This window comes from Cronbergia sp. UHCC 0137 (genome assembly GCF_034932285.1).
GTDB lineage: Bacteria > Cyanobacteriota > Cyanobacteriia > Cyanobacteriales > Nostocaceae > Cronbergia.
Window position 1 is genome coordinate 12688 of record NZ_JAYGHC010000019.1, and the last position, 51077, is coordinate 63764.

At 39.3% G+C, this 51077-nt stretch carries 54 protein-coding genes, 1 tRNA gene and 1 pseudogene; 19 read left to right on the forward strand and 37 right to left on the reverse strand.

Annotation, left to right across the window (positions count from 1 at the left end):
- Positions 1 to 28: 28 nt before the first annotated feature.
- The 7 genes from VB711_RS11545 to argF all read right to left on the reverse strand — a co-directional run bounded on the left by VB711_RS11545 (position 29) and on the right by argF (position 7796).
- Positions 29 to 295 (reverse strand): hypothetical protein, encoded by a 267-nt coding sequence (locus VB711_RS11545; RefSeq protein WP_323286154.1) that lies wholly within the window; start codon positions 293 to 295, stop codon positions 29 to 31.
- 354 nt (positions 296 to 649) lie between these two features.
- Positions 650 to 1909 carry a DUF4912 domain-containing protein gene (locus VB711_RS11550; protein WP_323286156.1) on the reverse strand — a complete coding sequence of 420 codons (1260 nt, stop codon included), beginning with the start codon at positions 1907 to 1909 and terminating at the stop codon, positions 650 to 652.
- A gap of 950 nt (positions 1910 to 2859) precedes the next feature.
- On the reverse strand, positions 2860 to 3675 hold the full coding sequence (locus VB711_RS11555) for a SnoaL-like polyketide cyclase (protein WP_323286157.1): 816 nt from the start codon (positions 3673 to 3675) through the stop codon (positions 2860 to 2862).
- 479 nt (positions 3676 to 4154) lie between these two features.
- Positions 4155 to 4304 (reverse strand): hypothetical protein, encoded by a 150-nt coding sequence (locus tag VB711_RS11560; protein ID WP_323286158.1) that lies wholly within the window; start codon positions 4302 to 4304, stop codon positions 4155 to 4157.
- Between the two features lie 123 nt (positions 4305 to 4427).
- Positions 4428 to 5900: a DNA phosphorothioation system restriction enzyme gene (locus VB711_RS11565; protein WP_323286159.1), complete on the reverse strand. Its 1473-nt coding sequence runs from the start codon at positions 5898 to 5900 to the stop codon at positions 4428 to 4430.
- 157 nt (positions 5901 to 6057) lie between these two features.
- On the reverse strand, positions 6058 to 6663 hold the full coding sequence (lexA, locus tag VB711_RS11570; protein ID WP_323286160.1) for a transcriptional repressor LexA: 606 nt from the start codon (positions 6661 to 6663) through the stop codon (positions 6058 to 6060).
- A 212-nt stretch (positions 6664 to 6875) separates the two neighbouring features.
- Positions 6876 to 7796 (reverse strand): ornithine carbamoyltransferase, encoded by a 921-nt coding sequence (gene argF / locus VB711_RS11575; protein ID WP_323286162.1) that lies wholly within the window; start codon positions 7794 to 7796, stop codon positions 6876 to 6878.
- A gap of 335 nt (positions 7797 to 8131) precedes the next feature.
- Here argF and VB711_RS11580 point away from each other — a divergent pair.
- Positions 8132 to 8203: transfer RNA gene (locus VB711_RS11580), tRNA-Thr, on the forward strand.
- Positions 8204 to 8471: 268 nt separating this feature from the next.
- On the opposite strand, the gene VB711_RS11585 is transcribed toward VB711_RS11580, so the two are convergent.
- From VB711_RS11585 to psaA, 8 genes are all read right to left on the reverse strand, one after another.
- Entirely contained in the window at positions 8472 to 10319 is a 1848-nt protein-coding gene (locus VB711_RS11585) for a P-loop NTPase fold protein (RefSeq protein WP_323286163.1), read from the reverse strand.
- Positions 10320 to 10393: 74 nt separating this feature from the next.
- Positions 10394 to 10936: a hypothetical protein gene (locus VB711_RS11590; protein WP_323286164.1), complete on the reverse strand. Its 543-nt coding sequence runs from the start codon at positions 10934 to 10936 to the stop codon at positions 10394 to 10396.
- 183 nt (positions 10937 to 11119) lie between these two features.
- Positions 11120 to 11245, reverse strand: coding sequence for a hypothetical protein (locus VB711_RS11595; RefSeq protein ID WP_323286165.1), 126 nt, complete (start codon positions 11243 to 11245; stop codon positions 11120 to 11122).
- Between the two features lie 54 nt (positions 11246 to 11299).
- Entirely contained in the window at positions 11300 to 11914 is a 615-nt protein-coding gene (locus VB711_RS11600; protein ID WP_323286166.1) for a hypothetical protein, read from the reverse strand.
- Positions 11914 to 12528, reverse strand: coding sequence for an STAS-like domain-containing protein (locus VB711_RS11605; protein WP_323286167.1), 615 nt, complete (start codon positions 12526 to 12528; stop codon positions 11914 to 11916). The genes VB711_RS11600 and VB711_RS11605 overlap by 1 nt, the downstream gene beginning before the upstream one ends.
- Before the next feature lie 11 nt (positions 12529 to 12539).
- On the reverse strand, positions 12540 to 13223 hold the full coding sequence (locus VB711_RS11610; RefSeq protein ID WP_323286168.1) for a hypothetical protein: 684 nt from the start codon (positions 13221 to 13223) through the stop codon (positions 12540 to 12542).
- Between the two features lie 205 nt (positions 13224 to 13428).
- Positions 13429 to 15660, reverse strand: coding sequence for a photosystem I core protein PsaB (gene psaB / locus VB711_RS11615; RefSeq protein ID WP_323286169.1), 2232 nt, complete (start codon positions 15658 to 15660; stop codon positions 13429 to 13431).
- A 105-nt stretch (positions 15661 to 15765) separates the two neighbouring features.
- Positions 15766 to 18024 (reverse strand): photosystem I core protein PsaA, encoded by a 2259-nt coding sequence (gene psaA / locus VB711_RS11620; RefSeq protein ID WP_323286170.1) that lies wholly within the window; start codon positions 18022 to 18024, stop codon positions 15766 to 15768.
- A 684-nt stretch (positions 18025 to 18708) separates the two neighbouring features.
- Between psaA and VB711_RS11625 the strand changes: the two genes are divergently transcribed.
- A complete protein-coding gene (locus tag VB711_RS11625) occupies positions 18709 to 19773 on the forward strand; it encodes a hypothetical protein (RefSeq protein WP_323286171.1) in 1065 nt (354 codons plus the stop codon).
- Here VB711_RS11625 and VB711_RS11630 read toward each other — a convergent pair.
- Positions 19756 to 20661 (reverse strand): glutaminase, encoded by a 906-nt coding sequence (locus tag VB711_RS11630; RefSeq protein WP_323286172.1) that lies wholly within the window; start codon positions 20659 to 20661, stop codon positions 19756 to 19758. The two genes, VB711_RS11625 and VB711_RS11630, sit on opposite strands and share 18 nt — an antisense overlap.
- Positions 20662 to 20851: 190 nt before the next feature.
- On the opposite strand from VB711_RS11630, the gene VB711_RS11635 reads away from it, so the two are divergent.
- Together VB711_RS11635 and VB711_RS11640 are read left to right on the forward strand one after the other, a co-directional pair.
- Entirely contained in the window at positions 20852 to 21268 is a 417-nt protein-coding gene (locus VB711_RS11635) for a KGK domain-containing protein (protein ID WP_323286173.1), read from the forward strand.
- Between the two features lie 59 nt (positions 21269 to 21327).
- Positions 21328 to 21585 (forward strand): annotated as a pseudogene (locus VB711_RS11640) (amidase family protein); the annotation flags it as partial.
- 21 nt (positions 21586 to 21606) lie between these two features.
- On the opposite strand, the gene VB711_RS11645 reads toward VB711_RS11640, so the two are convergent.
- Together VB711_RS11645 and VB711_RS11650 are read right to left on the reverse strand one after the other, a co-directional pair.
- Positions 21607 to 22410 (reverse strand): anti-sigma factor, encoded by an 804-nt coding sequence (locus VB711_RS11645; RefSeq protein WP_323286174.1) that lies wholly within the window; start codon positions 22408 to 22410, stop codon positions 21607 to 21609.
- Positions 22403 to 23008: a sigma-70 family RNA polymerase sigma factor gene (locus VB711_RS11650; RefSeq protein WP_323286175.1), complete on the reverse strand. Its 606-nt coding sequence runs from the start codon at positions 23006 to 23008 to the stop codon at positions 22403 to 22405. The genes VB711_RS11645 and VB711_RS11650 overlap by 8 nt, the downstream gene beginning before the upstream one ends.
- A 316-nt stretch (positions 23009 to 23324) precedes the next feature.
- Between VB711_RS11650 and VB711_RS11655 the strand changes: the two genes are divergently transcribed.
- The 6 genes from VB711_RS11655 to VB711_RS11680 all read left to right on the forward strand — a co-directional run bounded on the left by VB711_RS11655 (position 23325) and on the right by VB711_RS11680 (position 30612).
- Positions 23325 to 23840, forward strand: coding sequence for a thioredoxin family protein (locus VB711_RS11655; protein ID WP_323286176.1), 516 nt, complete (start codon positions 23325 to 23327; stop codon positions 23838 to 23840).
- Between the two features lie 74 nt (positions 23841 to 23914).
- Positions 23915 to 24766, forward strand: coding sequence for a cytochrome c biogenesis CcdA family protein (locus VB711_RS11660; protein ID WP_323286177.1), 852 nt, complete (start codon positions 23915 to 23917; stop codon positions 24764 to 24766).
- Positions 24767 to 24801: 35 nt separating this feature from the next.
- Positions 24802 to 24990: a DUF4089 domain-containing protein gene (locus VB711_RS11665; RefSeq protein WP_323286178.1), complete on the forward strand. Its 189-nt coding sequence runs from the start codon at positions 24802 to 24804 to the stop codon at positions 24988 to 24990.
- Positions 24987 to 26363 carry an AtzE family amidohydrolase gene (locus VB711_RS11670; RefSeq protein WP_323286179.1) on the forward strand — a complete coding sequence of 459 codons (1377 nt, stop codon included), beginning with the start codon at positions 24987 to 24989 and terminating at the stop codon, positions 26361 to 26363. Before VB711_RS11665 ends, VB711_RS11670 begins: the two co-directional genes overlap by 4 nt.
- A 332-nt stretch (positions 26364 to 26695) precedes the next feature.
- Entirely contained in the window at positions 26696 to 29953 is a 3258-nt protein-coding gene (locus tag VB711_RS11675) for a glycoside hydrolase family 15 protein (RefSeq protein ID WP_323286182.1), read from the forward strand.
- Between the two features lie 317 nt (positions 29954 to 30270).
- Entirely contained in the window at positions 30271 to 30612 is a 342-nt protein-coding gene (locus tag VB711_RS11680) for a hypothetical protein (protein ID WP_323286183.1), read from the forward strand.
- A 386-nt stretch (positions 30613 to 30998) separates the two neighbouring features.
- On the opposite strand, the gene VB711_RS11685 is transcribed toward VB711_RS11680, so the two are convergent.
- The 3 genes from VB711_RS11685 to VB711_RS11695 form a co-directional block, all read right to left on the reverse strand.
- Positions 30999 to 31127 carry a DUF3368 domain-containing protein gene (locus VB711_RS11685; protein ID WP_323286184.1) on the reverse strand — a complete coding sequence of 43 codons (129 nt, stop codon included), beginning with the start codon at positions 31125 to 31127 and terminating at the stop codon, positions 30999 to 31001.
- Between the two features lie 76 nt (positions 31128 to 31203).
- On the reverse strand, positions 31204 to 31464 hold the full coding sequence (locus tag VB711_RS11690) for a UPF0175 family protein (RefSeq protein WP_323286185.1): 261 nt from the start codon (positions 31462 to 31464) through the stop codon (positions 31204 to 31206).
- A gap of 47 nt (positions 31465 to 31511) precedes the next feature.
- The gene (locus VB711_RS11695; RefSeq protein ID WP_323286186.1) at positions 31512 to 31655 is read right to left on the reverse strand and encodes a hypothetical protein; all 144 of its coding nucleotides are present in this window, start codon (positions 31653 to 31655) and stop codon (positions 31512 to 31514) included.
- Positions 31656 to 31996: 341 nt separating this feature from the next.
- Here VB711_RS11695 and VB711_RS11700 point away from each other — a divergent pair, with 341 nt between their 5' ends.
- Together VB711_RS11700 and VB711_RS11705 are read left to right on the forward strand one after the other, a co-directional pair.
- Complete coding sequence (locus VB711_RS11700; protein ID WP_323286187.1) at positions 31997 to 32284, forward strand: type II toxin-antitoxin system HigB family toxin; 288 nt, start codon at positions 31997 to 31999, stop codon at positions 32282 to 32284.
- On the forward strand, positions 32272 to 32727 hold the full coding sequence (locus VB711_RS11705; protein ID WP_323286188.1) for a transcriptional regulator: 456 nt from the start codon (positions 32272 to 32274) through the stop codon (positions 32725 to 32727). The genes VB711_RS11700 and VB711_RS11705 overlap by 13 nt, the downstream gene beginning before the upstream one ends.
- Positions 32728 to 32814: 87 nt before the next feature.
- Here VB711_RS11705 and VB711_RS11715 read toward each other — a convergent pair whose 3' ends face one another.
- Positions 32815 to 33429, reverse strand: a complete 615-nt coding sequence (locus tag VB711_RS11715; RefSeq protein WP_323286190.1) for a Uma2 family endonuclease — start codon at positions 33427 to 33429, stop codon at positions 32815 to 32817.
- Here VB711_RS11715 and VB711_RS11720 point away from each other — a divergent pair.
- Positions 33421 to 33579 (forward strand): hypothetical protein, encoded by a 159-nt coding sequence (locus tag VB711_RS11720; RefSeq protein WP_323286192.1) that lies wholly within the window; start codon positions 33421 to 33423, stop codon positions 33577 to 33579. The genes VB711_RS11715 and VB711_RS11720 overlap by 9 nt on opposite strands.
- A gap of 19 nt (positions 33580 to 33598) precedes the next feature.
- Here the strand turns inward: VB711_RS11720 and VB711_RS11725 are convergent, their stop codons facing one another.
- From VB711_RS11725 to VB711_RS11745, 5 genes are read right to left on the reverse strand one after another with little or no spacing between them, the layout of a single operon-like run.
- Positions 33599 to 34687, reverse strand: a complete 1089-nt coding sequence (locus VB711_RS11725) for an AI-2E family transporter (protein ID WP_323286193.1) — start codon at positions 34685 to 34687, stop codon at positions 33599 to 33601.
- A 5-nt stretch (positions 34688 to 34692) separates the two neighbouring features.
- Entirely contained in the window at positions 34693 to 35121 is a 429-nt protein-coding gene (locus VB711_RS11730) for an NUDIX hydrolase (RefSeq protein WP_323286194.1), read from the reverse strand.
- A complete protein-coding gene (locus VB711_RS11735) occupies positions 35122 to 35460 on the reverse strand; it encodes a hypothetical protein (RefSeq protein ID WP_323286195.1) in 339 nt (112 codons plus the stop codon). It abuts the gene before it with no gap.
- A gap of 52 nt (positions 35461 to 35512) precedes the next feature.
- Positions 35513 to 36265 carry a hypothetical protein gene (locus VB711_RS11740; RefSeq protein ID WP_323286196.1) on the reverse strand — a complete coding sequence of 251 codons (753 nt, stop codon included), beginning with the start codon at positions 36263 to 36265 and terminating at the stop codon, positions 35513 to 35515.
- Positions 36262 to 37386 (reverse strand): AAA family ATPase, encoded by a 1125-nt coding sequence (locus tag VB711_RS11745; protein ID WP_323286197.1) that lies wholly within the window; start codon positions 37384 to 37386, stop codon positions 36262 to 36264. The genes VB711_RS11740 and VB711_RS11745 overlap by 4 nt, the downstream gene beginning before the upstream one ends.
- Before the next feature lie 219 nt (positions 37387 to 37605).
- Between VB711_RS11745 and folD the strand changes: the two genes are divergently transcribed.
- From folD to VB711_RS11760, 3 genes are all read left to right on the forward strand, one after another.
- Positions 37606 to 38484: a bifunctional methylenetetrahydrofolate dehydrogenase/methenyltetrahydrofolate cyclohydrolase FolD gene (gene folD / locus VB711_RS11750; RefSeq protein WP_323286198.1), complete on the forward strand. Its 879-nt coding sequence runs from the start codon at positions 37606 to 37608 to the stop codon at positions 38482 to 38484.
- Positions 38485 to 38562: 78 nt separating this feature from the next.
- Positions 38563 to 39492 (forward strand): geranylgeranyl diphosphate synthase CrtE, encoded by a 930-nt coding sequence (gene crtE / locus VB711_RS11755; RefSeq protein WP_323286199.1) that lies wholly within the window; start codon positions 38563 to 38565, stop codon positions 39490 to 39492.
- A 273-nt stretch (positions 39493 to 39765) separates the two neighbouring features.
- Positions 39766 to 40221, forward strand: a complete 456-nt coding sequence (locus VB711_RS11760; RefSeq protein WP_323286200.1) for a divergent PAP2 family protein — start codon at positions 39766 to 39768, stop codon at positions 40219 to 40221.
- 316 nt (positions 40222 to 40537) lie between these two features.
- Here VB711_RS11760 and VB711_RS11765 read toward each other — a convergent pair whose 3' ends face one another.
- From VB711_RS11765 to nuoH, 5 genes are all read right to left on the reverse strand, one after another.
- Entirely contained in the window at positions 40538 to 41458 is a 921-nt protein-coding gene (locus VB711_RS11765; protein ID WP_323286201.1) for an NAD(+) kinase, read from the reverse strand.
- A 6-nt stretch (positions 41459 to 41464) separates the two neighbouring features.
- Positions 41465 to 41770 carry an NADH-quinone oxidoreductase subunit NuoK gene (gene nuoK, locus VB711_RS11770; RefSeq protein ID WP_323286202.1) on the reverse strand — a complete coding sequence of 102 codons (306 nt, stop codon included), beginning with the start codon at positions 41768 to 41770 and terminating at the stop codon, positions 41465 to 41467.
- A gap of 17 nt (positions 41771 to 41787) precedes the next feature.
- Positions 41788 to 42405 carry an NADH-quinone oxidoreductase subunit J gene (locus VB711_RS11775; RefSeq protein ID WP_323286203.1) on the reverse strand — a complete coding sequence of 206 codons (618 nt, stop codon included), beginning with the start codon at positions 42403 to 42405 and terminating at the stop codon, positions 41788 to 41790.
- Between the two features lie 47 nt (positions 42406 to 42452).
- A complete protein-coding gene (ndhI, locus tag VB711_RS11780) occupies positions 42453 to 43037 on the reverse strand; it encodes an NAD(P)H-quinone oxidoreductase subunit I (protein WP_323286204.1) in 585 nt (194 codons plus the stop codon).
- Positions 43038 to 43191: 154 nt separating this feature from the next.
- Positions 43192 to 44310: an NADH-quinone oxidoreductase subunit NuoH gene (gene nuoH / locus VB711_RS11785; protein WP_323286205.1), complete on the reverse strand. Its 1119-nt coding sequence runs from the start codon at positions 44308 to 44310 to the stop codon at positions 43192 to 43194.
- Positions 44311 to 44677: 367 nt separating this feature from the next.
- On the opposite strand from nuoH, the gene VB711_RS11790 reads away from it, so the two are divergent.
- Positions 44678 to 44806, forward strand: coding sequence for an alpha/beta hydrolase (locus VB711_RS11790; RefSeq protein ID WP_323286206.1), 129 nt, complete (start codon positions 44678 to 44680; stop codon positions 44804 to 44806).
- On the opposite strand, the gene VB711_RS11795 is transcribed toward VB711_RS11790, so the two are convergent.
- The 4 genes from VB711_RS11795 to VB711_RS11810 form a co-directional block, all read right to left on the reverse strand.
- On the reverse strand, positions 44803 to 45939 hold the full coding sequence (locus VB711_RS11795; RefSeq protein ID WP_323286207.1) for a citrate synthase: 1137 nt from the start codon (positions 45937 to 45939) through the stop codon (positions 44803 to 44805). The two genes, VB711_RS11790 and VB711_RS11795, sit on opposite strands and share 4 nt — an antisense overlap.
- Before the next feature lie 223 nt (positions 45940 to 46162).
- Positions 46163 to 46657, reverse strand: a complete 495-nt coding sequence (gene sixA, locus VB711_RS11800) for a phosphohistidine phosphatase SixA (RefSeq protein ID WP_323286208.1) — start codon at positions 46655 to 46657, stop codon at positions 46163 to 46165.
- Between the two features lie 221 nt (positions 46658 to 46878).
- Complete coding sequence (locus VB711_RS11805) at positions 46879 to 47928, reverse strand: DUF1611 domain-containing protein (protein WP_323286209.1); 1050 nt, start codon at positions 47926 to 47928, stop codon at positions 46879 to 46881.
- Positions 47912 to 48964: a dipeptide epimerase gene (locus VB711_RS11810; protein ID WP_323286210.1), complete on the reverse strand. Its 1053-nt coding sequence runs from the start codon at positions 48962 to 48964 to the stop codon at positions 47912 to 47914. Before VB711_RS11810 ends, VB711_RS11805 begins: the two co-directional genes overlap by 17 nt.
- 212 nt (positions 48965 to 49176) lie before the next feature.
- Here VB711_RS11810 and VB711_RS11815 point away from each other — a divergent pair, with 212 nt between their 5' ends.
- The gene (locus tag VB711_RS11815; protein WP_323286211.1) at positions 49177 to 49728 is read left to right on the forward strand and encodes an NUDIX hydrolase; all 552 of its coding nucleotides are present in this window, start codon (positions 49177 to 49179) and stop codon (positions 49726 to 49728) included.
- 214 nt (positions 49729 to 49942) lie between these two features.
- Complete coding sequence (locus tag VB711_RS11820) at positions 49943 to 50374, forward strand: nucleoside deaminase (protein WP_323286272.1); 432 nt, start codon at positions 49943 to 49945, stop codon at positions 50372 to 50374.
- Positions 50375 to 50544: 170 nt separating this feature from the next.
- Here VB711_RS11820 and folB read toward each other — a convergent pair whose 3' ends face one another.
- A complete protein-coding gene (gene folB / locus VB711_RS11825; RefSeq protein ID WP_323286212.1) occupies positions 50545 to 50904 on the reverse strand; it encodes a dihydroneopterin aldolase in 360 nt (119 codons plus the stop codon).
- Between the last annotated feature and the right edge of the window lie 173 nt (positions 50905 to 51077).

Below are 51077 nucleotides of genomic sequence, written 5' to 3' on the forward strand. Positions count from 1 at the left end.
GTTGGGTTGCGCTGTCGCTTAACCCAACCTACAAAAACTGCTTCTCACAAATAATGCAAACGGCAGCATCATCAAATCTATAGAAAACATCTTCAACTTTTAATACTTGCGAAGGTGTTCCACTAAAATGATGTAGTCTTGGCAAGACTAGCTTTTCTCCTACTCTGGGAATCCATATAGAGTTAGGTAGTGTAACCAAAATTGTTAATTTTTTAGTTTCTCCTATGTATTCGCGTAAAAAAATACGCAAAGGAAAATAAGTAGGATTATCTTTTCCGGTGGGTAATACGGCCATATTTTTTCTAAAACTCTACTCATATTCTTACACTCAGTAGCATAACAATTAGGCAAAATTTGGCACTGTAATAACTCGTTTGCACGATTCTCTTATACTAAACACGGCTTAATCATTTGATTCTGTGGGTAAGGGTTTAGCATTGCTAAACCCTTACAAATCTGGGTTTTTCGTCATTTTGTAAAAGTCCATGTCCTAACCGTTTTTAGTATAATTTACGGGATAATGTAGAAATTTAACCAAGGCAAAGGCACGTTTACGATAACGATATGCCTAATCACCAACCCAAAAAAAGATCCTCGACTTCTTTAAGAAATAGGGGATCTAGAATTTGCATTTATGGTAAAAACCTATTTATGCGAGCCATTCCAAAACAGCTTCATCTTTGGTGTTGGTATTGCGAGATGGGGTTTCACGCTCAAAATTCATGTGAATAGAACGGGTTTGTTCACCATCAGCAGCCACAGCCAAAATTGGGTAATCAATTACACCATCTTGGAAGGACATTTGGAAACGGAATGTACCATCTGGATTTAGCTTGATGGGACGACCACCAATTGTTACAGTAGCATCAGGTTCAGTTGCACCATAAACAATCAATTCAGCATCCGCAATTAACCAGAACTTCCGAGGACGTACAGGTACAGCAGAAGCTGAGAAACCTACACCAGACATTCCTACACCAGACATAGTTAAACCAGAAACCGTAGGAACTGCCCACATTCCCACACCAGAGGGGAAAACGTAGGAACTGATTGCCTGTTCTGGACGAGCAGAACTGGGTACTTGCTGCATAGAACCGAACAGAGAACCAGCCACCCGTTGAGCTTCGGCCGATTCTGCCATACCAAATATCTCGTCGTAAATGGGATTGCTATTTGCACCAGCAACAGTAGGAGTAGAGGTAGCAGCGATTTTTTTGGAAGGAGGAATTAGTTCGTATTGAGTTTTACCACGTAAATCTTCTTCAAAATTGACGGTGATAAATACATCTTCAATCCAATCAGAAGGATAAACAGGAGGAATGTGTACTCTAGCCGAACGAGCTAAGACTAACCAACGACCATCAAAGGTTCTGTAACCAATATCTATCACATAATCGCGATCGCTCACAGGAATTGGTAAATACCACTCTCTAGCCAATTCATCAGCTAGATATTCCTGAATACTGTGGGGGCTTTGGTACTCGATATCAATATCGGTGACATCATAGATCCGCAGTGCTAATTGTTGTCCCCCTTGACGGCGTAATTCTTCTTTGTGTTCTTTAGGAACATCCCAGTAAGCATAAGCCCATTGAGGGTCACGGGGTAATAAAACAATGCGGCTATCACCGTAGCCATTGGGTAAATCTGCGAGTCCTTCATCAACATCCGCGAGAAACCCACCAGTACGATCTTCTTGTCCTAATTCAAACTTTGCTGCTTCCACGGTTTCCTGTGCCTCTGGTGAACGAGATAGACTAGGCGAAATTTTTTGGCGTTGAACTTCTTGAATTGATGCCAGTAATTGTGACTTACGCATTCGGCTATAACGAGAGATGGCATATTCACTAGCAACTTTACGGAGTTGCCTTAATGTCATTTCGTCTAGCGGTGGGCGTTCTTTTGCCATGAGTTTGGCCTCCAGTAGTTTTAAAGGTAAAATTATTTCCCCGGGTTAGTAGAATACTTGGTAAGATGTCATCCACCCCAGATGAATTTCTTATTCCTGACTCCTGGTTATGCCCAGTTTTAAGTGTTTTAGTTTGTTTTTAAAGTGATTTGCTCTCCTTGATTCCCTAGTCATGCAATAATTAGCATTTCTTCGGGATCGCGGCGAGTTGTTTTGTTAATTAATATTAACCAGTATTCATGCCTATTGATCAAGGGGTCTAGGAAGGGTTTTTCAGTTATTTGACGTAGTTATAGCCTTTTCGGGATCAATGTGTCATGTATTCATAACATTTCCGCTCAAGGGAAAGTAGTTATGTCAAGATCCCATCATAAATAGTAGTCGGCAGGGGAGGCTGACAGGAGTAGGTTATTTACAAGCAAGAGGAATTGGAGTAGTAAAAACTATCAACAGGAGTGGAAGGAAATGTTGTCCAAGGAAGAAGGCAAATAGACAAGCCCTAGTATGTTAATTCTGTGTATTTTTGGAGGGATTGTCCCGAAAATTATTGGTGTTACCGTAGTTTACACCGAAAACAGCTGTTTCAGGCACTTTCTCATAAAAATATGGCGGCACAAAATGTGCATGAAGTCTTATGGGACAAGGGATTCAGAATTAACACACTAGACAAGCCCTGTAGTAGATTAGCAGTTAAAGTCAGAAAACCAAGCAGAAAACAAGAAAGTTGGCGAACAGGGTGGGAATTGAGGGGTTTGAGAAGTTCTCTGTTGGTAGCTGGAGTTTGCTCAGTGGCTCTTTGAGTCTTTGTCTGACTGTATTTGGCTTTTGATTATTCATACTGATAATAAAATGAGCTACCTGAGTTAAACTACTTGATTGTAAAAAACCTACACCTGTCAGGGATTAGAGGTGGGGTTCTTTATTTGACGCACCTCACGACTAAATTCCCATTACCGCACTAAATTGGCAAAGGGACAACGACTAGCAGTAACATTATTATCCTGCTGCTTTTTTCCTCTTCCTAAAATTCCCTTCAACACACCACAGATTTTTTGTTTAATAGAACTAGGATTTGGGGTTTCTTCAGTGATAGTTGTCTTAACAGGAATGTCGGGTAATTTCCTGCCAGATGTGAGTTCTTCTAAAAACTTGGTGTTATCATAATAATGCTCCAAAGAAAGAATTTTGAAATTATCAGTAACTTGCACTACTGTCATACCAATAATTTCAATCATCTGATTGGTGGGGAGATAATCTTTATAATTACCCTTGAAATATCCCCAGTGTCGCCACTTAAAATTAATCGTTGGTGGTGTTGAATAAACTTCTATTACCTCCCACAAAAAACCATCAGGAAAGGCTGTATGGAAAAGATTAACTGAAGTTTCAAAGTTTTCCTCTGAAGCCTGATAGTGTTCGGTATTTCCAATTAAAAGTTTATAAGTACCTGACGCTATCAAATCATTTAAGTTATAGTGAGTACCATTATTAGTAGCCATATAAAACTGATCTTGAACAACAGATAACCACTGTTGAGGATTAGTTTTAAAATTTGCTTCAATGTCAAAGGTTCGCACTAAGTTTTGTACAAGTGTTTCTAATGAATTAGCCGGGTGATTGCATATACTTTGACGAGTAAGGTTTTCATTAGAACGGGTATAATCTGGCTTTTTACCGTTGCGCCATTGGACATGATGACTGTATTCTAAAACTGTGTCTCTTTCTTGAACCCAAAGAGGAAGTTTACTGATGTCTATTGAAGTCATAAATACCTCTGCTACAAAACTACTGCTAGATGATTGTTAATTACCAAATTGCAGAGATAAACCCTCTATGATTATCACAGTCACCAATATAGTTTTCTGTACAGATTGAATCAATAATCAATGTTGTCTGTGTTGCTGATTTAACCTATGAATTAGTCTCACGCAGAGATTCAGATAATTATTCATAACTTACTCAAGATTAACGCATTTTTGTCATTGCGAGGATTCCGTAGCAATCTCAAACCCTGATGTTTTCTATCTCGTGCGTAAGTCCTGTTATTATTTTTCTTTTAACCAATTTTCTAATTTTAAACCTGTTGCCATAGCTTCTACTGCTAAAATTTTATTAATTCTTTGTGATAAGTCATCGTCAGCTATCCTGTCTATGTCATCACCTGAAACTGCAAGAACCGTTGTTTGAATTTTCTGGTGCTTGTGCTGGGTGCGCAGAAACTCCCTACCTTAAATTATTAACACAATTATTTGGCGATCGCTCTCTGATCGCCAAGTCCATCGGTCGTTCTTCTATCTACAGTGGAAACCTCCCCACCCCGCAGATGTCTCACAAGACCGAACACATCTGTTCCAGGAACTTCCCTATAAAAATATGCAACACATTTTATCCGCACCAATTACCGCATAAGCCAACCTCTCAACCTCATCACCCAACTCCCTCATTCTTAACTCTTCCTTCTTTGCGTCTTTACCTCTGGTTCACGGAGTGAACGCGGTTCATTTACTCTTACTCCTTTTTAAATATCCAATAATCCATACCGTTTTTGCAAAGCCAATAACTTCATCCTTGCTTCTCCAGCATTATCAGCTAAATCAGCAAACTCAACAAAACGTCGTAACTCCTTCTTTAATAAATTCCGTTCCACCTCAATAGTTTCTCTATCCAAATCAGGCGGTAAAACAATCATATCAAAAATCGTCGCTCTTTCCTTACCGGGGTGAGGACGTAAAACTCGTCCACGACGCTGGATAAATTGACGGGGATTTCCTGAACTTGATAGAATAACTGCGGTTTGAATAGCGGGAATATCTACCCCTTCATCTAAACAGCGAATAGCAACTAAACCCTGTAATTCTCCACTTTCAAATTGACAACGTAACGCTTCTCTTTCTTGTAAAGAAGTGTGTGCGGTGTAGGTGCTGACTTTATAACCCAAGTCTACACCCAAAATTTTCGCTACGGCTTTGAGTTGACGTAAAGACGATCGCTGTCCCGATTCTTGTGAACCATCGCTACAATAAAATAAAGTATGGCTAGTGTGTTTACGACTTTCCATTAATTCGCGCAAAGCTGTTAATTTATTTTCTGCTGTACCAATTAACCTAGCACGCTGCATTAATAAAGATTTGATATCTTCGTTGTCTTCAAAATCTGCATTTTCTCTTTCTCGATATAATAAAGAACGCCCGATTTTTTTTGTTAATTTTAAATAAGCTAAACTCTCCCCCTCCGTTAACTCCACCAAAAGGGGATAATATAAATAATGTACCAAAGCACCTTGAGCGATCGCATCTTCTAAACTAAACTCTGGTTGTAACACCGCACCAAAATAATCCAATAAAGACTGGGTTCCCCCATCATCAAAATATCTCTGTGGTGTCGCAGATAAAGCTAGACGCAATCCCACATTTCGCGGCAAACTTTCTTCTAACTTAGGTGCGCCTAAATTATGAGCTTCATCACCAATAATCAAGGTTTTCGGGGGAAAATATTTGAGTTGCGATTGAAAACCATCACCAATTAAAGTTGAATTAGTGGTAATCACTGTCACAAAACCTTGAGAATTAGAACGCAGATTATAGATTGCGGTGGATATCTGACTTTGCCAACTGCGTAAATTGTCGTAAGCCAATATTGGTTTTAAGTTAAATTTTTCACATTCCCTAGCCCATTGGGTGACAAGATGACGATAGGGACAAACCACTAACAACACCTGTAACCCTATCTGCTGGTACAACTCGCAAGCGATCGCTAGAGCCGTAATAGTTTTACCACTACCAGTAGCCATTTTTAACGTTCCCCTGCCATTATTCCCAAACCAGCTAGTAATAGCTTGGCGTTGATACCCCCGCAATTGCAGAGACAAGGGCATTTTCGGATATCCTGGTAACGAAGACTGAACCTGATAAATACCCCTTTTTTCTCCCACAAAAGGTAATTTAAGTTTAAATGTGGGAGTTTGCGGTACAAGATTTTTGGTTACATACATAAGGCAGGGAGCAGGGGAAGCAGGGGGCAGGGGGCAGGGGGCAAGGGGCAGGGGAAGCAGGGGAGGAATGATTAATTTATCCCCAATCCCCAATCCCCAATCACCAATTACCAATTACCAATTACCAATTACCAATTACCAATTACCAATCACCAAATCAATTATAATTTCGCCACACACCGACAAGAGAACCTTGCACCTGTACTTGCATAGCGGAGACTTCTATGGGGTTATATTTAGGATTTGCTGGTTGGAGAGTAACAATTTCACCTTCCCGATAAAAACGTTTTAATGTAGTACCGTGTCCCTCCACCCTAGCAGCTACAATTGTCCCATTTTTTAGCTGATGTGGTTCTAGTACCGGACGTAAAAATACTACATCACCATCAGCAATTAAATCATCAATCATACTATCTCCAGCTACCCGTAAAGCATAACTTTGGGGAGGTAAGGAGAAATTAGAAAAATCTAAATGTTCTACCGCATCTGTAAATGGTTCAATTAAACCACCAGCAGCGATCGTCCCCAAAATTGGTATACCTTGCTTAACAGGATGTAAAATCCGCAGGGTTCTCGCTTTCCCCTCATTCCACCCAATATACCCTTTATTGCGTAAATGCTCTAAACGGCTTTGAATAGGTGCCGGCGATTTAAGATTCATCGCTTCCATCATTTGGCGAATTGTAGGCGAATGCTGATATACTCGGATATATTCTATCAGCCATTCGTATAATTCTTGTTGAGGTTCAGTTAGTCTTTCCATAAATTTGTGGGGAAGTAATTAACAAATGTCCCTAGAACATTTGTACTGCAAAAATCTTCCCTTAACAAGATCAAAATCAAAAATTTAGACAAGATGAAGGGTGAAAGATGAAATAATTTTAGGGATATGCCTCGCCGTTAATGAAAAAAAGGAAAAAAGATTATTCGCTAATTCATCAACCCGTCCTTACTTCAGCCTTTCACCTTCATACTTTATGATGCCCCTAAAATACTTGCCAGTAAAGCTTTTTGGGCGTGTAATCTATTTTCTGCCTGTTCCCAAACCTTTGATTGAGAACCTTCGATTACTTCTTCGGTAATTTCTTCACCGCGATGGGCTGGTAAACAGTGTAAAACAATTGCCTCTGGATCTGCAAGACTTAATAATTGTTCAGAAATTTGATAAGGTTGGAAGATAGGCATTCGATTATCTGCCTCTGCTTCTTGTCCCATACTTGCCCAAACATCGGTGTAAAGTACAGATGCACCTTTAGCAGCAGCTTCTGGATCATTAGTTAGCAGCACTTCTGTTTTATTATTAGCTATTTCCCTAGCTTGTGCCACCACTCCCCCATCTGGTTCATACCCCGCAGGAAAAGCCACTCTCACATTCATTCCCACCAAAGCACAACCCAACATCAGGGAATTAGCCACATTATTTCCATCACCGACATAAGTTAAAGTCAACCCGTCCAGAGTTCCAAAAGATTCTTGAATAGTTAATAAATCAGCTAACACTTGACAGGGATGCTCTAAATCAGTCAAAGCATTAATCACCGGAATCCTAGCATAATTAGCAAAAGTTTCCAAGTCTTGCTGGGCAAAGGTGCGAATAGCCAAAATATCTAAATAGCGTTCCAAAACCCTAGCTGTATCCTGTATGGGTTCACCCCGACTCACCTGAGTCACATTTGGGTTAAGATCAATTACCTGTCCCCCCAGTTGGTACATTGCGACTGTAAAACTCACCCTAGTGCGAGTAGAAGCCTTGGAAAACAATAAACCCAAGACTTTATTACAATGTAACTTTAGCTCTTGTGATTTCAATTGAGTAGCCAATTGCAGAAGTTCTTGCAGTTCCGTCGAACTAAGATCCGCTAGACCTAATAAATCTCGTCCAATCAATGCTGCCATGCTTGTGATCTGTAAAGAACAATGATGTTTTTTTATTACTTAATCTGAATTTGTCAAAGATAATACAGCGTTTAATGCTGTACTAAATATTTGGTCTTGACTTCCAGACTCAGATTTTGCTTGTGTTCTGAATAATAACTTATTAACTTTATCAGTAATCAAGATCACTAAATTTTACAGATAAATCACAACTTGTCCAGTGATGCAACTACTTTTAGGTAGAAAATTAGCAATAATTTGGGTAATAATATTTTTTTGAATAAAACCCTAGACAATTTACTTGGTTATGCTATAATTAGAAATGGTTAAGCTACTAACCAACCATTACTAAATCTGCCAGCATAGCACAGTGGTAGTGCATCCGACTTGTAATCGGAAGGTCGTCAGTTCAAATCTGATTGCTGGCTTTTGTACATTAGTGTCGCTATTGTTGTTTTTCAACGAATTGGTCTAGGCTTCATCCTCATTCCCTGAAATGGGAGCATTTACATTAATCTATCCAGATGAACTCCCACCACAGACGACAAAGCCATCGCTCTTTTGGTTAGTATAAGAATAACAACTTAGTAAGCCGCTTAATATCTAATCCACAAATCCAAATTTCATAAAAATCTTGTGGGGTGGTCATTCTGTCCGACCTAATTATCCAGGTTGAATAAATAGATTTTTCAACAATTAATTTCGAGGATGATTATTAGTAGGATTATCTATGTCTATGTCGTAAAGAAACTTGGCTCTAATTTTATTTATCTTGCTACATTCAGCTAATATGCGAATAGCTTGTTCTAACTTTTGAGATGCTGATTGATAAGCAGACTTGAGAAACCATTTAACCATATCAAATAATTCAGGATGGCCTTGTTCAAGCCATTGAGAATATTCATCAACAGTACGACTGTTTAAAAATTCGATATCTTGTTGTAGTCTTGGTGATCTTGAATATGGATCACGATTCATTATATTTTTCACTGCTGTAGTAATATCTAATGTTTGGTGATATTCCTTAATTTTTTCGTTGAAAGATGCTTCCAAATCAGGATATTTACTCAGTTTATTTGTAAAGCCACTTAAATTATCATAAGAATTCTGTTCAAAAATTTTCGTTAATATTGTTTCTAATAGAGGTTTTTCATATTCAGAAATATCAAGTCCCAAGATTAATGTAAATCTTTCAACTTGTTCAAATTGGGGAATGCTCAATTGAAGATGATTCTCTTTTAAAAAAGTAACAATTCCCTTAATCATATCTTGCTCATTATCTGCGAATGAATTATAGTATTTGAATCTGTAAAGTTTATTTGAAAGCTCATTGAATTTTTCTAATATCTGATTTCTTTTTTCTTTTTGGTTGAGAATATAACCTTTTTCAATAAATTTCAACTCAGCAGATTTAGATAAAGATGTCTCAACTAACTGAATTATAAGTTCATCTACTTCTTCTAAATCAGAATAACCAAAATATAGATTTAATAATTGTTGTCCTTGTATAGCTGTTTTTTTCTCTAGTGCCATTTGAAATTTTCTGATATCATTAGCTTTTTGATCTGTTCCCATATATTCTAATGGATCTATTGACAAAGTAGATTTAATATCTTTAATATTAGGAAATTTTTTACAAAATTCAGTATCAAGCTTCGATAAATTAATGACAATACTATTTCTAATAATTTGATGACGTAAACTAACCTCCCAATTTTTCATAAAGGGAATAAGTTCATCAATAAGCCATCGAGTTTTGCGTATAACTCGAATATTATTTGTACCAGCATTTATTAATACTGATTTAATCACTTCTATATCAGGATAGTCTTTAAATATGAAGTCTAAGTTTTCTTCTACTGTTGGATTAAGTGTAAATTCTCTATCAATTACTTTTTCTCGATAATCATCTAAGGCTTCTTTATCTATTTTTACTAAATTATCTTCATTATAAATGAGAATAATTTTGCATTTACGCTCTTGCACTAGATATTCAACAAACCCAAGCATCTCTTCTAGAGATAACTTAGATTTTCTTTCAAGGTCATCAATACATATAATTGAATTTTGTCTAACGTTTAAATTAAAAAGTATCTCAAGTCCTAAATCACCAGCGACAGAAATTAATGATCCAGCTACTGGAATAGAAAAGTTTTTTGAAAATGATAAGTCTAGTTTTGGAGTTTTTTCTAATTTTGGCAAAATACGGTTGAACCATTCAAGAATATCAGTTATATATTTATTAATATAATTAAGAATATTAGATTTATTAGTAGAATTATCAGACTTTAGATTTTTTTTGTAATTAGCTAATATCCTTACTTTTAATTGTTCAATTGAAGAAATACCAAAAACAGAAGCATACAAATAATAGTCTTGTAGGTGTTCATTTAAAAATGTTTGTACTAAATGGGTTTTACCAACACCCCACTTCCCATTGACAGCCAAAACTCTATAATTTTCATTATCTAAAAATTTCTTGAGAATACTTTCTGCGTCTTTTCTATTAAGTCCAGCAATTCCTCTGTTTGTGTTTTCAGTCATAAATTTTTAAAGTTTCCAATGATAAAAATTTTTCTAAATCCTAATTGTGAAAATAGCCACCCATGAAAACAGTATTAGACCATTACTAAAGATTCATCTTGTTCCCAAGTAAACAGTGGTTCAAGTTCACCAGATTCAGCAAATGTGATTGAAGCTATTAAGCATTGGGGTAAATTAACACAAATTTTCTCAGAATAATTCCCCGCTTGTCCACCTACAACTAATTTTTTTTCATTAGCAAAATTGATATTATTACTATTTGTATTTATTAATGCCTGATAAAAAATAGATAAATTAATTTTCTTGACAGAAGTATCTGATTTGGCTACTTCATAATCAACTGGATGCAAAAGAGAATAAAAAATTTCATGATCTAAAGTTGCAGTAACAATATATTGACCATTATTACCTCCACCAATCATCATATAACTTTCATCATCAGCTTCTAAACTAACTAAAGTTTTGCTTTTACCATCTAACTCACAAATAGATGTTTTTATTTGCTGCCAATTTGGATCTTCAATCAAGTTTTCTTCATTTGTATTTCCAGTCCATTTATCTGTATATAACTTTGATACAAACATTCTTTCTTCCTTATCAGCAGGAGGTAAACCCAAATGCTACCTATATTTAGCCAAGACATTAAAAATACTATCCGTTTTTGCGCTCCTTTGACTGTACTTTCTTATTTTAGCATGGCGAAACTAGCCTTGTCGGATTATATACAATATTCACTAATAAGTAAACAGGAACGCTGCGTAAGTGAGGATGAAGCAACCACACGACTCAATACTGCTCGGTTAAACAAATTTGTGAGCCGAAAACCCCTGTAGAGACGTTCCATGGAACGTCTCTACACTCCTTAACCGAGAAGTATTGCCACACGACTGGTGCGATCGCAAGCTCACCACTTTTTTAGTAAGCATAACAAATTGCTGTTTTAATTTAGTCTAATAGATTAAATTAGCCTTGCGATAAGTTTATCTTATTAAAAGTTTATTCTGATTTTTTGCTGCGGTAATTGCATTGTTATTAGCCGTAAAAACCTCAATACCAGGAACAGTTAAATAATCGCTATCATCTGTAATTATTTGCTTTAATCCAGCTTTATTCATAGCTTCTAGTATGAATAAGTCATAACCATCGAGTGCTTGTGTTTGGAATCTTACTAATGATCTATTTGTCATAGTTTCATCAATCATAATTTCTGTACAAGCTGCAATTGATATAACTTGGCTCCAAGCAATTTGAACTTCGGCTACAACTTTACTTCTCTGTTTTGGATAGCGGCGGTATATTTTAGGTCTTAATGTGGAATGAAAATTATCTCTTTCTTGTTTTTCAATCTGGTGCGCTAACTCTGCCAAAGAAAGACCGCAGTATCGAAGTCCTGATTTAGCAGAGATAGCTTTTGTTAAATAATAAGGATAATATGTTATCTGATAATCATCCGCTGATAGAATAGCACTATTATAGCTATACCAATACCAAACATTACTATCTACTAAAAAAAGGTCATTTGCTTTGGGATTATCAGACCGGATATCAACTACATCCGCCTGAACTTTGTAGTTAGGTATAGGTATAGGTGGCATTAAAGGTTTTTAGGCTGTTCACTGATTACTTTGTCTAATCTACTACGAAATTCAGGATCTGAGTAGTAACGTTTTGAGTTTTCGATAACTAGCTTGAGTATTTGACTACCTAGTGAATTGATATTAGAAACTTTCAACAAGTGCTTGATATTCTTTGGTTGGATATCTCTTAATAATTGTCCAAAAGCAAAATTAAAAAACGGAGCGGCAAAAATTTCCACTCCTGCAAAGTCCAATTCTACAGATTGGTTTGCTTGCAATTCTGGATGAATTAAATCGTATAATTTTTGTCCATCAAAAACTGTAATACAGTTTTTACCTACAAGGGTTAGGATTTCATGTTTTATACTTCCTTTACCATTAGATAGTTTAGCACTGCTACCAAGAGATATTGTACTTTTGTAAAAGAATCTTGATAAATTGTCAGGGTTATTATCATTACCTATTCTTTGCTTCATCTTTGAATAATTGCAGCCAAAAGAAGTTTTCAACAAGTTGGTTTCCTCTATTTTTTGAAAATTTTGATTACATAAATAAGCAGGTTGAGATTGCTTAGAACTCTTATCAAGATTCTGCATCCAAGAATCAACTTTTTCCTTTTGTACAACCAACATTTTTATTTCCTTTACTCAACATTTGGGTAATTCAAGTATGAAATATTTGCTTTATTTAGCATTAAACCAATAGCTTTTGCTTTTCTATCTGCTCTATCTAACTGTTGGCGTAATTGTTCTACATCCATTGAATCCAAAGCTACAAAAAACTCATGTTTGCCCTCTAAATCCAAATACTCTATTTTTAGCATATGGATTATTGCAACGCTAGTAGGACTTGTTTCCAAGTCTGAGCCAAAAATAGGACGCATATCGGTCAAAATGCGAGAGCCTGTGAATATACGCTCATGATCTCGTACTACATCAATTGCTTTAGCTGTAACACTGAGTACACCATCAAATTCTAAAAAAATAGCTAATCGCTTTTCAAATTCTTGTTTTTCTTCTTCAGAAATGTAAGGAAGTTCTTCATCTTCCTGAACAGCCTGACTAATTCCCTGTATAAGTTTCTCTATAGATGTACCAGAATAGTCTCTAAAGTTATATAAAGAAATTAAGGCTTGTATAATATTTATTATTTCTTCTTCAGTCAAGACCTGAACCTTTGAAGCCACTTCTGATGCCAAATCTTCAATAAGTAGCGATGGTGAAACTTGCTTCAAAGCATCTATTAATTTTTCAATAGTTGTAGTGTCAATACTTACAAGTTGCTCGAACCCACGCTTAAATTTATCTGGGATTTGCAGTTCTTCCATATTGCTCCTAATTTCTCCTAGAACACTACAACAACATAATACTTAACTTAAAACTAATACTATCCAGAGATTTTTTTAATTTTTTTTAGTATCAACTTATATTTTAACGCACTCTATTCTATATAAACCAATAATGACAATTCTATAAAAAATCCCCCACCATGAGGCAGGGGATTAATTACTTATCTAAAACCAGTAGTCAAGATCAACCGAACTTACCAGCAGTAGAAGCAATGAGGAACGCTGCGTAGGTGACGATGTAGCCGACAGTGAAGTGAGCTAGACCAACTACACGAGCTTGAACAATGGAGAGAGCAACGGGTTTGTCCTTCCAGCGAACTAGGTTAGCGAGAGGAGTACGTTCGTGCGCCCAAACCAAGGTTTCAATTAACTCTTGCCAGTAACCTCTCCAAGAGATGAGGAACATGAAACCAGTAGCCCAAACTAGGTGTCCGAAGAGGAACATCCAAGCCCAAACAGACAAGTTGTTCATGCCGTAGGGGTTGTAACCGTTAATTAACTGAGCAGAGTTAGCCCAGAGGTAATCACGGAACCAGCCCATCAGGTAGGTAGAGTTTTCGTTGAACTGAGCAACGTTACCTTGCCAAATACCTAGATGCTTCCAGTGCCAGTAGAAGGTTACCCAACCAATGGTGTTCAACATCCAGAACATCGCTAGGTAGAATGAGTCCCAGGCGGAAATGTCGCAAGTACCGCCACGGCCTGGACCGTCGCAAGGGAAGGCATAGCCGAAGTCCTTTTTATCGGGCATCAGCTTAGAACCACGAGCATCTAAAGCACCCTTAACGAGTACCAAGGTGGTGGTGTGGATAGCCAAAGCGAAAGCGTGGTGTACCAAGAAATCGCCAGGGCCAATTGTTAAGAAGAGGGAGTTAGTACCAGAGTTAATGGCTTCTAACCAGCCACCTAACCAAACGTTACCGTAGTTAGGATAGGCAGTGTAAGCAATGCTATCAGGGTTAGACAACAAGGTATCTAAGCCGTAAAGCACTTTACCGTGAGCAGCTTGGATGAATTGAGCAAATACTGGCTCAATCAAAATTTGCTTTTCAGGTGTACCAAAAGCCACAACTACGTCGTTGTGTACATACAAGCCCAAGGTGTGGAAGCCTAAGAAGAGAGATACCCAGCTAAGGTGGGAGATGATCGCTTCTTTGTGCTGCAAAATCCGGTCAAGTACGTTGCCTTTGTTTTGTTCGGGGTCGTAGTCACGTACCCAGAAGATGGCGGCGTGGGCAAATGCTCCAACCATCAAGAAACCAGCGATGTACTGGTGGTGGGTGTACAGTGCTGCCTGTGTTGTGTAGTCCTTAGCAATGAATGCGTAAGGAGGCAGGGCGTACATATGCTGCGCCACTAAGGAAGTGATTGTTCCTAGTGCTGCCAATGCCAAAGACAATTGGAAGTGCAGGGAGTTGTTGATTGTGTCGTACAGACCTTGGTGAGGCAGGTTGAACTGACCTTCACTCTTGCTACCGGGAACTAAACCGGATTTGGAGTTGAGCATTTCTTTAATGCTGTGTCCAATTCCGAAGTTGGTGCGGTACATATGACCGGCGATGATGAACAGAACAGCGATCGCTAAATGGTGATGAGCCATGTCGGTCAACCACAGGGATTCTGTTTGGGGGTGGAAACCGCCCAAGAAGGTGAGAATCGCTGTACCAGCACCGGTGGAAGTGCCAAATAAATGACCGGCGGTGTCGGGGTTCTGAGCATAAACGCCCCAGTTACCTGTGAAGAAGGGGGTTAAGCCTTCTGGATGGGGAGCTACGGTCAAGAAGTTGTCCCAGCCCACGTGAATACCACGAGATTCGGGAATAGCAACGTGTACTAAGTGACCTGTCCAAGCTAGGGAGCTAACACCGAACAAAGCAGCCAAGTGGTGATTTAAACGGGGTTCAGCACTCTTGAACCAAGAAAGGCTAGGACGGAATTTGGGTTGCAAATGTAACCAGCCAGCAAATAGAAACACTGCTGCCAACAGGAGCAAACCAATGGAACCGGTGTACAGTTCGCCATTTGTCCGCATCCCGATGGTGTACCACCAGTGATAAACACCAGAGTAAGCAATGTTTACGGGATTAGTAGCACCAGCTTGGGTGAAAGCTTCAACTGCTGCATCACCGAAGTGAGGATCCCAAATCGCATGGGCGATGGGACTGACGTGGAGGGGATCTTTAATCCACTGTTCAAAGTTACCTTGCCAGGCTACGTGAAACAGGAGGCTGGATGCCCACAGGAAGATAATTGCCAAGTGACCGAAATGCGTAGCGAAAATCTTTTGGTAAAGATTCTCTTCCGTCATGCCATCATGGCTTTCAAAATCGTTCCCTGTCGCGATCGCATACCAAATCCGACGAGTGGTCGGGTCCTGTGCGAGATCCTGGCTAAATTTTGGAAATTTTGTTGCCATAGGTTTTGATAAGTCCTCTGACCTTTAGCCATCAAGTGTCAGCATTTAGAGTGAGAAGTAGGGGCGAACAGCTGTTCGCCCTACGGTACTCAGTGTAGCTGTTTGCTACCCTACTGAAAGGATATGTGCATGGAAGAATGCCCAGGTGGTGGCAATTCCTCCTAATAAATAGTGAGCTACACCTACAGCCCGACCTTGAATAATACTCAAAGCGCGGGGTTGGATTGCTGGTGCAACTTTCAGTTTGTTATGCGCCCAAACAATGGACTCAATTAGTTCTTGCCAGTAGCCACGACCACTGAACAGGAACATCAAGCTGAATGCCCAAACAAAGTGAGCGCCTAAGAACATAAGTCCATAAGCAGACAATGCACTTCCGTAGGAGTTGATTACTTGTGTAGCTTGCGCCCACAGGAAGTCACGCAACCAGCCGTTGATGGTGATAGCACTTTCGGCAAAGTTGCCACCAGTGATGTGAGACACTACACCATCTGAATCTACTGTTCCCCAAACGTCAGATTGCATTTTCCAACTGAAGTGGAAAATTACGATTGACAGGGAGTTATACATCCAGAAGAGTCCGAGGAATACGTGATCCCAACCGGATACTTGACAAGTGCCGCCACGACCTGGACCGTCGCAAGGGAAGCGGAAACCAAGGTTGGCTTTGTCTGGAATTAAACGAGAACTGCGGGCGTACAGTACACCTTTGAGCAGAATCAGGACGGTAACGTGAATGGTGAAGGCGTGAATGTGGTGAACCAAGAAGTCGGCTGTACCCAAAGCAATGGGCATCATCGCGACTTTACCGCCTACAGCCAAAATACCGCCGCCAAATGCGTAGCTAACTGGTTCTATGGCGTTGGGTGCTGTACCACCAGGAGCTAGTGTGTGCAGGTTTTGTACCCACTGAGCAAATACTGGTTGCAACTGAATTGCTGAGTCAGAGAACATATCTTGGGGACGACCCAAGGCACGCATTGTGTCGTTGTGAATGTACAATCCAAAGCTGTGGAAGCCGAGGAAAATACAAACCCAGTTCAGGTGAGAGATGATAGCGTCGCGGTGACGAATCACCCGATCTAAAACGTTGTTTTGGTTCACAACGGGATCATAATCCCGCACCATGAAAATGGCTGCGTGAGCCGCACCACCAACAATCAAGAAGCCACCAATCCACATATGGTGTGTGAAAATGCACAACTGTGTAGCGTAATCAGTTGCCAAGTATGGATAGGGGGGCATCGCGTACATATGATGGGCGATGATGATTGTCAGTGAACCCAAGAAGGCTAGGTTGGTAGCCAATTGAGCGTGCCAAGATGTGGTGAGGTTTTCGTAAAGACCTTTGTGACCTTCACCTGTGAAGGGTCCTTTGTGGTTTTCGAGAATCTCTTTGATGCTGTGACCAATACCCCAGTTGGTACGGTACATATGACCAGCGATGATGAACAGTACAGCGATCGCTAAGTGGTGATGAGAAATATCAGTCATCCACAAACCGCCTGTTACGGGGTTCAATCCACCTTTGAAGGTCAAAATGTCAGCATATTGTCCCCAATTCAAGGTGAAGAAAGGAGCTAATCCGTTGGCAAAGCTGGGATACAACTCTGTCAACAAGTCCTTGTTCAAAATGAACTCATGGGGTAATGGTATGTCTTTAATTGCCACACCTGCATCCAACATTTTGTTAATGGGAGCAGATACGTGGATTAAATGACCCGCCCATCCCAAGGAACCACAACCGAGCAATACTGATAAGTGGTGATTCAGCATTGACTCTACGTTTTGGAACCATTCCAGTTTGGGAGCGCGTTTGTGGTAATGGAACCAACCGGCAAATAAGAACAAACCAGCTAATACCAATCCACCGATCGCGGTGACGTAAAGTTGGAAAGAGCTAGTAATACCCCAGCCCCGCCATACTTGGAACAGTCCAGAGGTGATCTGAATGCCGTGGAAGCCACCACCGACATCACCATTTAAAATGTCTTGACCAACAATTGGCCAAACTACTTGGGCGCTGGGCTTAATATTTAACGGATCTGTTAACCAAGCTTCATAGTTGGAGAACTTCGCACCGTGGAACAACATCCCGCTTAACCAAATGGTAACAACGGCTAAGTGGCCGAAGTGAGCCGCAAATATTTTGCGGGAGATGTCTTCTAAATCGCTTGTATGTGTATCGAAGTCATGGGCGAGGGCGTGGAGATTCCAAATCCAGGTGGTGGTTTTTGGACCTCTAGCTAAGGATCTGTCGAAATGACCAGGTTGCGCCCATTTTTCAAATGAGGTTGGTACTGGATCAATGTCAACGATGACTCTTGCCTTTTTTTCCTCTCGCTCCGGAGGACTAATTGTCATTCGACCTCCTCTCTAGATAAGGATTGAGGAATCATTAAATACCACATAGTTTACCTTACTGATGGCCTCTAGATTTTGCTCGGGCTGTAATAAGGATGCTGTGTGGAGAGTTGTTTCTGTTGAATTATAGAGTGTGTTCTTGTACATTGTTGACGATCTTTTAACAATAATTCAAACTCGCCGAATTTATTGTCGGATCTACTCTTTTAAGTCTATACTCTTTGCAAAAATGTCAATAGTTTTTTCATTTAATTTACAAACTATAACAATTCGTAAAATTTATAGATGAATAGGGAATAGGGAATAGGGAACAGGGAACAGGGAATAGGGAAACACTAGAAAATTGACGGGACTTACGCAGGGGATACGAAATATGAAGGTTTAAGATTGGGAAAGCCTACGGCAAGCTACCGCGTAGCGTGCTTCTCACAGGGTGCGATCGCCTCGCAATGATGAAAATACGTTAATCTTGCGTAAGTGCTATAAATATAATTTCTCTCCCTACCTCCCCTGCCTCCTGCCTCCTGCCTCCTGCCTTTTAACTTTCCCTCTTTCCCTTAGACTGGGTTTGCGCCACAATGGTCGGTTGTTGAGAACTATTACAGGCTGGTAAGTATGAACTTTAGGGGTAAGAATGTTTTTAGGAAACTCTCATCTGGAGGTTTCGCGGTTTTTAAATGGGTAATGACTTTTTTGGTGATTGTAAGTTTAAGCGGTTGTGTTGAAAAGGCTGTCAGTGAGGATGTATCTATTGACTATGAAGAAAGTCAGCAACTCATTTCCCAAGTTTTTCGACAGTTTACGGAAACTGCCCCACCAGAAATTATCCAAGAACTAGCCCCTAGTTTGGAAGTCTATCAACCACAGGTAACTATCCTGACCCCTCAACCAGATGAAGTTCTCCAGGACAATATAGTTAAGGTCAGTTTGCAAGTTAAGGATTTACCCATCTTTAAAGACCCGCAATGGCAACTAGGACCCCATTTGCACCTAATTCTTGATAATCAGCCTTATATGGCTGTTTACGACATAAGTCAGCCGATGATTTTATCAGATTTGTCTGCTGGTACTCATACGTTGCGTGTCTTTGCTTCTCGTCCTTGGGATGAAAGTTTTAAAAATGAAGGTGCTTATGCCCAAACAACTTTTCATGTTTTTACTAAAACGGACGATAATAATCCTAATCCCAATTTACCTATTCTCACTTACAGCCGTCCCAAGGATAGCTATGGTGCAGAACCAATTATGTTGGATTTTTACCTAACTAATGCGCCTTTACATATTCTTGCTGAAGAAAATACTGAGAATGAATTTAGTGATTGGCGTATTCGTTACACGATTAATGGCGAAAGTCTTGTTCTTGACCGTTGGCAAACATTATATCTCAAGGGTTTTAAAATCGGTAAAAATTGGTTAAAGTTGGAATTTTTGGATAATCAAGGTAATCCTGTTAAAAATGTCTTTAACAGCACTTCGAGAATAATTACCTATGAACCTGAAGGTAAGGATACGCTTTCCAGAATTGTCAGAGGTGAACTTACTGCTGATCAGGTGCGCGGAATTGTTGATGCGGGTTATACTACTAAAGTTCTCCCTCAAGTGGAAAAATTACCAGTTCCAGAAATTCAAGTTGAACCGGAAATAAAAGCGACTCCTGTTCCTCAAGTGGAAAAGTTCCCAGTTCCAAAACCAGAATCTACTCCTACTCTAGACATGGAACCTACACCAAAGTTAGCTGAAAATACTTAATTGTAATTCTTGCGATAAAATTTGAGTCAATGCTAGACCCGCTACAGAATTACCTGTACTATCTAAGTTGGGACTATAGCAGGCGATCGCTACCTGGTCTGGTATTATTGCTAACAATGCCCCACTGATGCCTGATTTCATTGGTAGACCGATTTTAACGGCAAACTTGGCAGAGTCTTCGTAGAGTCCACAGGTTAACATCAATGCGTTGACGATTTGCCGATTTTGCAACTTGACAAAATTGCTTTCACAAGCTAAGAGTTTTCCTAATAAAGCTAAGTCTGCCACTTTTCCAGAAATACAACATATTTCTTCGTAAATGTCAAGGGCTAGATTAATATCTTTGATGTGTCCGTTGTAGTGGAGATGGTGAGCGATCGCTATATTAGCACTAGAGTGAGTAGAACGAACTGAATCCAACATTTTTTGATCTAACTCAAGTTGACAACCGGCTAATTTATTTAACCATTGACAAAATAATTGTGTGGGTTCTTTTCCTGGTAATTTATCAGCAAGGGTAATTGCACCACTATTAATCATCGGGTTGCGGGGATATCCATTGTCAGCAATTAACTGTTCTAAAGAGTTAAAAGGTTGATCAGATGGTTCAATTCCCACCCACTTTAAAACCTCTTCTACTCCTACTTGTTCCAGCAGATAAAGTAAAGAAAAGGGTTTAATCAAACTCATCAAAGGAAATACACAATCTGTATCTCCTTGAGTGTAGGTTTCTCCTGATTTACAGCAGATGTGAACAGCAAACCAGTCAGGATTTGCCAAAGCTAAAAAGGGTATACGTTGCATAATATTTCCCTTTACTGCTTGACTTTTTGCTTCTTTTACCCAGGTGGATAATTTTTCAGTTGTTAATTTGTGAAGTTTTATCAAAACCTTAATCTCAATTTTAAAATATACAATCTAAAATTAGTATAATTTATTGTGATTGTTGTATGTGGCAATTTTAATGCAAGTGAGGTACACGAAAAAAGATTTAACCGCAGATGAACGTGGATAAACGCAGATAGTTTTGTACTTCATTCGATTAGGAAACGCCATATCCTAATTTAGGAAAATAGATATGACTGATAAATTTATTCCGTTAGAATGTGATGATGATATCATACAGATTTCGGCAGATAGTTTTACGGTAGGTAGATTAAAAGATCTTGTGATTCATGGAGTTCAAATCAAGAAATCAAATTTGAGCAATAATGTTGATATTGATACTAGCCATTGCATTAGCCATTTAAATAATTTTAAAATTTATGATCAAATTATTGCTGTAGATATTATGCAGTTGAGAACTGTAAGAGAATGTCAGTTATTAAAAGTTGGTGGTAAAGGTTGGCAAAAGGGTAGAATTAAAATAAATCTCTCAATTTTACCTGATAGAAGATCTATGAAGTATAGTGTTGATTTGGAATTTTGTCCTGATGAACCAGAAACACCAGAATCACCACTAGATGATCTTAGAAAAAGCTTAAATAATGAGTAAATAGGGAATTTTCTAAAATGGATAATCAAAATTTCAACAGCCAGTAATATGTTCAACAAATGTCTTTGCTATTACAATTACCAATAAATGATGAATATCAAGATGAAGTGATAGTTAAGAACCTTTTTGATATTGCTAGTATAACAACTTTAGTCGGTTAAAAAATCAACGCCAAAAATCCTCCAGCTACACAAAATGCAACTGTAATTAATAGATTAAAACAAGCTGATGCTGTGTTAATTGGGGCGTTAAATATACGATTTGTGACAAAAAATGCCCATTATGCTGCTACTCATAACCCCGATGACTTACAAAAATTTTAATCTCAATTTCAAAACCTACAATAAACTTTGCATCACAATAGTTCCGGTGGGACGAGAGACATTTGAATCTGTTTCTAGTGTGACAACTAACCCAGAAAATTGTGGGTGAGAAAATTCTCTATACATTTGAGTAGTAAATGGTAACTCATAGGAAGTGCTTCCCCAAGAATAGGGCTTTACCTCACCACAAGGTAACTTCTTGCTGGCAATAACTGTCCATAATAAGTAGACATAACCAGGAGGTGGAGCAGACAGATTTTGGAAAACCATCACCGCTTTTTTTTGTTCAGGATTTATCATCATACTCCCTGAAGCTAAATCTGCTGAGTTGACCCCTTTAAAAGTAAATAGTCGTGTTTCATTATTTTGGAGCATTGTTTTCAGAACTTGAGCTTGGGCAAAATCCTGTTGTAAACGCTGGTTTTTTGCTGTGACAATAGCCAGATTTTGACGTAAACGATAATTATCAACCCCTAGAATTACAACAAATAATGCTGCAATACTACCAGCAATTTTTGTCCATCGGAGTAGTTTTTGTTTAGCAATTTCTGCGGTTTTTTCCTTGATATCAGTAGCTTGTCTAGTCGAACTTTCTGCTTGTTGCAGAATTTTTGGTAGGAGATGGGTTGGTACTTCTACCTCAGTGAAGCCATCTAAGACTTGCCGTAAAACTTCTTGCAAATCATCAACTTCGGCAATCAGTTCTGGATATTGATCAAGTAAAAGCCGAAACTGTTCAGCTTCTTCAAGGGTGAGATCATCAACGACAAACCCCGCAGTCAGGTTTTTGATGTGTTCGGGATCAAAAGATTTATTCATACATTGATAAATCAGAATCTAATAAAATGCGCTTGAGTTTTAGTAATCCTTGACGGGTAGCAGTTTTGACTGTGCCTAGAGGGATGTTGATTTGTTTGGCAATTTCTGACTGACTTAATCCTTGGTTATAAGCTAGTTCGATTACTTGGCGTTGCTTTTCGGGTAGTTGTGTTAAAGCATGGTAAATTCGCCCCGATCGCTCTGCAAAACTCGCTTGTTCGACGGGTGTTGGCACTGGTGTTGCCTCATTTGTCATCGTTTGCCCCCATTTTTCTACAAGTTTAAGTTGTCTAGTCCGAGCGCGTAGTTTATCAATAGACCGCGATCGCGCGATCGTCACCAAATACCGCACAAAAAAGCGACAATCTGGATTACTAGATGCTTTGTGCCACAGTGTGAGAAAAATTTCTTGAGTCAAGTCTTCAGCTTCTTGGGAGTTAGCCAGAATTTTCAGAGCTAATCCATAAACTAAGCGACCATGACGAGAAAACAAAATACTGAGTGCCGAAGAGTCGCCATTTTTGAGAGCTACAAATAAAACTTCATCTGTTGCAGATGAAAGTTCTCTGGAATTTGACTTGGGAAATTTATGCTCCATACTGTTGCGAAAACAGGTTTAAATATATACGGAATCACCTCACGTTTCTCCAAGATTGAAACAAGCAACTCGTTCTTCTGGAAAATGCCATCTATTCTAGTGACGACTGACAAAGCGAATTGGATTAGATGCTCGATGCAGATATTTAATTTTAATGTTCCTCCGATTAGGGGGAAGACTTTAAATCCAATTTTGATAATCAATCGTCTTATAAACAGATGCACCACAATGAACTACTCCAGTTCCAATATTGGATCAGCATCGCGCCAACATACTACAAATTAAACACTTTTAGGTTAAGAACAGGAATAATTTTATGCACAAACACGCGAATTTGTTACTCAAAATTTGTTTGAGTAGCCTAGTTTTGACTGGATCTATGGTAGGAATCAACTCAGCTAGTATTTCTGCTGAAGCTGAATCTCAATCATCAATTGCAAAGATTGCTCAGGCAAATTTATCTACTGCTAAGGCTAATGTAGGTGGTCCTCTAGCTAAAGAACTTCAAGGTAAACCACTCGTAGTAGACGTTTTTGCTACTTGGTGTAGTGGCTGCAAGAATATTGCGCCAACTCTCTCTCAATTGAAACAAGAATATTCTGGCAAGGTCAATTTTGTCGTGTTGGATGTAACGGATAAAGCCACCTTTAAACAGACAGAAGCAATGGCCGAAAAATTAGGTTTGGGTAAATTTCTGGAAAATAACAAGAGTAAAACTAGCACTGTAGCGATCGTTGATCCGGCTACTGGCAACATTTTAGCTCTGTATCAAAACAATCCTAACAAGGCTGAATACACCAAAATTCTCAAAACCGCTTTGGCGAAAAATTAATCCAAGTCTGGCTTTGCCTCTATCTTTAGAGGCAAAACTAGCTTTTTATGCTGACGAGTCATTAGGAATTTTTTATGAAACAAATATCTTCATCTTCAACAGAGAAAACCCATTCTCATCGTTTTAAAATATCGAAAAAATGGTTAGTTTATGGTGGATTAGGATTATTCTCCCTGATTATAGTTCTCACCATGGCTCCTGTAATCAGTCACCCTATTGAATACGCGATTTCTATTGTTGAAAACCGTTATCAGCAGTGGTTAAACCAACAGGACACAGCAAATCCTTTGGTATTGTTACCTTTAGCGTTTGTTGGTGGGGTACTTGCTAGTGTATCTCCTTGTATATTGGCACTTTTACCAGTCAACCTGAGTTATATCGGCACATTAAATATTAAATCCCGTTGGGATGCTTTTACTAAGGCTGGTTTGTTTGTTTTGGGAGCAATAACGATTTTAAGTCTGTTTGGCTTGGTGTCATCTTTTGCCGGAGTTGTCATGGTAGAGTACCGAGGCTATATCAATATTGTTGTGGGACTGATTATGGCTGTAATGGGTTTGTGGTTGATGGGAGTGGTAAATATCCCTTTACCACAAATGAATATGAATCTCCCCCAGGCTGGTCCTTATGGGGTAGGGTTGACCTTTGCACTGGTGAGTTCTCCTTGTGCTAGTCCGGTACTGTTTGGGGTGTTAGCCGCAGCAGCAGCAACAGGTTCACAAATATTGGGTACACTGACGATGGTTAGCTACGCTTTAGGTTACACTCTTCTAATTTTCCTGGCGAGTTTATTTACGGGACTGGCGAAACAAAGTAAGCAATTGTTGAAACATTCGGAGGGAATTATCCGCTTTGGTAGTATGGCTCTGATTCTGACTGGGGTATACTACCTGTTTACTGGGACTCAATGGTTTGTAGGAAGTTAGGTTTATTACTGATAATGCTACAGGTATTTATTAAAATGGATAATCAAAATTTTAATACTCAGGAATATGTTAAACAAATGTCTTTGCTATTACAATTACCAATAAATGATGAATATCAAGATGAAGTGATAGCTAATTTTGAAAGAATTAAATCAATTGCAGAAATTGTTAACTCCTTTACTTTACCAGAAGAAATAGAAATTGCCCCCATTTTTAAACCATGAATGATGCTGTATCTATAGCCGCAAATGTTTTATCGAGAAGGATTAGCGCACTCGAAATTACCAAAGCAACTTTAGCCAAAATTGCAACACGAAATCCTGAACTTAATTGTTTTACCGCTATCACCACAGAAACAGCTTTAGCAGATGCAGAACGTATTGATAGAGAAATTTCTCAAGGTAATAATCCTGGTGTATTAGCTGGTGTACCTTTTGCAGTTAAGAACCTTTTTGATATTGCTGGTTTAACAACTTTAGCAGGTTCAAAAATCAACGCCGAAAATCCCCCAGCTACCCAAAATGCAACCGCAATTACTAGGTTAAAACAAGCCGGTGCTGTGTTAATTGGGGCGTTAAATATGGATGAGTACGCTTATGGATTTGTGACAGAAAATGCTCATTATGGTGCTACTCATAACCCCCATGACTTACAACGGGTAGCAGGTGGTTCTTCTGGTGGTTCGGCTGCGGCTGTAGCGGCTGGTTTAGTTCCTCTGGCTTTGGGTTCTGACACAAATGGTTCCATTCGCGTTCCGGCGGCTTTGTGCGGTGTGTTTGGGTTTAAACCGACTTATGGGCGCTTATCCCGTGCTGGTGTGAGTTTATTTTCTAGCAGTTTTGACCATATTGGGGCTTTTGCTGGTTCAGTGCGGGATCTGGCAATGGTGTTTGATTTGCTGCAAGGGGAAGATCCACGAGATCCAGTTTGTACAAAACGCCTTCCTGAGTTATGTTTACCGCAAATTCATCAAGGGGTTGAGGGGATAAGGATAGCGATCGCTCAAGAATATTTTACCAAAAATGCCGCCCCAGAAGTCTTAGCAGCAGTACAAAAAGTAGCTGACGCTTTGGGTGTAACTGAGTATGTAACAATACCAGAAGCTAACCGCGCCCGTGCTGCGGCTTTTGTGATTACAGCCAGTGAAGGCGCGAATCTGCACTTGGAACAATTGAAAAACCGTCCCCAAGACTTTGATCCAGCAACACGTGATCGCTTTTTGGCTGGGGCTTTAATTCCTAGTAATTGGTATTTGCAAGCACAACGGTTTAGGAAATGGTATAGCGATCGCTTGCGGGAAATATTTCAAAATGTTGATATAATTATAGCACCTACTACACCAATCACTGCCCCGTTAATTGGTCAAAAAACCATGATTTTAAATGGAGAAGAAATTCTCGTTCGTCCCCATTTAGGATTATTCACCCAACCATTATCTTTTATTGGTTTACCAGTTTTATCAGTTCCAATTCAGCACCCTAATACTTTACCTCTAGGAGTACAATTAATCGCCGCACCTGATCATGAAGCCTTAATTTTCAGGGTTGCAGCATTTTTGGAAGCACAGAATATTATTTCACCAACTTTTAGATTTTAGCGATCGCTTATTTAATGCTAATATATAGGCGTTGCTGATAGCGTAGCGTGCCGTTAGGCATATAAACCTGATAAATCAAAGGCTTGAAGCTCATAAAAAAGACGATAGTTGCAAGGTTATAGCGTCTTGTGTCTGAAAAACTTTGTACTTTTGTGGGTAGCCAGGGATAAAAAAATGTTTTTAACTCTTCTCCTGACTCCTGACTCCTGACTCCTGACTCCTAGCCCTAACGCAAGGACTTTTTCAGCAAACCCTATATAAAGTCTAGCTTTTGCGAGAATAACCCTGAAATTACAGGGTAAAATTTCCCGAAATCGGTCTAAATTCAGATCATGAAAATCACCAAACCCCTACCAACTCGCTTAGATTTTTACTATCAGCAAATCAAAACTATTATCCTTTCCCGTCAAAATCCCATTACTGGGTTGCTTCCTGCGAGTACAGCGGTGAATGATCATGGTGATTACACGGATGCCTGGGTGCGTGATAATGTTTACAGCATTTTGGGGGTTTGGGGTTTAGCCATAGCTTATCGCAAGGTAGACCACGACGAGGGACGCACCTATGAACTCGAACATAGTATAATCAAGCTGATGCGCGGTTTATTGTTCGCCATGATGAAACAAAGCGCGAAGGTAGAAAAATTTAAGCATACCCAATCTTTACTGGATGGATTACACGCCAAATATAACACGGCGACTGGGGATATTGTCGTAGGTGATGATGAGTGGGGACATCTCCAACTTGATGCTACATCTATATTTTTATTGATGTTGGCGCAAATGACCGCCGCCGGATTATCTATTATTTATACATTAGATGAAGTTAATTTTGTTCAAAATCTTGTATACTACATTGGCAGGGCTTACCGAACTCCAGACTACGGAATTTGGGAACGGGGGAATAAAATTAATCATGGTAGTGCAGAGTTAAACGCTAGTTCCGTCGGTATGGCCAAAGCGGCTTTAGAGGCTATCAACGGACTAAATTTATTTGGGGTGCATGGTGGTCAAACTTCGGTAATTCATGTACTACCGGATGAAATCACCAGGGCGAGAATTACCTTAGAATCATTATTACCGAGGGAATCTGGTTCTAAAGAAGTAGATGGGGCTTTGTTGAGTATTATTAGTTATCCAGCCTTTGCCGTAGAAGATGAACAATTGCGCGATCGCACTTTTAATAAAATTATCACAAAATTGGCTGGAAAATACGGCTGTAAAAGGTTTTTACGAGATGGACACCAAACCGTTTTAGAAGATACCCAACGTCTGCATTATGAACCAGCAGAACTCAAGCAATTTGAAGATATTGAATGTGAATGGCCGTTGTTTTTCACTTATTTAGTTTTGGATGGTTTATTTCGTCAAGATCAAGAACAAGTTAAAAAATATCAAAAACTTTTAAAATCCTTACTTGTAGAACAGGATGGTTTATCTTTATTACCAGAACTGTATTATGTTCCCGAAGAAAACGTAGAAGCGGAAAAAATAGCCCCCCAAACTCAGCCCAGATTACCCAATGAAAATATCCCCTTAGTGTGGGCGCAAAGTTTATATTTTCTGGGTGAAATGTTAAGTGAAGGATTATTAGCAGTTGGTGAAATTGATCCTTTGGGTAGATATTTATGTGTGGGCAAAAGTCGTCAATCTTTAGTACAAATTGCTTTATTAGCCGAAGACGAAGAATTACAAAAAAAGCTAGACGTTCATGGAATTGAAACTCAAACTCCTACCCAAATAGAACCGATTCAGGTAAGGAAAGCTGGTGAACTTTCCCAAATATACACCCAAATTGGACGAAATGATCAACTGGGTTTAACAGGTCGTCCAGTCCGACGGTTACGGAGTTTGACGACATCGAGAATATTTCGGATTTCTGGAGAAAAGATTGTATTTTTACCTTCGTTTCTTGATTCTCAACAATTTTATTTAACTCTAGATTATCATTTTTTGGTAGATCAATTAAAGAGTGAATTAGCCTATATCCAAAAATATTGGAGTGATTTAGGTCGTCCGACTCTGACTTTAATGTTAACTCATACCATGTTAGAAATTGGTTCAGATGCGTTATTAGAATTAATGCAAGAACTGAAAAATGGTGTTTGTAATGGTGTACAAGTAAAATTAGGGCGAATTAATCAATTAATGCTAACAGCAGGAATGCAAACAATTGATTTTATTCATGCGGGAGAATTTGAGCGATCGCCCGTTAAAAATGCCGTACCAAGATGCTATTATTTACCTTATCATCCGGGGAAAAGCTGGCGTTTAGGACACACGCAAGAATTCCAAATGGAATGTGAAACCAACTTGAACTTATTACTGTCCCATTTGCGATCTTCGGAGAATATCTATGAACAAATAGAGTTATTGCAAACATTAAAACGCTTGCAGGGACTAGAATTTGATACTGGTTATGGGGGTCCTGGTCATCCTGTCACCGTAGCAGATTTATTAGATGAAGTATACACCAAAGCCGGAGATTTAGGTATTTGGGCGGTGGTGCGTCGTGCGGCCGGGTTGCGTCAAATGGTGGATATTGGTTTATCTGACGCGGTGACGAGTATGTTGGTACAAGGTAAACAAATTGCAGTCGGGAGGGCTTACAGTGAAGCTTCGCTGTTAATTGTACCCATGTCCCATACAGAAATAGCCGATAAAATTAATCACTTTTGTCGTGAAGATATCCGCGATCGCGTTCTGACTCAGGAGATTTTAATCTATTTGGGTGTGTTAATCAAGTCTGAACCGGAATTATTTCAAGGATTGCTAACCCTGAGAGTTGGTTATTTGATCTTGTTAATTACCAGTGAATTAGCCCAGGAATTGCGGGTTACACAAGATGAGGCTTATGATTATTTAATGCAACTATCGCCCTTTGAGGTGAAAACAAGACTGCATCAAGTATTAACTGGTTATACTTTAATGAGTAGTTTGTTGCGTCAACAGGAATCATTGCACGTCAAGCAAAAAGAAAGTGAGATTGCGTGGGTAGTCAAACCTGCAATTAGTGAAGACATCGAAGTTGCACCAGGAGAATGGCGCAGATTTCGTCAAGGGGAAGGTGCAATTAACCGTGTTCCCAAGGACTTTTTTAAACAAGTTTGGTTATTGATGCAGCAATGCAAAGGGATAGTAATTGGTGATAAATTAGAGCGACGCAATCGGTTAGAAAGTGAGGTGATGCTTTCGGAAATGACTGCGGGGGAAAGGAATTTTGCGTTAAGAATTGAGCATTTGCTGAATAAAATTGAAGCCCCAGAATACCGACAGGTGAATGTAGAAGCCTTAATGGAACTAGCAGCGATCGCTACTAATAATCCTAACTTACAAATTGAGGAATATATTGTTTTAGATGTGTTGATTGGTCATGCTGTGCGGTTAGCGTGGTTAGAACAGTATCCAGAAAAGAGCGATCGCTATGATGAAGATAAGGGTAGCGCGTGGCGATCTTTTTACAACACCTCTCCTAGAGACTGCGCGACGTACATTTTAAAAGCGTTTAGATTCTTAACGGAGTTTTCCTATGATACTAACGAGTCAAATTACCCATCAATTAAAAAAAATAGCGGCAAAGGTCAGGATTGACAATTAAAGCTCAATAAGTGATGATATTAACTGAAAAGAAGCCGATATATTGCTCACTACTTTAACTTAGATAATAATGCTATTACCCCCCCCACAAAATCGCTAGAAACCTTGCTGTAACTGGATTTGCTCTAGGTATCAGTTTAATTTCTGCCCTTACGTCTCCTGCCCATGCCTTTAGTCTTTATAACTTCAGTTTTAGTAATGAAGATGGTGCAGTTAATGGTACTGTCTCTGGGATTATTACTTTACCGGATGGTGATGGTACTTTTGCCGCCTCTGCTGTCAGTATAACCTCTCTTCCCGCCGGACTGGGATTGACTGCACCGGTAGATGCCTTAGCAAATGGCGTTATTGAGAATTTATTTACTGTAGTTGGTGGGAATATTGATAAATCGAATACTAATTTTTTCGGTTTCATTAATGGTAACACTGGACTTTCATTTAACACTTCAATCGCTAGCGGCTCGACCTTTCTTGATCTCTTGAATACTTTTGACTTTGGGGCATCTGGAGTCCTAGATGCAGACAGTTCAACCTTAACTTATTCTTCTGCGGCAACTCCTGTCCCCTTTGAGTTTAGTCCCATTCCGGGCTTAGTTCTATTGGGTGGTGGTTTGGCATGGCGTAGGTTCAGCAAGCACCAAAAAACAGCCTAATCGTCCTTTTTTAGCCGTATGAATTTCCATGTAGAGCCATTCCTTGTATAGGGATTCTCGGCTCTACATTGTTTTTATAGCATCATCTAAACGTGCAAATTGATCACGATATGCGGTGATTTCTTCTGAAGTCAGGGTCATAGAATTAGAAATCATGTTTTTATAAACATACTCACGACTTTACAAAATTAACATCATTTAGCTACAATCTTCCATTATCTAGTAATCAGATTATGATAAAATTTGTTATAAGGCACTGCCAAAAAATAAAGCATTCAACTTTTTAGTGGTGTAGTCATTGGGTAAGGGTTTAGCAATGCTAAACCCCTACGTTTGTGGTCTAGATCGGAACAGTAATGTAGGTTGGGTTGACCTAATTTTTTACACTATTCACCAACTTTTTTAATAGCTTCTTGATAAATTAAATTACTTAAACGAAACTTACCAACAGATTGCAAAGCATCAAGTTGTTCCCTTAAATTAGGAATTAATCCATTTTGTTTAGCCCAGATCAAAATTCCTACCGATTAATTAGCTCTAATTGTCCAATACTACTTAAAGCAATTAAAACCGATGAATTACTAACTGCTTTCATGATAATTTTTTTAAAGTCTCTAAATCTGTTTCTAATTCTTCCAAATCATAACTACGATCAATATTTTCTTGTCCCAATAATTCATGAAATTCCCATTTACTTAATTGCGATAATTCACGGGCTTTACCAAAAGAAAGAATCCCTTTTTGATAAAGTCTAATTGCTAATTCAGTACGGATGCGATCCAGCCGTTCATCAGGAGGTAGACGTAATCCCTCAGTTACTTGATCAGGAATTTCTAAAATTAGTTTACTCATATTTAATAATATACAACTTGTCTTACAATTATAATTCAAATTAATATTTAAAGCAAACTAGAGAGCGATCGCTCGTTAGAACAGACAATTTCAATATTAGGTATAGGATTTGGTGGAGGTGCGATGCCTGCGGCGAGCAAAGCTATCGTTTTTGGTATAGTTACAACACACATTGATAAAATTAATACCATTTCTTTATGAGGCTGCGCTGAATTTTGTAACCTTGTCTTTTCCTCCTCTGTGTTCTCTGTGTCTCTGTGGTTCGTTCCTTTCTAAATTTGGCGCATCTTTATACAGAATTGGTATAACATACCTCTATCAAATATTTCTGTTAATAATCCACCTCATCCCTTCTATGCTTCGCTATTATTAAGCTTTATTGCCACCTTGCTATTTATTGCTTTAGGTTGGCGAATTACTAAATGGAAGAAATAAGATAAAATAAACTTGAACGAATTAAGGATATTGAAGAGGCGATCGCTAGTAATCATATTATGATAGAATTTGCTATAATAGCTTTACAAATCCAGTAATGCACATTATTTCTCGTAAAGTCCTGAGTCAATTCTGGGAAAAATATCCTGATAGTGAAAGTGCGCTAATTCGTTGGTTAAAACTTATCAATTCCAGCACTTTTGAAAATTTTGATGAATTACGTTCTGTTTTTCCTAGTGCTGATATTGTAGGTGATTTAATAGTGTTTAATATTGGTGGTAATAAATATCGCTTGATTACTTCCATTCACTTTAATCGCCAAAAAGTTTACATTCGTTATATCTTAACTCATTCAGAATACGACAAAAATATATGGAAAAATTAACCACCCTTCCCTCAGATATCAATATTCATTGGAATGCTATTTCTCCTTTACTGACAATTCGCAATGAAGAAGAATATGAACAAGCAATTACGAGGTTAAATAATTTGCTTGATGAAATTGGTACTAATGAACAACATCCTCTTTATCATTTATTAGATACATTAGGAACAGTAATTGAGGCTTACGAAACAGAACATTATCCTCTTCCTAATTGTCATAAAAATGATATATTAGCTTATCTAATAGAAGAACATAAACTGAATTTATCAGATTTACCTGAAATTGGTTCATCAGATACCATAAAGGCTATCCTAAACAATAAAAAAACATTGACTTTTAATCAAATTCAACAACTAGCAGAACGTTTTAATGTAAACATTCAAGTGTTTTATGCTTCTATGTATCCTGAAGAAATTGCCTTAGCTATTAAGGAGAACCAATAAGCCTAATGGGTAGTTTGTATGCCGATGAACAATTTCCTTATGTGGTTGTAGAACATTTACGCAATTTTGGGCATGATGTTCTTACTGTTAAATATTACCAGTTTTAAAAATTTGTTCAGCCGTTAAATTCAAACCAGGAAAAGTAGGTGATATTATCCGTTGATTTTCTATAAATTGAGTAACTTGATATTCCCCATCAATTAAAGAATAAATTGATATAGTAGGCTGTTTAGGACTGCCTATATAACGAATACCACCTAAAGCCAAATAATCAATAATCCAATATTCACGAATGCCTATTTCTTCATAATCTTTCAACTTAGTTAAATAATCAACACGCCAATTATTACTAACAACTTCAACCACTAAAGGAATAGAATCACCTTGAGTCACAGTTGATTCCCTTTCCCAAAGTGACTCATTAATCAAATTATCACTATTCAATAACAAAACATCTGGTATATAACCCGATTCACTTCCAGGTGGCTTAACTAAAGCCTGTTTAGGAATAGAGTAATTCAGATTCAATCTATCAAATTCTACAGTTATTTTTCTAGCTGAAAATCCAACAATATCTTCATGTTTTCCTAATGGCTGAGATATTTCAACAATTACTCCATTATGTAACTCATAATGTCCTCCTCCTGGTTTCCAGTCTACAAATTCTGCAAACGTAACTTGTTTTTGTAAGACTTGAATCATGATTTAACCACCTTAGCACTAACAAAGTCAGCCTATATTATTATATACCAAGCCGAGAGCGATCGCTCTTTACAAAAAACAATTCAAATCTTAGATATTGGCTTGATCACACTCTTAGCAACCCCAAGAAAAACATCACAAAATCAGTAAATTTTACCGTACATTAATCCTAAATTCCTGAATTTTGAATCTCCTCCTCCGTCACAACTACCGGATTAAATGCACCTTCACGCCAACTATCAGCTACATCTTTAATAAAACTAGCAATGGGAATTGCTACCAACAAACCTAAAACACCGCCTAATTTCGCTCCTAACAATAAAGAAATTACCACCCAAACAGGATTCAAACCTGTCAAATTTCCTAAAATCCGGGGTGCAATAAAATTAGAATTTATTTGATCAATAGTTACAGCTATACCTAAAACTTCTACCCCTAGCCAAAAATTTTGTAACGCTACTAATAAACTCACAATCCCAATTCCAATTCCTGTACCAAAAGGAAAAAGTGAGAAAAAGCCAATACCAATACCAAAAAGTAATGCTAATGGAACTTTTAACCATAAAAAGGCTAATGTCACCGTTAAAGCCAGTATAGCACCTAATGTAGCCTGACCAATAAAATAATTTTGGAAGTCTTCACGCAGTAATACCCTAACTTTTGTGCCAGTATTTTTAGGAAACCACTTATAAACACCATCCCATAATTGCTCACCATTTAAAATTAAATAAACAGTTAAAACTACTGCTAAGATGACATTAACTAAAACACCAATAGTATCGAAAGCAAAACCCAGAATTTTACCAGTAAAAGACTGAAATTGATTAGATAATTTTTCTAAAAGTTGAGTTGCTAAACCGCTTAAATTCACAGGTAACTGTTGCGTAGCTGCCCAGTTTTGAAATGCCTCTAATTGTTCAGAACCAGAACCTATCCAAGCAGGGAGATAATTAGCTAATTCGTTTAACTGTTCTAAAATTAACGGAATTAAAATTACGCCGACAGCCCCTAAAATTACTACGGTTAATAGTAATACTCCCGCAATGGCTAAGTTACGCGGTACTCCACGTTTATGTAAAAACTGAATAGGATAATCAAGAACAAAAGCTAATAAAATGGCTGAAGAAACTACACTTACTAAAGGCTGAAAGTAGTGTACAAATTGGATTAGTAACCAACCATTCAAAATAATGATAGGAAAAGCCAAGCCTATATTTAACCATTTTTGTGAACCAGTTTGTTTGTTTGCTGTTTGCATCAGAATTATTTTTTATTGATAAAGTCCAGCATAATTTGTTGATGTACATCCCCTAATGGTCTGACTTCTCCGGCTATGGCTGAATAACAATTACCCCGACGAATATCTTCTGATGTTAATAAACCCATATCCCAACCTTCATTTAACACCAATTGGTTTAATTCTACCAGCAAGGGCGCTTGAAAAACATGACGGATGATTTTTTCATCGGGATAAAGGCCAAATTCAGTAAAAGTTGGTAATTCATACCCGATTTCTTCAATAATTTCTCGCTGGAGTGCTATCTCTGGTGTTTCACCAGGTTCGATATGTCCACCAAACAGCGCCCATCTACCAGGTGCAGCAATACCAGGAATGTTATCACGTAGCTGCATCAAATATTGGTTTTCTTGGTAAAGAATAGCAATGCTGACATGAACTGGTTGATGATTCATTTATTCTGCTTCTAAGTAAACTTCCCCATACTCTTTTCCCCCTAAAGGGATACTTTGGTATTTTACCTTACCTTTCAATACTACTTGCTGTCCTAGTTGTAAATTATCTTGTTTTGTCAGTACCCAAATTTTACCTGTTGTGTCATTAATTTGATACGCCCAACGCTGGATCATTGGGGCTTGCTTTTCTATCTTCCCTTCAATGGATACTGTTGCTGATTGGGTTTGTGTGGGTTTAATTTCTCGAATTGGGGTGATATTAACACCTATTTTCAAGTTATTGGGATTAAAATTAGGATTACCACAACTATAAAGTCCAGTTAGGAGAAGGAAAGTCAAAAATAGATTAGATAACTTAAAGGAAAAAACTTTTGTTGGTTGCATTATAAATTTAAAATTCAAGATTTAAAATTGGTATAACTGCTTTTGCGGCGGTGATTAAAGATTGTGTAAAATTAGCATATCCATTTGGACAGGAAGTTTTAACGATCGCTAAATCAATCTTAAAAGCTAAGTTCCATCGAATTTGTAAGGGACGTTGATTGGTGGTTATTTCAGAAAGGTAGGTTGATTCTCTAATTGCTTTGTCTAATAAATCTTTTGTGTTGTCTAGATTTTCTAAGTTTTCTAGTTGTTCAAATCCTGTGCCTAAAATCTGATCAATAGTATGATTATCAGCCATTAACCATGTTTCAAAGTTCCTAATTGCTAGACCGGCCGCACTGCGATCGCTAATTGGTTTATCATTGATATCTAAGTGATTATCACGAATTTTAGCTAAAGCTCCTTTTAATTCAACCTCTCTTTTATATTGTATATCATCGGCATCAACTACAATGACGATCATATCTATCTCTTCTGGTTTCCAAGCAATAACAATCTGTGCTAAATATTTTGGATCTAAAATTGAATATCCGGTACGCAGTCTACAAACTCGACTTTCATTGATTGATGGATGTCTTTGAATAAAATCGCAATCAGGTAATCCAGCATTTTCAAGTTCTCGTCTAATTAAGGTATGCAGTGCGCCTTCATTTTGTCTATCAATTAATTTTCCACCATTTTCTGGTTTTATATAAGGAATACTTGCTCCTAGTTCTGCTTCTCCTTCAGCAATTAACCCAATTCTAATCCGACGGTTCATGCTGGATTTCCTCCAAACACATTTGTAAACCAAAGTTCGCCTAATTCTCCATCATAAGCTTCTAAGGCTTTTTGAAAACGTAGAGAATCTATCGGTAGTTTATGAACTTGAGTTTTACCTTCTTGATCTAACTCAACTGCACGGACTTGATAAGCTTCAACATAATTCAATAATACGGGAGAATGAGTTGTGATTAAAACTTGCACAGGCTTATCATTTATTCCTTCTGTAGAAACTATTTTTAGTAATTCCATCATTTTATGTAGTAGCCACGGATGAACTCCATTTTCTATTTCTTCAAAGCAAATAACACTTGGAGTAGTTTCTTGATACAACGCGGTTAAAAAGGCCAGGATTCTCAATGTTCCATCGGATATGTCGGAAGCAGGAATATGATGTGCTGAATATTTATCAACTAATTCAAGTAAAAAAGTTTGATTTTTGCCACGAGGTAATACTATTTTTTGGATATTAGGAACAAGTCGTGTTAGACGTGCTTCTAGTTCATCAAAACTTGTTCTATTACTGTGCAAGATATCAACTAGAGCATCAGCAATTCCTTCTCCAGTTCTATCCATACTCCCTGCTGATGAACTTTGGCTAGAAAGAGCAACTGGAGAAAAATCATAAACATTAACTTTTTTGAGAGAATTGTCAAGAGCAGAATCACCGTATTTATTCTCAATGAGAGATTCTCTTAAATAATTTGTATATTTTCCTATAAAATCTGTTATGCAAACTGCTCTTTGAAGATAATCAAGGCGAACTGATATATCTGTATCTAAAAGATTTTGATTATTTTCAGAAGGTGTATTTTCTGTTGTAGCAAGGGTACTAACCTCAAAAAAAAGATAATCTGGTTTTCCATGCCAAAATTTAGATTCAAGACTCTGCTGATTTTTGCTTACAGTTTTTAATGATTCTTGGAAGAAGTCGATAATTTCATAATTAATATTTGCACTATTTATAAGTCTTTGAATAAAATCAGAAAATACAGCTAGAGCTTCGCAAATGTTTGATTTACCTGAACCATTGGAACCAATAAATACGGTTAATGGTTCTAAATCTACTTCAACATCAAATAGACTTTTGTAATGTTGTACTTTTAGTTTAGATAACATGACTATAAATTAATTCCAAATTAAACCCAACTTTTTGGTTAAGTTAATGATTATCTTCTATTTTACGATTTATGTGAATTAAAGTAAAGGCTAAAACCTGTAGTATTAAATATGTAAATAGTAACACAAGAAGTTGTAATTTTTGTTTAACAAGAATTGACAAAATTAGATTGTGATGCTAGGGATTGAAGATAAAATAGGAGTATGATCTGGGTGATAATGAACACAAAAACTGCCAAAATCCTGGATGGTAAGGGATTAGCCGAAAAAATTTACACAGAACTTGCAGCGACGATCGCACAATTACAACCTAAAATAGGCAGACCCCCTGGTTTAGCAGTGTTGATGGTTGGTGATAATCCAGCCTCCGCAGCCTATGTTCGCAATAAAGAAAAAGCTTGCGCTCAAGTTGGTATAGCATCATTTGGTCAGCATTTGCCTAGTGAAACCAGTCAAAGTCAACTAGAGGACATTATTAACCAACTGAACCAAGATCAAAGAGTAGATGGAATTTTAGTACAATTACCTTTACCTGATCATTTGGATGCGATCGCTCTTTTGCATCAAATAGCCCCCGACAAAGACGCAGACGGACTACACCCAGTCAACTTGGGACGGTTGGTAAGAAGTGAAACCGGGTTACGCAGTTGTACCCCAGCCGGCGTGATGCGACTATTGGCAGAATATAAAATTTCCCTAGCAGGAAAACAGGCAGTGGTGGTAGGAAGGAGTATTTTGGTAGGTAAGCCAATGGCCTTAATGTTGTTAGAAGCAGATGCCACAGTGACAATTGCTCATTCGCGATCGCACGACTTAAAAGCCATCACCCAAACAGCCGACATTCTCGTAGCTGGAGTCGGTCGTCCTGGACTAATCTCTGCTGATATGGTCAAACCGGGCGCTGTTGTGATAGATGTGGGGATAAATCGTGTCACCGATAGCAAAGGTAAAAGTCGGTTAGTTGGCGATATTGAATTTAGGGCGATCGCTAATGTGGCAGAATATATTACCCCAGTTCCCGGCGGTATTGGACCGATGACAGTAGCTATGTTATTAGAAAATACAGTTTCCAGCTATTTACGGACAACACAAAATTGAGTAAATCAGTGAGTGTTTGAGCGCCACAGCACCGTAAAATTGTGACATAGATCAACAAAAAACTTTAGGAAATGAAGAATGGTAGCAACAGATAACTTCCAAAAACCAACTAAAGAAGCCAAATTTAACCTCGCGGACTATCTAAAAGAGCGACAAAAGCTTTGTGAAACCGCGTTAGATCAGGCCATCCCCATCGTTTATCCAGAAAAGATATACGAAGCCATGCGCTACTCCCTCCTAGCTGGAGGTAAAAGGGTGCGTCCCATTCTCTGCCTTGCTACCAGTGAAATGATTGGTGGCACAATAGAAATGGCCATGCCTACAGCCTGTGCAGTAGAAATGATGCACACCATGTCATTAATTCATGATGACCTACCAGCAATGGATAATGACGATTATCGTCGCGGTAAATTAACAAATCATAAGGTTTACGGCGAAGATATCGCTATTTTAGCAGGGGATGGTTTATTAGCCTTAGCCTTTGAATTTGTCGCCACCCAAACCCCCTCCTGTATACCCAAAGAGAGAGTAGTTCAAGTTTTAGCCCGGTTGGGTAAAGCCTTGGGTGCAGCAGGTTTGGTAGGAGGCCAAGTCGTAGATTTAGAATCGGAAGGTAAGCCAGATATTTCTTTAGAAACCCTGAATTTCATTCATAATCACAAAACAGCCGCCCTGTTAGAAGCCTCTGTGGTTTGTGGTGGAATTATCGCCGGTGCTTCTGTAGAAGAAGTGCAAAAATTAACCCGTTATTCTCAAAATATTGGGCTGGCTTTCCAAATCATTGATGATATTTTAGATATCACAGCTACCCAAGAGCAACTAGGTAAAACCGCCGGGAAAGACTTAAAAGCCCAAAAAGTCACCTATCCCAGCCTTTGGGGACTTGAGGAATCACGGTCTAAAGCACAACAACTGGTAGAAGCAGCTTGTGTAGAATTAGAGTCATTTGGACAAAAAGCCATTCCCCTGCAAGCGATCGCTCACTTTATTAATAGTCGCAATCACTAGGGAAATTTGGGATTTTCGGTTGAATTTTATGGCAACCGCCAAGGCGGTTGGGACATCAATTGTTAGCGCAGCTTGACGTAAGCCATTGATGAAACTCGTTTCACAACAGGGTTTTACTCCTGACTCCTAACTCCGGTCACTGAGCGTAGCCGTAAAGCCTAACGGCATAGCTTACGCTTACCGCGAAGCGTCTCGAAGAGAAGTGCTGACTCCTCCTATACATTTTCCCTCCTTACACCACCAGCTAATATTTAATAACCTAACCAAAATACCATGCAGGACATAGGCGACATTATTAACAACCGCGTGCTGCTGGTTGCTCTTGTAGCTTGTTTTGTGGCTCAAGGATTAAAACTCATTATTGAGATGATCAAACATCGCAAACTTGATGTGCGTGTTTTAGTCACAACCGGAGGTATGCCCAGCGCCCATTCAGCTTTAGTCACAGCTTTAGCCGCAGGTGTTGGTCAAACTATAGGTTGGGCATCCCCTGAATTTGCTGTAGCTATGGTTTTCGCCATCATTGTCATGTATGATGCTGCTGGAGTCCGTCAAGCTGCCGGCAAGCAAGCGCGGATACTCAATCAAATGATTGATGAATTATTTCAAGAAAAACCAGAATTTAGGGAAGACCGTTTGAAGGAATTACTAGGACATACCCCAGTTCAGGTAATAGCTGGATCAATTTTGGGGATAACTATTTATTGGTTAGCTAGATTTGCTTATTAGTAATTCTATGGGGGAAATTGATCTATCTTTAACCTTTGTAGAGGCGTTTACTCAAATGTCTCTACATCTTCTGATTATCTTTTTACAAGATAACATTAAATAAATTCAGGCTCTTGTGTCTGAAAAACCTTGCACTTTTGTGAGCAGCCAGAGATGAAAAAATGTTTTTAACTCTCCTCCTGACTCCTGACTCCTGACTCCTGACTCCTAGCCCTAACGAAAAGACCTTTTCATCAAACCCTACTTAGTCCTTGCTCAATGTGAGATAAAACCCCCGATCGCATCAGGGGCTAAAATAAAAAATACAACATTACTATCAATTACGGTGATTATTATTATAGTGAACCCTCGTTCCAGCCCACAGTAACTTCTCCCGTAAGGTTTGATAGTATGAGTTATTCTCCCGTAAAATAATAAACTTTGCCCGACAATCAGCCATCCGCACATCAACCCGATGTCCTGGCCAAATGGAAGTAGATAATACCCCATCCATCCATAATTTAGTGCTTAAATCATAATCCCCTAACGGCCAAATACTGACCATAGAACCAGGGGGTAACACCAGAGGGCGACTAGAAAGACTCATCGGACAAATAGGAGTGATGGTAATAGCTTCCATCCCATCGTGCATAATTGGTCCATTGGCAGATACAGTGTACCCAGTAGAACCAGTGGGAGTAGAAATAATTAACCCATCACCCACATATTGATCAACCACTTCACCATCAATTTCCATTTCCAGAATTGAAGTGATCATGCGATCGGCAGAAGCAGGTTTAACACAAAACTCATTCAAAGCCAAATAACGTTCAGTTACCGGCTCTAAATTTGAGCCATGACCCTCATATACTGCCGCTTGTAACATCATCCGCCGTTGAATAGCATAGCGATCTTCTAACAAACGATCCCAAACCTTCTCCGGCTCTTGAAACTCGTCTACAGACTCAGTTAAAAAACCCAGATGACCTCCCACATTTACACCGAGAATGGGAATGCCATCTGGGGCTAACTGCCTAGCACCTGTTAGCACAGTACCGTCACCACCAAGCACCAAAGCTAAATCTATTGGTTGACTTGCAGAAGCCAAGAATACCGGATAGGGGTTATCTTTAGGTCCGCTAGGCCCCATCAATACATGGCATCCACGATCTTCTAGTTGTTTAGCACAGAGTTCTGCCCAACGTTTACTTTGGGAGTCTCGTGCTTTATAAGCAATGATTACCTGCTTGAGTTGCACGTACTATTACCACTTCAGGAGATTAAACTGCTCCATATCGACGGTATCACGGTTGCGATAAATGGCCAGCACGATCGCTAAACCAACCGCCGCTTCAGCAGCCGCCACAGTAATCACGAAAACCGTGAAAACCTGACCTTTCATTAATGTTGAGTCAAGGTAGTTGGAAAATGCCATTAAATTCAAATTAACAGCATTCAGCAACAACTCAATTGACATTAGCACCCGCACGGCGTTACGGCTAGTAATCAAGCCATAGATGCCAATACAAAACAAAGCTGCTGCTAATAATAAGAAATACTGGAGTTGCATGAATCTTGTGTTGGTTGTTAGTTGTTGTCAGTATTGCCGCTACCTGCACCTACCATTTCTCTGGGACGTTCTGGCAAGGTCAAAATAGTTTGTGGTAGTTGAGAAGGTGATAGGGTATCAGGCAAATATTCCCGACGTGCCAAAATAATTGCTCCCACCATCGCTATTAGCAACAAAATAGAAGCCAACTCGAAGGGGAGTAAAAAGTCGGTGAAAAAATGTTCACCAATCACAACTATGGAATTTTGACCGGCTACTGGAGGGGCAGAATAAGCCCAAGGAGTTGCTAGTACCATTGTACTTAATAGAACAAATAGTCCTATACTCACTACTCCTGTAATGACTTTCCTTATACCTGCACTAGGTAAGGGGGAAAAGTCCTGGCGCTTGTTCACCAACATGATGGCAAATAAAATCAGTACGTTAATTGCCCCAACGTAAATCAGCACTTGGGCTGCGGCGACGAAATCTCCATTTAGCAATAAGTACAGTCCGGCCATGCTGATAAACACACCACCCAGCATAAAGGCAGAATAGACGATGTTAGAGGCCAGCACTACGCCCAGGGCTGCGCCAATCATCATCACACCTAATATGCCAAATGAAATAATCTGTACTCCTTCTGCTAGATTCACTTTTTTCGATCCTTTGTAATATTTGACAAATTTTCAGTGGGAATTAATTAGTTACTACCTGTTTCTACAAGGTCTTCTGGACGCGCACCAACACGAGGAGCATCGGCTGGTACACCGTGAGGTTCGAGAACTCCTTTAGGCAGGTATACCAATTCCCGTAATGGTGTCACCATAGGATCGTCGGTGACTTTGTAGGGTAAACGTCCTAATGCTACACTGTCGTAGTTTAGTTCGTGGCGATCGTAGGTGGCAAGCTCATATTCTTCTGTCATTGATAAACAGTTGGTTGGGCAATATTCCACACAGTTACCGCAGAAAATACAAACTCCAAAGTCGATGCTGTAGTGATTGAGTTTTTTCTTTTTGGTAGCTTTGTCAAATTCCCAATCAACTACAGGTAAGTTAATGGGACAAACACGAACACAGACTTCACAAGCAATGCACTTGTCAAATTCATAGTGAATCCTGCCGCGAAACCGTTCACCAGGAATCAGTTTTTCGTAAGGATATTGTACGGTTATTGGTCGGCGCTGCATGTGGTCAAAGGTGACAGACATACCTTGGCCGATATAACGAGCAGCTTGGGCGGCTTCTTTGGCATAATCGCCAACTTGTTTCAGGAACTTTAGCATTTGTAGTGTCTCTACTCCTTTCAGGTGACAGGGGGCAGCGGTTCGGCTTCGCTCACCGACCGGGGGCAGGGGACAGAGGGCAGAGGGCAGAGGGCAGAGGGCAGGAAAGCATATTTAATTTAGCAATCACCCATTACCAATCACCCATTACCAATTACCCACCAAAAGCGAATGGAAAAGCTAATTTCAGGGCGGCGGTTAGTAGGAGGTTAACTAAACCAATTGGTAATAAGAATTTCCATCCTAAATCTAACAATTGATCAATCCGTACCCTGGGTAATGTCCAACGAATCAGGATGGCGATAAATACTAGGAAATAGGCTTTGAGTACGGTCATGGTAATGCCTAATGCGGCTGTTACCACTTGTACTATAGGCTCGGTTTCGCTAACTCCTAGCCAACCATTGATCAAGTTGAGGGGAATGGGGAAATCCCAACCACCAAGGTATAAAATTGCTACAAGTAGGGAAGAAAGGATCAAATTAACGTAGGAACCAAGGTAAAATAAACCGAATTTCATTCCTGCGTATTCAGTTTGATATCCTGCAACTAATTCTTCTTCTGCTTCTGGTAAGTCAAAGGGTAAGCGCTCGCATTCCGCAAGGACGGCTATCCAAAAGATCAGAAACCCGGCAGGTTGTCGCCAAATATTCCAGCCCAGGATACCATAGCCTGATTGTTGATTGACAATATCAATGGTGCTGAGACTGTTGGACATCATAGCGATCGCTAACACACTCAATGCCAAAGGTATTTCGTAGCTAATTGACTGTGCAGCCGCCCGTAAACCTCCCAACAGGGAGTATTTATTATTAGAGGCGTACCCTGCCATCAACAAGCCAATGGGCTGAATGCTAGATAAAGCAATCCACAAGAAGACCCCCATTCCCAGGTTAGTAATGACGATATTCTGTCCAAAGGGGATAATGAGAAAGGATAGAAATACCGGAATTACGACAATAATTGGTCCGAGAGTGAATAGCCAGCGATCGGCTTTGGCTGGGACTATATCTTCTTTAAAGATTAGCTTCAGACCATCGGCTACAGGCACTAGCAACCCAAAAGGCCCTTGGTATTCAGGACCAATCCGTTGCTGCACTGCGGCGGAAATTTTCCGTTCTAGCCAGGTAGCAACCAATACTCCCACCGTAGCACCAATCAGCATTAACACCATTGGCAATGGCATCCAAAGTGCCTTGGCAGCCCCTGGTGGTATTCCTAAATCCTTGACGGATTCAATAAAAGTTCCTTGGAGGTCAATTCCTGCATTCATTTTGGGTACTCTTTAAGTCAACTCAAGGATGAGGGATGAAATGTGAATTATCAAGGGTGAATAATGGTTCTTATCCTTCATTTTTCAACATTTATCCCTAATCCTCCATTCTTTTAACAATCTCTGCTGAGATGATGCCTAATTGTAAATTTGTTGCCAGTCCATGAGTTTAGTATATCCTTGGATGGTTTTGACCCCATGCACCAAGATGACAACTTCTATTTATGGTTGGGATAGAAAAGGGGCAGGAGGCAGGGGGCAGGGGGCAGGGGGCAGGAGAGGCAGGGGAGGCAGGGGAGGCAGGGGGCAGGGGGGGGAATAATTAATTTATTACCAATCACGAACACGGATTTAACGGATTACACAGATGACACGGATTTCAAGATTACCCATCACCCATCACCCATCACCCATCACCCATCACCCATCACCCATCACCCATCACCCATTACCCATCACCCATCACCCATCACCCATTACCCATCCCCAAAATTAACGTTGGTCAATGGGAGTGTAGGGAAATTCGTGATGACCGTTATAAACTTGGGTAGGACGGAAAATGCGGTTTTCTGCTAGTTGTTCTTTCCAGTGGGCTAACCAACCGGCAACACGAGCGATCGCAAAAACTGGTGTAAATAAGTCTGTAGGAATCCCCATTTTCCTATACACCAAACCAGAATAAAAGTCAACATTAGGATAAATTCCTTTACTGCCAACTTTATCCGCCATGATCCGTTCCATTTCTAGGGCAATTTCGTAATAACTGTCATACCCAAACTTGTCAAACAACTGTTCTGCCAATTGTTGCAAGATGGTCGCCCGTGGATCTTTCACTTTATAGACACGATGCCCAAAGCCCATAATTTTTGCTTTGCTTTCTAGACACTCATCTATATAAGCAGGGACTTTATCCACAGAACCAATTTTTTCCAACATCTCAATTACTTCTTCATTAGCGCCACCATGCAGGGGTCCCCCCAAAGTTCCCACGGCACTGGCTACTACGGCATAGGGGTCAGTCAAGGTAGAAGCTGTCACCCTAGCACTGAAGGTAGAAGCATTCATTGTATGCTCAACATGAAGGATCAAGCAGATGTCAAAAATCTTTGCTGCTAAAGGATCTGGTTCTTTCTCGTTGAGCATATACAAGAAATTGGCAGCATAATCTAAATCATCGCGGGGCTTTACAGGATCGTTACCTTTCCGCATCAACTGAAAAGCCGCTACCATTGTCGGAATAGTAGCCATCAAACGTACAACAGAATCCCGAATATAGACGGGGTTGTGTAGGTCACGACGTGAATAAAATAAACCTAAAGCAGCAGCAGAGGCTTGCAGTGCATCCATTGGGTGGCCGCTTTCGGGAAAGCATTTCATCATGTCCCGAATCCGATATTTAATCCGCCTACTATGGAGGACTTCATGCTCAAAAGCTTCCAGTTCGGTCTTGCTTGGCAGTTCACCCCAAATTAAGAGATAAGCAGTTTCTAGGAATGTACTCTTTTCTGCTAATTCCTCAATCCGAATGCCACGATATTCTAATATTCCCTTTTGCCCATCTACATAACTGATACTTGATTGGGCGGCGGGAATGCCTTCTAACCCAGGCTTGTATTCGCACACCATCATGGCAACACCATTTACTTTGTGAAATATCTGATCACGTTACCTTATAGCAGGAGTCAGGAGTCAGGAGTCAGGAGTCAGGAGTCAGGAGTAAAACCCTGTTTTAGCCGGACTTACATCATAAATTGATGTCCTAAATACCTTGTCCACTGCTATACCAGAAATCATTTTTTGCCATAACAGTATCTGTTCTCACAACCATTCGTTAAGAAAGGTTGAAAATCTGTTACAGTAGGTATTTGGGCGATGTCAACCAAAACATCTGACTACGACCCAAAGGAGAACCTGTTTCTGGTAGTTTTATCCCAATCATACCTGCTTTTTTCAGGACTAGACGCTCTTTGACTTCCCCCCACAGGAGAATTTCTGCCCAACTGCTCAAACAAGGTTCATGTCCCACTAGCGCGAGTTGGGTTTTAGCCGGGTAATTTTGGGGATAATACCAATCTTTTAGCCAATTTTCGATGTTACCGTCGGGGGCAAGGTGGCTAGATTCTTCTAGTTGAGAACTGAGTTTAGCTGCAATAAGTATTTCTGCGGTTTGTCGAGCGCGGCTTAGGGGACTCGTGAGTATTAAATCAAAGTTAAGTTCTAGTTTTATCAATTTTTGGGCTACTTTCTCAGTTTTTTGTCGTCCTTCTTTGGTAAGTTGGCGTTCTTGATCTTTTAGCCCTGGTTGATGTTCTTCGGCTATGCCATGACGGATTAAGTATAATTCCATATTTGATCACGAATTAATTTTGGTAATGGGTAACGGGTAATGGGTAATGGGTAATGGGTAATGGGTAATGGGTAATAAAAAATTTATTCTTCCCCTGCTTCCCCTGCCTCCTCTGCCTCCCCTGCCCCCTGCCCCCGGTCACTGAGCGTAGCCGTAAAGCCTAACGGCATAGCTGACGCTTTCCGCGAAGCGTCTCGAAGAGAAGTGCTGCCTCCTGCTTCCTAAGAACGGGACATCACGGCATCTAAGAGAACTCCAGCGCCAAAGCGGACAGGATCGGTGCAAGGTAAACCTGTTTGGTTTATAGTTTGAGCGATCGCTTCTTTTGCTGCTATTTCATCTAAATCTTTTGTATTTAAGGCTACTCCCACCACAGGCACAGTCCCAAATGCACCCCCCGCACTAGCGACGGTTTCATATAGTTTAATTACTTCTGGTAATGGGGGAATTTCTACCTGGGGACAATTTTTAATATGAGTTTGTCCGGCTTTATGAACTAATATCATCTGGGTTGGTTGAGAACCACGAATTAAAGGTAAGGTTGCCGTTGAACCAGGATGTAATAAAGAACCTTGTCCTTCAATTTGCAAAATATCGTAATTCTTACCAAACCGCATCACAATCTGTTCTACGGCACCAGCCGCAAAATCTACTCGCACGGCATCCAAGGCTACTCCGTCACCTTCTAACATCAATCCAGTTTGTCCTGTGGCTAAAAACTTAGAACGCCAACCCCGCAATTTTGCCGCCCAATGTAATTCTAGGCTAGTTGACATTTTACCAATAGCCATGTCCGTTCCTACGGTTAATATTCGCCGACAGGGGAGAGTCCTTGCTATCCCTGATGCAATATCTAAATTACCTGGTTCTTTTCGCACATCCCAAATTAATTGTCCTGGTTTCAACAGAGCATTCAATTCTGGTATATTAGCCAAGGGTGTGTGCAAGCCATTAACTATCGACATTCCGGCTTTGAGTGCATCTTTGATTTCTATCCAATAATCATCTGGTATAGCGCCACCTTTGGGAGCAATCCCAATTACCAAAACTTCCGGCTGGAAGTGCAAAGCGGATGCTACTGATGCTACAATGGGTACATCCCGTTTAATGCCTGTTAATTCTAGTAATGATTTACCACTAGATTCCCGGTCTATCACGGCGACAATGGGGGATTCACTGTAGCGTAAAATCGACAAACCTGTTTTACCACCAGTTCCATCTAGTCCCTCGTGTAGTAAAACTGCTATTCTTTGATTAAGCGCCAAACGCACTGTATTGTACCCCCAAACCTGGTAAATTGTTAGGCAAAACTCGTCCTGCTTCCACCACTGCACCCATAAAAGGGTCATCAATTAAATTTAAATGACTGTCTAAATCTAAATAATCAGCTAAGGGTGCAAGTTGTAAGGCTGCTGTGTTGGCTAAAGAACTATCAGAATAACAACCAAACATTACTTGTAATTTATGCGCTTTGGCTGTATGCACCATTCTCAATGCCTCTGTTAAACCACCGGATTTCATTAGCTTGATATTAATACCATCTACAAATTGAGCTAACTGGGGAATATCGGCACTGGTGAAACAACTTTCATCGACAAAAATGGGTAGAGGTGAATGTTGTTTTAGGGTGGCTAAACTTGATTCTTGACCGCGCGGGAGTGGCTGTTCTACATATTGTATCCCTAAATCGGCCAACCAATTACACATAGCGATCGCATCCGTTAAACTCCAACCTCCATTAGCATCAACAAATACTTGTGATCCTGGTGCTTCTGCTTGCACAGCTAAAAGCATTTTTTTATCTGCCTCTATTCCCTCTGGATTCCCTAATTTAACTTTCAATAGGTGAACATCCATAAATTCTAACCAGTCTCTTACCCTAGCCCTAGCTTTTTCAGGAGAATTAATCCCAATTGTCACTGAAGTTGGTACAATTTTCTGGGGATTTAGTCCCCACATTTTCCATAAGGGTAATCCTACACGCTTACCCAACCAATCATGCAATGCTATATCTAAGGCTGCCCTGACTGCGGAAGGAATTTGATTTTGTGTAAGCACTGTTTCAATTTCCTGTTGTTGCCAAGGGCTAAATGATTGTAACACAGGGGAGATTTGCAGTAACCCATCTCTAATTATATCTGTTGACTGTCTTTGATTACCCACGCCAAAAGGTGAAGCTTCCCCCCAGCCTTCAATGTCATCTTCAACAATTTTTACCCATACATTTGTGGTCTGTGCCGTTGTTCCCCGGCTAATTGTTAATGGAAAACGTTTGTTTACGGTAAATACTTTGACATCTATTTCCATAGATATACTAATTTATAAAGTTCGAGTAGGAGTACAGTGTATGTTTAAAGTTTAGTTTAATTGATCAATCTGTTATACTTTTTTACAAAGAAAGGGAACAGGGAACAGGGAACAGGGAACAGGGAACAGATAAGAAACTAAAGTTTCAGAGTTTAAAGCTCAGTCAAAAAAAGATGTTTTTAAAATATGACGGTTGGAAAACTAATCAAAATATGAATAATTTACAAAAATGGAATCTCTTACAATCAAATATGGTCTTAGATCATCCTTGGTGTAAAATCAGAAGAGATGAAATAGAGTTACCTAATGGTAAAATTATAGATGATTATTTTGTCAACATTAAGCCAGATATTGCTTTCATGTTACCGATCACAAGTAGTCAAGAGATTGTTTTTGTTAGGCAATACAGGCACGCTATAGGGGAATTTTTTATAGAGTTGCCAGCAGGAAGCTTTAATCCTGAAAAAGAAAAGGCAGAAACAGCAGCAATCAGGGAACTAGAAGAAGAAACCGGTTATATTGCCGAAAATGTCCAGAAAATAGCTACTTTTTACGGCGCACCAAGTAAAGATACCAATCAAATTCATTTGTTTTTAGCTGAAAATGTGATCAAATCTGGTAAACAAAATTTAGATATCACCGAAGAAATTGAAGTTATTTTAATTCCTAAAAATTTAGTTTTACAGAAGATTACTCAAGGTGAGATTTCGGTATCGGGAACAGTAGCGGCTCTTTTTTTAGGTTTAAATTTTCTTGCATCTTGACTGATATTGCTGATATAATTATTTACTCATCTAACATATTCTTTTAAGGAAGAGGGTACCATGTTTCCGAAATTGGTGTTGCTGAGTGAAAGTATGATTTTATTTCACGCAGAGGCGCAGAGACGCAGAGAGTAAGAGTTTGGGAGATGAAATTTTTGACTTTCATACCTCAATTCAGCAACGCCCCGAAATTAATCCTATAAATCCTAATCAAATGGACAAATTTATTCAAGCTGCAATTACCGAAGCAAAACAAGGTAGACAAGAAGGTGGTATTCCCATTGGTTCTGTGCTTGTTAAAGATGGTAAAATTATCGGTAGAGGACACAATAAACGAGTGCAAGACGGTGATCCTATTACCCATGCTGAAATTGATTGTTTGCGTAATGCTGGCAGAATTGGCAGTTATAAAGGCACAACTTTATATTCAACACTGATGCCATGTTATTTGTGTGCAGGTGCAGTGGTACAATTTGGAATTAAAAAGGTTGTTGCTGGAGAATCAAAAACTTTTCCCGGTGCGAAAGAGTTTATGGTATCTCACGGTGTGGAGGTAATTGATTTAAATTTAGATGAATGTCAACAAATGATGAGTGAGTTTATTCAAACTAACCCCGAACTTTGGAATGAAGATATTGGTAAATAGATAATCACAATTATTATAGCGAATACCAAGCTGATCGTCAAGGAATTTAGCCAAAAAAGTATTTATGTGTCTTTAGTACAAACTTACTATTTATATGGTATAAATGTATTAATGATAGTTTACTGTCAGTACGCGTTCCAGAATATCCCTTGGTTGGTCGCCGGGGGATTTTATTTACTTTTAGTGATTTCAATGCTAATTTTACCGTTAAAGTCGGGAATGGGTGCGGCTGGTTTGCTGAGAAGGACTTGCACTTTTGTCACGCGATCGCTATCGTAAAGAAGAGTATGAGCGATCGCACCTGCTAATTTTTCCAGTAAAGCACATTTAGATGTTTTGACCAGGTTTTGAACTAAACTAATAGTGCGACGATAATCTAGGGTATCTGCAATTGCGTCGGTTTCGGCTGCACGAGAAAGATCCAACCATAGTTTTACGTCCACTTCAAACCATTGTCCTAGCACCTGTTCTTCTGGTAAAAACCCGGTGTAGCCGTAGCAGCGAATCCCTGTTAAATGAATGGAGTCCATAAGTAATTATGTTTCACGCAAAGTCGCAAAGGTAAGAATAAGTTTCATACCTGAGTTCGGCAAGGTCTAAATAATTTTACCCGATTTTTAAAGTTAAATATACACTTTAATAAAATACTAACTAGGACTTGCTGAAAAGGTTTTTTGGTTAGGGCTAGGAGTCAGGAGTCAGG

What these genes read in the sequence shown, in the direction of transcription:
- VB711_RS11675 (WP_323286182.1), top strand. Translation starts at nt 26,696, where the DNA reads ATGAAAATCACCAAACCCCTACCAACTCGCTTAGATTTTTACTATCAG.
- VB711_RS11790 (WP_323286206.1), top strand. Translation starts at nt 44,678, where the DNA reads ATGACACGGATTTCAAGATTACCCATCACCCATCACCCATCACCCATC.
- VB711_RS11740 (WP_323286196.1), bottom strand. Translation starts at nt 36,265, where the DNA reads ATGAACCGTCGGATTAGAATTGGGTTAATTGCTGAAGGAGAAGCAGAA.
- VB711_RS11745 (WP_323286197.1), bottom strand. Translation starts at nt 37,386, where the DNA reads ATGTTATCTAAACTAAAAGTACAACATTACAAAAGTCTATTTGATGTT.
- VB711_RS11595 (WP_323286165.1), bottom strand. Translation starts at nt 11,245, where the DNA reads ATGCTTACTAAAAAAGTGGTGAGCTTGCGATCGCACCAGTCGTGTGGC.
- nuoK (WP_323286202.1), bottom strand. Translation starts at nt 41,770, where the DNA reads ATGCAACTCCAGTATTTCTTATTATTAGCAGCAGCTTTGTTTTGTATT.
- psaA (WP_323286170.1), bottom strand. Translation starts at nt 18,024, where the DNA reads ATGACAATTAGTCCTCCGGAGCGAGAGGAAAAAAAGGCAAGAGTCATC.
- VB711_RS11565 (WP_323286159.1), bottom strand. Translation starts at nt 5,900, where the DNA reads ATGTATGTAACCAAAAATCTTGTACCGCAAACTCCCACATTTAAACTT.
- VB711_RS11655 (WP_323286176.1), top strand. Translation starts at nt 23,325, where the DNA reads ATGCACAAACACGCGAATTTGTTACTCAAAATTTGTTTGAGTAGCCTA.
- VB711_RS11635 (WP_323286173.1), top strand. Translation starts at nt 20,852, where the DNA reads ATGACTGATAAATTTATTCCGTTAGAATGTGATGATGATATCATACAG.
- VB711_RS11670 (WP_323286179.1), top strand. Translation starts at nt 24,987, where the DNA reads ATGAATGATGCTGTATCTATAGCCGCAAATGTTTTATCGAGAAGGATT.
- VB711_RS11705 (WP_323286188.1), top strand. Translation starts at nt 32,272, where the DNA reads ATGGAAAAATTAACCACCCTTCCCTCAGATATCAATATTCATTGGAAT.
- sixA (WP_323286208.1), bottom strand. Translation starts at nt 46,657, where the DNA reads ATGGAATTATACTTAATCCGTCATGGCATAGCCGAAGAACATCAACCA.
- VB711_RS11820 (WP_323286272.1), top strand. Translation starts at nt 49,943, where the DNA reads ATGGACAAATTTATTCAAGCTGCAATTACCGAAGCAAAACAAGGTAGA.
- nuoH (WP_323286205.1), bottom strand. Translation starts at nt 44,310, where the DNA reads ATGAATGCAGGAATTGACCTCCAAGGAACTTTTATTGAATCCGTCAAG.
- VB711_RS11600 (WP_323286166.1), bottom strand. Translation starts at nt 11,914, where the DNA reads ATGCCACCTATACCTATACCTAACTACAAAGTTCAGGCGGATGTAGTT.
- ndhI (WP_323286204.1), bottom strand. Translation starts at nt 43,037, where the DNA reads ATGCTAAAGTTCCTGAAACAAGTTGGCGATTATGCCAAAGAAGCCGCC.
- VB711_RS11690 (WP_323286185.1), bottom strand. Translation starts at nt 31,464, where the DNA reads ATGAGTAAACTAATTTTAGAAATTCCTGATCAAGTAACTGAGGGATTA.
- VB711_RS11610 (WP_323286168.1), bottom strand. Translation starts at nt 13,223, where the DNA reads ATGGAAGAACTGCAAATCCCAGATAAATTTAAGCGTGGGTTCGAGCAA.
- VB711_RS11665 (WP_323286178.1), top strand. Translation starts at nt 24,802, where the DNA reads ATGGATAATCAAAATTTTAATACTCAGGAATATGTTAAACAAATGTCT.
- VB711_RS11555 (WP_323286157.1), bottom strand. Translation starts at nt 3,675, where the DNA reads ATGACTTCAATAGACATCAGTAAACTTCCTCTTTGGGTTCAAGAAAGA.
- VB711_RS11810 (WP_323286210.1), bottom strand. Translation starts at nt 48,964, where the DNA reads ATGGAAATAGATGTCAAAGTATTTACCGTAAACAAACGTTTTCCATTA.
- VB711_RS11795 (WP_323286207.1), bottom strand. Translation starts at nt 45,939, where the DNA reads ATGATGGTGTGCGAATACAAGCCTGGGTTAGAAGGCATTCCCGCCGCC.
- VB711_RS11645 (WP_323286174.1), bottom strand. Translation starts at nt 22,410, where the DNA reads ATGAATAAATCTTTTGATCCCGAACACATCAAAAACCTGACTGCGGGG.
- argF (WP_323286162.1), bottom strand. Translation starts at nt 7,796, where the DNA reads ATGGCAGCATTGATTGGACGAGATTTATTAGGTCTAGCGGATCTTAGT.
- VB711_RS11650 (WP_323286175.1), bottom strand. Translation starts at nt 23,008, where the DNA reads ATGGAGCATAAATTTCCCAAGTCAAATTCCAGAGAACTTTCATCTGCA.
- folB (WP_323286212.1), bottom strand. Translation starts at nt 50,904, where the DNA reads ATGGACTCCATTCATTTAACAGGGATTCGCTGCTACGGCTACACCGGG.
- VB711_RS11605 (WP_323286167.1), bottom strand. Translation starts at nt 12,528, where the DNA reads ATGTTGGTTGTACAAAAGGAAAAAGTTGATTCTTGGATGCAGAATCTT.
- VB711_RS11660 (WP_323286177.1), top strand. Translation starts at nt 23,915, where the DNA reads ATGAAACAAATATCTTCATCTTCAACAGAGAAAACCCATTCTCATCGT.
- folD (WP_323286198.1), top strand. Translation starts at nt 37,606, where the DNA reads ATGAACACAAAAACTGCCAAAATCCTGGATGGTAAGGGATTAGCCGAA.
- VB711_RS11725 (WP_323286193.1), bottom strand. Translation starts at nt 34,687, where the DNA reads ATGCAAACAGCAAACAAACAAACTGGTTCACAAAAATGGTTAAATATA.
- VB711_RS11545 (WP_323286154.1), bottom strand. Translation starts at nt 295, where the DNA reads ATGGCCGTATTACCCACCGGAAAAGATAATCCTACTTATTTTCCTTTG.
- VB711_RS11585 (WP_323286163.1), bottom strand. Translation starts at nt 10,319, where the DNA reads ATGACTGAAAACACAAACAGAGGAATTGCTGGACTTAATAGAAAAGAC.
- VB711_RS11695 (WP_323286186.1), bottom strand. Translation starts at nt 31,655, where the DNA reads ATGGTATTAATTTTATCAATGTGTGTTGTAACTATACCAAAAACGATA.
- lexA (WP_323286160.1), bottom strand. Translation starts at nt 6,663, where the DNA reads ATGGAAAGACTAACTGAACCTCAACAAGAATTATACGAATGGCTGATA.
- VB711_RS11550 (WP_323286156.1), bottom strand. Translation starts at nt 1,909, where the DNA reads ATGGCAAAAGAACGCCCACCGCTAGACGAAATGACATTAAGGCAACTC.
- VB711_RS11760 (WP_323286200.1), top strand. Translation starts at nt 39,766, where the DNA reads ATGCAGGACATAGGCGACATTATTAACAACCGCGTGCTGCTGGTTGCT.
- VB711_RS11625 (WP_323286171.1), top strand. Translation starts at nt 18,709, where the DNA reads ATGACTTTTTTGGTGATTGTAAGTTTAAGCGGTTGTGTTGAAAAGGCT.
- VB711_RS11815 (WP_323286211.1), top strand. Translation starts at nt 49,177, where the DNA reads ATGAATAATTTACAAAAATGGAATCTCTTACAATCAAATATGGTCTTA.
- crtE (WP_323286199.1), top strand. Translation starts at nt 38,563, where the DNA reads ATGGTAGCAACAGATAACTTCCAAAAACCAACTAAAGAAGCCAAATTT.
- psaB (WP_323286169.1), bottom strand. Translation starts at nt 15,660, where the DNA reads ATGGCAACAAAATTTCCAAAATTTAGCCAGGATCTCGCACAGGACCCG.
- VB711_RS11715 (WP_323286190.1), bottom strand. Translation starts at nt 33,429, where the DNA reads ATGATTCAAGTCTTACAAAAACAAGTTACGTTTGCAGAATTTGTAGAC.
- VB711_RS11730 (WP_323286194.1), bottom strand. Translation starts at nt 35,121, where the DNA reads ATGAATCATCAACCAGTTCATGTCAGCATTGCTATTCTTTACCAAGAA.
- VB711_RS11700 (WP_323286187.1), top strand. Translation starts at nt 31,997, where the DNA reads ATGCACATTATTTCTCGTAAAGTCCTGAGTCAATTCTGGGAAAAATAT.